Annotated in this window: 64 protein-coding genes and 3 pseudogenes (1 of these 67 cut by a window edge); 57 read left to right on the top strand and 10 right to left on the bottom strand. The window is 71.4% G+C overall.

Features of this window, described 5'->3' with window-relative positions:
• The 3 genes from E4P40_RS27945 to E4P40_RS06000 form a co-directional block, all read left to right on the top strand.
• The coding region (locus tag E4P40_RS27945) for a hypothetical protein (protein WP_167762124.1) at positions 1-707 on the top strand (707 nt) is incomplete at its 5' end.
• 491 nt (positions 708-1,198) lie between these two features.
• On the top strand, positions 1,199-4,591 hold the full coding sequence (gene rpoB / locus E4P40_RS05995) for a DNA-directed RNA polymerase subunit beta (RefSeq protein ID WP_135158041.1): 3,393 nt from the start codon (positions 1,199-1,201) through the stop codon (positions 4,589-4,591).
• A 94-nt stretch (positions 4,592-4,685) separates the two neighbouring features.
• Positions 4,686-8,591: a DNA-directed RNA polymerase subunit beta' gene (locus E4P40_RS06000; protein WP_135157989.1), complete on the top strand. Its 3,906-nt coding sequence runs from the start codon at positions 4,686-4,688 to the stop codon at positions 8,589-8,591.
• A gap of 258 nt (positions 8,592-8,849) precedes the next feature.
• On the opposite strand, the gene E4P40_RS06005 is transcribed toward E4P40_RS06000, so the two are convergent.
• Complete coding sequence (locus tag E4P40_RS06005; RefSeq protein WP_135157990.1) at positions 8,850-9,887, bottom strand: LLM class F420-dependent oxidoreductase; 1,038 nt, start codon at positions 9,885-9,887, stop codon at positions 8,850-8,852.
• A gap of 581 nt (positions 9,888-10,468) precedes the next feature.
• Between E4P40_RS06005 and rpsL the strand changes: the two genes are divergently transcribed.
• The 36 genes and pseudogenes from rpsL (at position 10,469) to truA (ending at position 33,495) form a co-directional block, all read left to right on the top strand.
• Positions 10,469-10,843, top strand: coding sequence for a 30S ribosomal protein S12 (gene rpsL / locus E4P40_RS06015; RefSeq protein WP_012950487.1), 375 nt, complete (start codon positions 10,469-10,471; stop codon positions 10,841-10,843).
• Positions 10,843-11,313, top strand: coding sequence for a 30S ribosomal protein S7 (rpsG, locus tag E4P40_RS06020; protein WP_113811313.1), 471 nt, complete (start codon positions 10,843-10,845; stop codon positions 11,311-11,313). Before rpsL ends, rpsG begins: the two co-directional genes overlap by 1 nt.
• An 85-nt stretch (positions 11,314-11,398) precedes the next feature.
• The gene (gene fusA, locus E4P40_RS06025; RefSeq protein ID WP_135157992.1) at positions 11,399-13,495 is read left to right on the top strand and encodes an elongation factor G; all 2,097 of its coding nucleotides are present in this window, start codon (positions 11,399-11,401) and stop codon (positions 13,493-13,495) included.
• Between the two features lie 90 nt (positions 13,496-13,585).
• The gene (gene tuf, locus E4P40_RS06030; RefSeq protein ID WP_135157993.1) at positions 13,586-14,779 is read left to right on the top strand and encodes an elongation factor Tu; all 1,194 of its coding nucleotides are present in this window, start codon (positions 13,586-13,588) and stop codon (positions 14,777-14,779) included.
• Between the two features lie 98 nt (positions 14,780-14,877).
• A complete protein-coding gene (rpsJ, locus tag E4P40_RS06035; protein WP_014377994.1) occupies positions 14,878-15,183 on the top strand; it encodes a 30S ribosomal protein S10 in 306 nt (101 codons plus the stop codon).
• 15 nt (positions 15,184-15,198) lie between these two features.
• Positions 15,199-15,864, top strand: coding sequence for a 50S ribosomal protein L3 (gene rplC / locus E4P40_RS06040; protein WP_135157994.1), 666 nt, complete (start codon positions 15,199-15,201; stop codon positions 15,862-15,864).
• Positions 15,861-16,484: pseudogene (rplD, locus tag E4P40_RS29490) on the top strand (50S ribosomal protein L4); the annotation flags it as partial. The gene rplC and the pseudogene rplD, both read left to right, overlap by 4 nt.
• A 389-nt stretch (positions 16,485-16,873) precedes the next feature.
• The gene (rplW, locus tag E4P40_RS06050; RefSeq protein WP_135157995.1) at positions 16,874-17,176 is read left to right on the top strand and encodes a 50S ribosomal protein L23; all 303 of its coding nucleotides are present in this window, start codon (positions 16,874-16,876) and stop codon (positions 17,174-17,176) included.
• A 50-nt stretch (positions 17,177-17,226) separates the two neighbouring features.
• Complete coding sequence (rplB, locus tag E4P40_RS06055) at positions 17,227-18,060, top strand: 50S ribosomal protein L2 (protein ID WP_135157996.1); 834 nt, start codon at positions 17,227-17,229, stop codon at positions 18,058-18,060.
• A gap of 33 nt (positions 18,061-18,093) precedes the next feature.
• Positions 18,094-18,375 (top strand): 30S ribosomal protein S19, encoded by a 282-nt coding sequence (gene rpsS / locus E4P40_RS06060; RefSeq protein WP_029340037.1) that lies wholly within the window; start codon positions 18,094-18,096, stop codon positions 18,373-18,375.
• Positions 18,376-18,395: 20 nt separating this feature from the next.
• Positions 18,396-18,743 (top strand): annotated as a pseudogene (gene rplV / locus E4P40_RS06065) (50S ribosomal protein L22); the annotation flags it as partial.
• Between the two features lie 119 nt (positions 18,744-18,862).
• Complete coding sequence (gene rpsC, locus E4P40_RS06070; RefSeq protein WP_135157998.1) at positions 18,863-19,777, top strand: 30S ribosomal protein S3; 915 nt, start codon at positions 18,863-18,865, stop codon at positions 19,775-19,777.
• A gap of 3 nt (positions 19,778-19,780) precedes the next feature.
• Positions 19,781-20,197: a 50S ribosomal protein L16 gene (gene rplP / locus E4P40_RS06075; protein WP_135131867.1), complete on the top strand. Its 417-nt coding sequence runs from the start codon at positions 19,781-19,783 to the stop codon at positions 20,195-20,197.
• A complete protein-coding gene (rpmC, locus tag E4P40_RS06080; RefSeq protein WP_135157999.1) occupies positions 20,197-20,430 on the top strand; it encodes a 50S ribosomal protein L29 in 234 nt (77 codons plus the stop codon). The genes rplP and rpmC overlap by 1 nt, the downstream gene beginning before the upstream one ends.
• Complete coding sequence (gene rpsQ, locus E4P40_RS06085) at positions 20,427-20,717, top strand: 30S ribosomal protein S17 (RefSeq protein ID WP_135136020.1); 291 nt, start codon at positions 20,427-20,429, stop codon at positions 20,715-20,717. Before rpmC ends, rpsQ begins: the two co-directional genes overlap by 4 nt.
• Before the next feature lie 235 nt (positions 20,718-20,952).
• A complete protein-coding gene (gene rplN, locus E4P40_RS06090) occupies positions 20,953-21,321 on the top strand; it encodes a 50S ribosomal protein L14 (RefSeq protein ID WP_012950472.1) in 369 nt (122 codons plus the stop codon).
• A gap of 56 nt (positions 21,322-21,377) precedes the next feature.
• Positions 21,378-21,692, top strand: coding sequence for a 50S ribosomal protein L24 (gene rplX, locus E4P40_RS06095; protein WP_135158042.1), 315 nt, complete (start codon positions 21,378-21,380; stop codon positions 21,690-21,692).
• A 41-nt stretch (positions 21,693-21,733) separates the two neighbouring features.
• The gene (rplE, locus tag E4P40_RS06100; protein ID WP_209305208.1) at positions 21,734-22,288 is read left to right on the top strand and encodes a 50S ribosomal protein L5; all 555 of its coding nucleotides are present in this window, start codon (positions 21,734-21,736) and stop codon (positions 22,286-22,288) included.
• Positions 22,289-22,307: 19 nt separating this feature from the next.
• Positions 22,308-22,493 (top strand): type Z 30S ribosomal protein S14, encoded by a 186-nt coding sequence (locus tag E4P40_RS06105; protein WP_026857026.1) that lies wholly within the window; start codon positions 22,308-22,310, stop codon positions 22,491-22,493.
• A 127-nt stretch (positions 22,494-22,620) separates the two neighbouring features.
• On the top strand, positions 22,621-23,031 hold the full coding sequence (gene rpsH, locus E4P40_RS06110; protein WP_135158001.1) for a 30S ribosomal protein S8: 411 nt from the start codon (positions 22,621-22,623) through the stop codon (positions 23,029-23,031).
• Positions 23,032-23,043: 12 nt separating this feature from the next.
• The gene (gene rplF, locus E4P40_RS06115) at positions 23,044-23,583 is read left to right on the top strand and encodes a 50S ribosomal protein L6 (RefSeq protein WP_135158002.1); all 540 of its coding nucleotides are present in this window, start codon (positions 23,044-23,046) and stop codon (positions 23,581-23,583) included.
• Complete coding sequence (gene rplR, locus E4P40_RS06120; RefSeq protein WP_135158003.1) at positions 23,583-23,996, top strand: 50S ribosomal protein L18; 414 nt, start codon at positions 23,583-23,585, stop codon at positions 23,994-23,996. Before rplF ends, rplR begins: the two co-directional genes overlap by 1 nt.
• Positions 23,997-24,027: 31 nt before the next feature.
• Positions 24,028-24,642: a 30S ribosomal protein S5 gene (gene rpsE / locus E4P40_RS06125; RefSeq protein ID WP_089336476.1), complete on the top strand. Its 615-nt coding sequence runs from the start codon at positions 24,028-24,030 to the stop codon at positions 24,640-24,642.
• Position 24,643: 1 nt separating this feature from the next.
• On the top strand, positions 24,644-24,823 hold the full coding sequence (rpmD, locus tag E4P40_RS06130) for a 50S ribosomal protein L30 (RefSeq protein WP_092194943.1): 180 nt from the start codon (positions 24,644-24,646) through the stop codon (positions 24,821-24,823).
• 13 nt (positions 24,824-24,836) lie between these two features.
• The gene (rplO, locus tag E4P40_RS06135) at positions 24,837-25,280 is read left to right on the top strand and encodes a 50S ribosomal protein L15 (protein ID WP_135158004.1); all 444 of its coding nucleotides are present in this window, start codon (positions 24,837-24,839) and stop codon (positions 25,278-25,280) included.
• Between the two features lie 124 nt (positions 25,281-25,404).
• Positions 25,405-26,715 (top strand): preprotein translocase subunit SecY, encoded by a 1,311-nt coding sequence (secY, locus tag E4P40_RS06140; RefSeq protein WP_135158005.1) that lies wholly within the window; start codon positions 25,405-25,407, stop codon positions 26,713-26,715.
• Positions 26,715-27,335 (top strand): adenylate kinase, encoded by a 621-nt coding sequence (locus tag E4P40_RS06145; RefSeq protein WP_135158006.1) that lies wholly within the window; start codon positions 26,715-26,717, stop codon positions 27,333-27,335. Before secY ends, E4P40_RS06145 begins: the two co-directional genes overlap by 1 nt.
• Before the next feature lie 82 nt (positions 27,336-27,417).
• Positions 27,418-28,221: a type I methionyl aminopeptidase gene (gene map / locus E4P40_RS06150; RefSeq protein WP_135158007.1), complete on the top strand. Its 804-nt coding sequence runs from the start codon at positions 27,418-27,420 to the stop codon at positions 28,219-28,221.
• A gap of 279 nt (positions 28,222-28,500) precedes the next feature.
• Complete coding sequence (gene infA / locus E4P40_RS06155) at positions 28,501-28,722, top strand: translation initiation factor IF-1 (RefSeq protein ID WP_012950459.1); 222 nt, start codon at positions 28,501-28,503, stop codon at positions 28,720-28,722.
• Between the two features lie 71 nt (positions 28,723-28,793).
• The gene (gene rpmJ / locus E4P40_RS06160; protein WP_012950458.1) at positions 28,794-28,907 is read left to right on the top strand and encodes a 50S ribosomal protein L36; all 114 of its coding nucleotides are present in this window, start codon (positions 28,794-28,796) and stop codon (positions 28,905-28,907) included.
• Positions 28,908-28,921: 14 nt separating this feature from the next.
• Entirely contained in the window at positions 28,922-29,302 is a 381-nt protein-coding gene (rpsM, locus tag E4P40_RS06165) for a 30S ribosomal protein S13 (protein ID WP_135158008.1), read from the top strand.
• 107 nt (positions 29,303-29,409) lie between these two features.
• Positions 29,410-29,817 carry a 30S ribosomal protein S11 gene (rpsK, locus tag E4P40_RS06170; protein ID WP_026857037.1) on the top strand — a complete coding sequence of 136 codons (408 nt, stop codon included), beginning with the start codon at positions 29,410-29,412 and terminating at the stop codon, positions 29,815-29,817.
• Positions 29,818-29,853: 36 nt separating this feature from the next.
• The gene (gene rpsD, locus E4P40_RS06175) at positions 29,854-30,480 is read left to right on the top strand and encodes a 30S ribosomal protein S4 (RefSeq protein WP_092194948.1); all 627 of its coding nucleotides are present in this window, start codon (positions 29,854-29,856) and stop codon (positions 30,478-30,480) included.
• Between the two features lie 148 nt (positions 30,481-30,628).
• Positions 30,629-31,693, top strand: a complete 1,065-nt coding sequence (locus E4P40_RS06180) for a DNA-directed RNA polymerase subunit alpha (protein ID WP_135158009.1) — start codon at positions 30,629-30,631, stop codon at positions 31,691-31,693.
• 142 nt (positions 31,694-31,835) lie between these two features.
• Positions 31,836-32,183 (top strand): annotated as a pseudogene (gene rplQ, locus E4P40_RS28835) (50S ribosomal protein L17); the annotation flags it as partial.
• A gap of 463 nt (positions 32,184-32,646) precedes the next feature.
• Positions 32,647-33,495 carry a tRNA pseudouridine(38-40) synthase TruA gene (gene truA, locus E4P40_RS06190; protein ID WP_135158011.1) on the top strand — a complete coding sequence of 283 codons (849 nt, stop codon included), beginning with the start codon at positions 32,647-32,649 and terminating at the stop codon, positions 33,493-33,495.
• Here the strand turns inward: truA and E4P40_RS06195 are convergent, their stop codons facing one another.
• The 3 genes from E4P40_RS06195 to E4P40_RS06205 are packed head-to-tail and all read right to left on the bottom strand — an operon-like array spanning position 33,496 to position 35,503.
• Complete coding sequence (locus tag E4P40_RS06195; protein WP_135158012.1) at positions 33,496-34,164, bottom strand: NAD(P)H-binding protein; 669 nt, start codon at positions 34,162-34,164, stop codon at positions 33,496-33,498.
• A 9-nt stretch (positions 34,165-34,173) separates the two neighbouring features.
• Positions 34,174-34,791 (bottom strand): hypothetical protein, encoded by a 618-nt coding sequence (locus E4P40_RS06200; RefSeq protein ID WP_135158013.1) that lies wholly within the window; start codon positions 34,789-34,791, stop codon positions 34,174-34,176.
• A 43-nt stretch (positions 34,792-34,834) separates the two neighbouring features.
• Positions 34,835-35,503 (bottom strand): NTP transferase domain-containing protein, encoded by a 669-nt coding sequence (locus E4P40_RS06205; protein WP_245160165.1) that lies wholly within the window; start codon positions 35,501-35,503, stop codon positions 34,835-34,837.
• 19 nt (positions 35,504-35,522) lie between these two features.
• Between E4P40_RS06205 and fdhD the strand changes: the two genes are divergently transcribed.
• Positions 35,523-36,353, top strand: coding sequence for a formate dehydrogenase accessory sulfurtransferase FdhD (gene fdhD / locus E4P40_RS06210; RefSeq protein WP_135158014.1), 831 nt, complete (start codon positions 35,523-35,525; stop codon positions 36,351-36,353).
• 61 nt (positions 36,354-36,414) lie between these two features.
• Here the strand turns inward: fdhD and E4P40_RS06215 are convergent, their stop codons facing one another.
• The 3 genes from E4P40_RS06215 to glp all read right to left on the bottom strand — a co-directional run bounded on the left by E4P40_RS06215 (position 36,415) and on the right by glp (position 38,667).
• On the bottom strand, positions 36,415-36,918 hold the full coding sequence (locus tag E4P40_RS06215) for a MogA/MoaB family molybdenum cofactor biosynthesis protein (protein ID WP_135158015.1): 504 nt from the start codon (positions 36,916-36,918) through the stop codon (positions 36,415-36,417).
• Entirely contained in the window at positions 36,915-37,388 is a 474-nt protein-coding gene (moaC, locus tag E4P40_RS06220) for a cyclic pyranopterin monophosphate synthase MoaC (RefSeq protein WP_135158016.1), read from the bottom strand. Before moaC ends, E4P40_RS06215 begins: the two co-directional genes overlap by 4 nt.
• A 76-nt stretch (positions 37,389-37,464) precedes the next feature.
• Positions 37,465-38,667, bottom strand: coding sequence for a gephyrin-like molybdotransferase Glp (gene glp, locus E4P40_RS06225; RefSeq protein WP_135158017.1), 1,203 nt, complete (start codon positions 38,665-38,667; stop codon positions 37,465-37,467).
• An 86-nt stretch (positions 38,668-38,753) separates the two neighbouring features.
• Here glp and E4P40_RS06230 point away from each other — a divergent pair, with 86 nt between their 5' ends.
• From E4P40_RS06230 to E4P40_RS06270, 9 genes are all read left to right on the top strand, one after another.
• The gene (locus E4P40_RS06230; protein WP_135158018.1) at positions 38,754-39,308 is read left to right on the top strand and encodes a carbonic anhydrase; all 555 of its coding nucleotides are present in this window, start codon (positions 38,754-38,756) and stop codon (positions 39,306-39,308) included.
• Positions 39,309-39,432: 124 nt separating this feature from the next.
• Positions 39,433-39,876: a 50S ribosomal protein L13 gene (gene rplM, locus E4P40_RS06235; protein WP_135158019.1), complete on the top strand. Its 444-nt coding sequence runs from the start codon at positions 39,433-39,435 to the stop codon at positions 39,874-39,876.
• A complete protein-coding gene (rpsI, locus tag E4P40_RS06240; protein WP_135158020.1) occupies positions 39,873-40,286 on the top strand; it encodes a 30S ribosomal protein S9 in 414 nt (137 codons plus the stop codon). The genes rplM and rpsI overlap by 4 nt, the downstream gene beginning before the upstream one ends.
• A gap of 11 nt (positions 40,287-40,297) precedes the next feature.
• A complete protein-coding gene (gene glmM / locus E4P40_RS06245) occupies positions 40,298-41,641 on the top strand; it encodes a phosphoglucosamine mutase (protein ID WP_135158021.1) in 1,344 nt (447 codons plus the stop codon).
• 27 nt (positions 41,642-41,668) lie between these two features.
• Complete coding sequence (glmS, locus tag E4P40_RS06250; RefSeq protein ID WP_135158022.1) at positions 41,669-43,531, top strand: glutamine--fructose-6-phosphate transaminase (isomerizing); 1,863 nt, start codon at positions 41,669-41,671, stop codon at positions 43,529-43,531.
• A gap of 120 nt (positions 43,532-43,651) precedes the next feature.
• Positions 43,652-44,041, top strand: a complete 390-nt coding sequence (locus E4P40_RS06255; RefSeq protein WP_135158023.1) for a holo-ACP synthase — start codon at positions 43,652-43,654, stop codon at positions 44,039-44,041.
• The gene (locus E4P40_RS06260; RefSeq protein WP_209305207.1) at positions 44,038-45,504 is read left to right on the top strand and encodes an NAD(P)H-hydrate dehydratase; all 1,467 of its coding nucleotides are present in this window, start codon (positions 44,038-44,040) and stop codon (positions 45,502-45,504) included. The genes E4P40_RS06255 and E4P40_RS06260 overlap by 4 nt, the downstream gene beginning before the upstream one ends.
• A complete protein-coding gene (locus E4P40_RS06265) occupies positions 45,501-46,574 on the top strand; it encodes an alanine racemase (RefSeq protein ID WP_135158024.1) in 1,074 nt (357 codons plus the stop codon). The genes E4P40_RS06260 and E4P40_RS06265 overlap by 4 nt, the downstream gene beginning before the upstream one ends.
• Positions 46,574-47,752, top strand: a complete 1,179-nt coding sequence (locus E4P40_RS06270) for an alpha/beta hydrolase (RefSeq protein ID WP_135158025.1) — start codon at positions 46,574-46,576, stop codon at positions 47,750-47,752. The genes E4P40_RS06265 and E4P40_RS06270 overlap by 1 nt, the downstream gene beginning before the upstream one ends.
• A 6-nt stretch (positions 47,753-47,758) precedes the next feature.
• On the opposite strand, the gene E4P40_RS06275 is transcribed toward E4P40_RS06270, so the two are convergent.
• On the bottom strand, positions 47,759-48,406 hold the full coding sequence (locus tag E4P40_RS06275; protein WP_135158026.1) for a TIGR04222 domain-containing membrane protein: 648 nt from the start codon (positions 48,404-48,406) through the stop codon (positions 47,759-47,761).
• A gap of 104 nt (positions 48,407-48,510) precedes the next feature.
• Here E4P40_RS06275 and E4P40_RS06280 point away from each other — a divergent pair, with 104 nt between their 5' ends.
• From E4P40_RS06280 to tsaD, 6 genes are read left to right on the top strand one after another with little or no spacing between them, the layout of a single operon-like run.
• Positions 48,511-49,137 (top strand): uracil-DNA glycosylase, encoded by a 627-nt coding sequence (locus E4P40_RS06280; protein WP_135158027.1) that lies wholly within the window; start codon positions 48,511-48,513, stop codon positions 49,135-49,137.
• Positions 49,134-49,583, top strand: coding sequence for a tRNA (adenosine(37)-N6)-threonylcarbamoyltransferase complex ATPase subunit type 1 TsaE (gene tsaE, locus E4P40_RS06285; RefSeq protein WP_135158028.1), 450 nt, complete (start codon positions 49,134-49,136; stop codon positions 49,581-49,583). The genes E4P40_RS06280 and tsaE overlap by 4 nt, the downstream gene beginning before the upstream one ends.
• The gene (locus tag E4P40_RS06290; protein WP_135158029.1) at positions 49,580-50,113 is read left to right on the top strand and encodes a GNAT family protein; all 534 of its coding nucleotides are present in this window, start codon (positions 49,580-49,582) and stop codon (positions 50,111-50,113) included. Before tsaE ends, E4P40_RS06290 begins: the two co-directional genes overlap by 4 nt.
• An 11-nt stretch (positions 50,114-50,124) precedes the next feature.
• Positions 50,125-50,763, top strand: a complete 639-nt coding sequence (gene tsaB, locus E4P40_RS06295; RefSeq protein WP_135158030.1) for a tRNA (adenosine(37)-N6)-threonylcarbamoyltransferase complex dimerization subunit type 1 TsaB — start codon at positions 50,125-50,127, stop codon at positions 50,761-50,763.
• On the top strand, positions 50,760-51,281 hold the full coding sequence (locus E4P40_RS06300) for a GNAT family N-acetyltransferase (protein WP_135158031.1): 522 nt from the start codon (positions 50,760-50,762) through the stop codon (positions 51,279-51,281). Before tsaB ends, E4P40_RS06300 begins: the two co-directional genes overlap by 4 nt.
• Positions 51,274-52,323, top strand: a complete 1,050-nt coding sequence (gene tsaD, locus E4P40_RS06305) for a tRNA (adenosine(37)-N6)-threonylcarbamoyltransferase complex transferase subunit TsaD (RefSeq protein ID WP_135158032.1) — start codon at positions 51,274-51,276, stop codon at positions 52,321-52,323. The genes E4P40_RS06300 and tsaD overlap by 8 nt, the downstream gene beginning before the upstream one ends.
• A 1-nt stretch (position 52,324) precedes the next feature.
• Here tsaD and E4P40_RS06310 read toward each other — a convergent pair whose 3' ends face one another.
• Together E4P40_RS06310 and E4P40_RS06315 are read right to left on the bottom strand one after the other, a co-directional pair.
• Positions 52,325-52,720 carry a DUF1761 domain-containing protein gene (locus E4P40_RS06310; protein WP_135158033.1) on the bottom strand — a complete coding sequence of 132 codons (396 nt, stop codon included), beginning with the start codon at positions 52,718-52,720 and terminating at the stop codon, positions 52,325-52,327.
• Positions 52,721-52,774: 54 nt separating this feature from the next.
• Positions 52,775-54,013: a class I SAM-dependent methyltransferase gene (locus E4P40_RS06315; RefSeq protein ID WP_245160166.1), complete on the bottom strand. Its 1,239-nt coding sequence runs from the start codon at positions 54,011-54,013 to the stop codon at positions 52,775-52,777.
• 169 nt (positions 54,014-54,182) lie between these two features.
• Between E4P40_RS06315 and groES the strand changes: the two genes are divergently transcribed.
• Both groES and groL read left to right on the top strand, forming a co-directional pair.
• Entirely contained in the window at positions 54,183-54,491 is a 309-nt protein-coding gene (groES, locus tag E4P40_RS06320) for a co-chaperone GroES (RefSeq protein WP_135158034.1), read from the top strand.
• 108 nt (positions 54,492-54,599) lie between these two features.
• A protein-coding gene (gene groL, locus E4P40_RS06325; RefSeq protein ID WP_135158035.1) for a chaperonin GroEL crosses the window boundary here: on the top strand, positions 54,600-55,453 show its 5' portion. Its footprint extends 793 nt past the window's final position; 854 of the gene's 1,647 nt are visible here — the first part of the coding sequence; it begins with the start codon at positions 54,600-54,602; its stop codon lies off the right edge, out of view.

Consider the following 55,453-nt stretch of genomic DNA (forward strand, 5'->3'; position numbering starts at 1 on the left):
ACCGCGAGGAAGCGGCCGACGCCCCGGTGCGCACCGCCCCGGCCGCGCCCTCGCCACGCACGGCGCCCGGCGGCACGCCGACGGTGCGGACGGAGACCGCGGAGGCGTCGGCCCGCCCGTCGTCCCGGAGGACCCGGCCGAGTGCCGCGGCACCGGTGGCGACCGAGGCCCGTCGTCGGGTGCCGGCGCTGGCGCTGGTGCTCGCGCTGCTCTGCGTCCTCACGGCCGCGGGGGCCGGCTGGCTGCTGTGGCAGCGGCTGAACCCCAGCTACGTCGACTCCTCGATCTTCGCCGCCACGCGCAGCGGGATCGAGGCCGTCTACGCCTACGACTACCAGGACTCCGAGGGCAGCGTGCAGGGCAAGCTCGACGTCCTCACCGGCGACCTGCGCGACGAGTACGAGCGGGACCTCTCCGACGGCGGGATCATCGACACCTACGAGCAGGTGTCGGCCACGACGCGGTACGAGGTCCTCGACGTCGGGCTGCAGCAGGTGAACGAGGCGCAGGACACCGCGACCCTCGTCGTCTTCGGGCAGTACGTCGTGGAGTCGGTGAACAGCGGCACCCAGCCGGCGCCCGAGGGGTCGGAGTGCCAGGTGACCCCCGGCGGCGCGCAGTCCTGCACCCAGACGGTCCGTGTGACCGTCGTCGACGTGGGCGGCGACTGGAAGATCAGCGAGCTCACCCTCCTGACCACCAGCTGACGGCGGCGGCCGCGCCCCCTCCACGAAGGCGCGGCGTGGCAGTCCCGCAACGGCCTCCGGGCTGGCATCATGGTCGCCGCACAGCCCTGGACCACCTGCTCTCGCAGCGTTGCTCCTCCACGGGGTGTGGCGCCGGTCGCACTGGCGTCCCCCACGTGGACAGAGCCCTCGGGCAGGGGTAGGGTCTCCTGTTGCGCTGCCCTCTGACTGCTGCCCGCCGAGACGGGTCACCAGGGGTGCCCGGGAAACGCCCCGGACGCCCCGTGATCGGCCCTCCGGAACGTCGGACAGACCAGGTGGACAGCTCCGCCATTACCGACGACGACCCCGCACAGTCCCGCCCGCACGTCGTGAGGTCCTTGGAAGGACGCATCTTGGCAGGCTCTCGCCCCACCAGCATCAACCCCAGCACCACCGAGTCCGGCACCACCCGCACCACCCCGCAGCAGCCCCAGTCCGGCACCCGGACCGGTGAGGCCGATCAGCAGAAGATTCCCGGCGCTCCGCTCCGCGTCTCGTTCGCCAAGATCCAGGAGCCTCTCGAGGTCCCGGATCTGCTGGCCCTGCAGACCGCTTCGTTCGACTGGCTGATCGGCAGCCCCGAGTGGCGGGCCACCCTCGCTCCCGAGGAGCAGGCCGACGCCGTCGGCGGTCTGGCCGAGATCCTCGAGGAGATCAGCCCGATCGAGGACTTCAGCGGCTCGATGTCGCTGTCCTTCTCCAACCCGCGCTTCGAGGACGTCAAGGCGTCCCTCGAGGAGTGCAAGGACAAGGACATGACCTACGCGGCGCCGCTGTTCGTCACCGCCGAATTCATGAACAACACCACCGGCGAGATCAAGAGCCAGACGGTGTTCATGGGCGACTTCCCGATCATGACGAACAAGGGCACCTTCGTCATCAACGGGACCGAGCGCGTCGTCGTCTCCCAGCTCGTCCGCAGCCCCGGCGTCTACTTCGACAAGACCCTGGACAAGACGTCGGACAAGGACGTCTTCAGCGCCAAGGTCATCCCCAGCCGCGGTGCGTGGCTGGAGTTCGACGTCGACAAGCGCGACACGGTCGGCGTCCGCATCGACCGCAAGCGCCGTCAGCCGGTCACCGTGCTGCTCAAGGCACTGGGCTGGGGCGAGGACCGCATCCGGGAGCACTTCCAGTGGTCGCCCACCGTCCTCGCCACGCTCGAGAAGGACCACATCGCCGGGCAGGACGAGGCGCTGCTGGACATCTACCGGAAGCTCCGTCCGGGCGAGCCGCCGACGCGTGAGTCCGCTCAGGCGCTGCTCGAGAACCTCTTCTTCAACCCGAAGCGCTACGACCTCGCCAAGGTCGGCCGTTACAAGGTGAACAAGAAGCTCGGTGTCTCGGTGCCGCAGAGCACCAGCACGCTGACCGAGGACGACATCGTCGCCACCATCGAGTACGTCGTGCGTCTCCACGCCGGCGAGCCCGACCACGGCGTCGACGACATCGACCACTTCGGCAACCGCCGCCTGCGCACCGTCGGCGAGCTGATCCAGAACCAGATCCGGGTCGGCCTCTCCCGCATGGAGCGCGTGGTCCGCGAGCGGATGACGACCCAGGACGTCGAGGCGATCACGCCGCAGACCCTGATCAACATCCGGCCCGTCGTCGCCTCCATCAAGGAGTTCTTCGGCACCAGCCAGCTGTCGCAGTTCATGGACCAGACCAACCCGCTCGCGGGCCTGACCCACAAGCGCCGCCTGTCGGCGCTGGGCCCGGGCGGTCTGTCACGCGAGCGCGCCGGCATGGAGGTCCGCGACGTCCACCCGAGCCACTACGGCCGGATGTGCCCGATCGAGACGCCGGAAGGCCCGAACATCGGCCTGATCGGCTCGCTGTCGGCGTTCGGGCGGGTCAACGCGTTCGGCTTCATCGAGACGCCGTACCGCCGCGTGAACAACGGCACGGTCAGCGACCAGATCGACTACCTGACCGCCGACGAGGAGGACCGCTTCGTCGTCGCCCAGGCCAACTCGCCCCTGGACGCCGCCGGCCGGTTCGCCGAGGAGCGCGTCCTCGTCCGCACCAAGGGCGGTGAGGTCGACTACCTCGCCCCCGAGAACGTGGACTACATGGACGTCTCGCCGCGTCAGATGACGTCGGTCGCGACGGCGATGATCCCGTTCCTCGAGCACGACGACGCCAACCGCGCGCTCATGGGCGCGAACATGCAGCGTCAGGCCGTCCCGCTGCTGCGCAGTGAGGCGCCGCTGGTCGGCACCGGCATGGAGCTGCGTGCCGCCGTCGACGCCGGCGACGTCGTCGTGGCCGAGAAGGCCGGTGTGGTCGAGGACTCCACCGCCGACTACGTCACGGTCATGGCCGACGACGGCACCCGGCAGACCTACCGCCTGCTGAAGTTCCGCCGCTCGAACCAGGGGACGTCGATCAACCAGTCCCCGGTCGTCGAGGAGGGCCAGCGGGTCGAGGTCGGCCAGGTCATCGCCGACGGTCCGTGCACCGACCAGGGCGAGATGGCGCTCGGCAAGAACCTGCTCGTCGCGTTCATGCCGTGGGAGGGCCACAACTACGAGGACGCGATCATCCTGTCGCAGCGCCTCGTGCAGGACGACGTCCTGTCCTCGATCCACATCGAGGAGTTCGAGGTCGACGCCCGCGACACCAAGCTCGGTGCCGAGGAGATCACCCGGGACATCCCGAACGTCTCCGAGGAGGTCCTCGCCGACCTCGACGAGCGCGGCATCATCCGCATCGGTGCCGAGGTCGTCCCCGGTGACATCCTGGTCGGCAAGGTCACGCCCAAGGGCGAGACCGAGCTGACCCCCGAGGAGCGGCTGCTCCGCGCGATCTTCGGTGAGAAGGCGCGCGAGGTCCGCGACACGTCGCTGAAGGTCAAGCACGGTGAGTCCGGCAAGGTCATCGGCGTCCGCGTGTTCTCGCGCGAGGACGGCGACGAGCTGCCCGCCGGCGTCAACGAGCTGATCCGGGTCTACGTCGCCCAGATGCGCAAGATCTCCGACGGCGACAAGCTCGCCGGACGCCACGGCAACAAGGGCGTCATCTCGAAGATCCTGCCGCAGGAGGACATGCCGTTCCTCGAGGACGGCACCCCGGTCGACATCGTCCTGAACCCGCTCGGTGTGCCCGGCCGCATGAACGTCGGCCAGGTGCTGGAGACCCACCTCGGGTGGGTCGCCAAGCAGGGGTGGCAGGTCGAGGGCGACCCGGAGTGGGCGAAGAACCTGCCCGAGGCGGCGCGTTCGGCTGCTCCGGGCACCCGCGCCGCGACGCCGGTGTTCGACGGCGCCAAGGAGGACGAGATCATCGGCCTCCTCGGCTCGACGACGCCGAACCGCGACGGCGACCGGATGGTCAAGGAGACCGGCAAGGCGCGGCTGTTCGACGGCCGGTCGGGGGAGCCCTTCCCCGAGCCGATCTCCGTGGGCTACGTCTACATCCTGAAGCTGCTGCACCTGGTCGACGACAAGATCCACGCCCGTTCGACCGGCCCCTACTCGATGATCACGCAGCAGCCGCTGGGTGGTAAGGCGCAGTTCGGTGGCCAGCGCTTCGGTGAGATGGAGTGCTGGGCGATGCAGGCCTACGGCGCGGCCTACGCGCTGCAGGAGCTGCTCACCATCAAGTCCGACGACATCCTGGGCCGCGTCAAGGTCTACGAGGCGATCGTCAAGGGGGAGAACATTCCCGAGCCGGGCATCCCGGAGTCGTTCAAGGTGTTGCTCAAGGAGCTGCAGTCGCTCTGCCTCAACGTCGAGGTGCTCTCCGGCGACGGGCAGGCGATCGAGCTGCGCGACACCGACGACGAGGTCTTCCGGGCCGCGGAGGAGCTGGGCATCGACCTCAGCCGCCGCGAGCCGTCGTCCGTCGAAGACGTGTGATCGGTGACCGGCCGGCCCCGAGCGATCAGGGCCGGCCGGCACCCGTCCCCAAGCCATAGAAGCGAAGAACTAGCCCCGGAAAGGGGTCATCACGTTGCTCGACGTCAACTTCTTCGATGAGTTGCGCATCGGCCTTGCCACCGGCGACGACATCCGCCAGTGGTCGCACGGTGAGGTGAAGAAGCCCGAGACCATCAACTACCGGACGCTGCGTCCGGAGAAGGATGGCCTCTTCTGCGAGAAGATCTTCGGTCCCACCCGGGACTGGGAGTGCTACTGCGGCAAGTACAAGCGCGTCCGGTTCAAGGGCATCATCTGCGAGCGCTGCGGCGTCGAGGTGACCCGGGCCAAGGTCCGCCGTGAGCGGATGGGCCACATCGAGCTGGCCGCTCCGGTCACCCACATCTGGTTCTTCAAGGGTGTTCCCTCGCGTCTGGGCTACCTGCTCGACCTGGCTCCCAAGGACCTCGAGAAGATCATCTACTTCGCGGCCTACCTGATCACCACGGTGGACGACGAGGCGCGGCACCGCGACCTCCCGACCATCGAGGCCGAGATCAGCGCCGAGAAGCACAATCTCGAGGACGCCCGCGACTCCACGGTCGAGGCCCGTCAGCAGAAGCTCGAGGCCGACCTGGCCGAGCTCGAGGCGGAGGGTGCCAAGTCCGACGTCCGCCGCAAGGTGCGCGAGGGCGGCGAGCGCGAGATGCGCCAGCTGCGCGACCGCGCCCAGCGGGAGATCGACCGCCTCGAGGAGGTGCTCGACACCTTCCGCAAGCTGGAGGTCAAGCAGCTCATCGCCGACGAGGGTCTCTACCGGGAGCTGCGCGACCGCTTCGGTGAGTACTTCGAGGGCGGCATGGGTGCCGCGGCGCTGCAGAAGCTGCTCGCCGACTTCGACCTCGACGCCGAGGCCGTCTCGCTGCGCGAGACGATCCGCAGCGGCAAGGGCCAGCGCAAGCTGCGGGCCCTCAAGCGGCTGAAGGTCGTCGCGGCGTTCCTCCAGACCCGCAACTCGCCCATGGGCATGGTGCTGGACTGCGTCCCGGTGATCCCGCCGGACCTGCGCCCGATGGTGCAGCTCGACGGTGGCCGCTTCGCGACCAGCGACATGAACGACCTGTACCGCCGCGTGATCAACCGGAACAACCGGCTGAAGCGTCTGCTGGACCTCGGTGCCCCCGAGATCATCGTGAACAACGAGAAGCGGATGCTCCAGGAGTCCGTGGACGCGCTGTTCGACAACGGCCGTCGCGGCCGGCCGGTCACCGGCCCGGGCAACCGTCCCCTGAAGTCCCTGAGCGACCTGCTCAAGGGCAAGCAGGGCCGGTTCCGCCAGAACCTGCTCGGCAAGCGCGTCGACTACTCCGGCCGTTCGGTCATCGTCGTCGGCCCGCAGCTGAAGCTGCACCAGTGCGGCCTGCCCAAGCAGATGGCGCTGGAGCTGTTCAAGCCCTTCGTCATGAAGCGGCTGGTCGACCTCAACCACGCGCAGAACATCAAGTCCGCCAAGCGGATGGTCGAGCGTGCCCGCCCGGTCGTGTGGGACGTGCTGGAAGAGGTCATCACCGAGCACCCGGTCCTGCTGAACCGGGCGCCGACCCTGCACCGTCTCGGCATCCAGGCCTTCGAGCCCCAGCTGGTCGAGGGCAAGGCCATCCAGATCCACCCGCTCGTCTGCACCGCGTTCAACGCGGACTTCGACGGTGACCAGATGGCGGTGCACCTGCCGCTGTCGGCCGAGGCGCAGGCCGAGGCCCGGATCCTGATGCTGTCGAGCAACAACATCCTGAGCCCGGCCGACGGTCGTCCGATCACCGCGCCGACCCAGGACATGGTGCTGGGCCTGTACCACCTGACGACCCTCGTGGCGTCGCCGGCCGAGGCCGACGGCGGTTCCCCGCACTCGTTCTCCTCGACCGCCGAGGCGATCATGGCGTACGACAAGGGTTCGCTGGGTCTGCAGGAGCGGGCGCTCATCCGCCTCGACGAGGTGTTCGGCGTCGACAACGGTGCCGTGAACGACGCGTGGGAGCAGCCGGAGGACTGGACGCCGGGTGCGCCCGCCACCGTGCTGACCAGCCTCGGCCGGGTCCTCTTCAACGAGGCCCTGCCCGAGGACTACCGCTTCGTCAACTACCAGGTGCCGAAGAAGGAGCTCGGGGCGATCGTCAACGACCTCGCCGAGCGCTACCCCAAGGTGCAGGTCGCGGCGACGCTGGACGCGCTCAAGTCCGCCGGGTTCCACTGGGCCACGCGGGCCGGCATCACGATCGCCATCGACGACGTCGTCACGCCGCCGTCGAAGCAGGCGATCCTGGACCGGCACGAGGACGAGGCCGCCAAGATCGAGCGCCAGTACGAGCGCGGTGTCATCACCGACACCGAGCGTCGTGGGGAGCTCATCGAGATCTGGACCCGCGCGCGGGCCGAGGTCAGCCAGGCGATGGTGGACAACTTCCCGACCACCAACCCGGTCTGGGTCATGGTCAACTCGGGCGCCCGAGGAAACATGATGCAGATCAGCCAGATCGCCGGTATGCGTGGTCTGGTCGCCAACCCGAAGGGCGAGATCATCCCGCGGCCGATCAAGGCCAACTTCCGGGAGGGTCTGTCCGTGCTGGAGTACTTCATCTCCACCCACGGTGCCCGCAAGGGTCTGGCCGACACGGCGCTGCGTACCGCCGACTCCGGCTACCTCACCCGCCGGCTGGTCGACGTCTCGCAGGACGTCATCATCCGCGAGGAGGACTGCGGCACCGAGCGGGGCGTGGTCATGCCGATCGGCACCGTCGTCGACGGCACGGTCACCCGTGACGCCCACGTCGAGACCAGCGTCTACGCCCGCGCCCTTGCCGCCGACGTGGTGGCCGAGGACGGGACGGTCATCGCCGAGGCGAACTCCGACCTCGGCGACGTCCTCATCCAGACGCTGATCGACGCACAGGTGTCCGAGGTCAAGGTCCGCTGCGTGCTCACCTGTGAGTCGCTGCTCGGCACCTGCGCCACCTGCTACGGCCGCTCGCTGGCGTCCGGCAAGCTCGTGGACGTCGGCGAGGCGGTCGGCATCATCGCCGCCCAGTCGATCGGTGAGCCCGGTACCCAGCTCACGATGCGCACCTTCCACACCGGTGGTGTGGCCGGTGCCGACATCACGCACGGTCTGCCGCGTGTGGTGGAGCTCTTCGAGGCCCGTGTCCCCAAGGGCAAGGCCCCGATCGCCGAGCTGGCCGGCACCGTCCGGATCGAGGACAGCGAGCAGTTCCGCAAGCTGACCATCACCCCGGACGACGGCTCCGACGAGGTCGTCTACGACAAGCTGTCGCGTCGCTCGCAGCTGCGGGTCGAGGACGGCGCCCACGTCGACGTCGGCGAGCAGCTGACCGAGGGTGCGGTCGACCCGCACGAGGTGCTGCGGATCATGGGCCCGCGCGAGGTGCAGCTGCACCTCGTCCGCGAGGTCCAGGAGGTCTACCGCTCCCAGGGTGTGTCGATCCACGACAAGCACATCGAGGTGATCATCCGCCAGATGCTGAAGCGGGTGACCATCATCGACTCGGGCGCCACGGAGTTCCTGCCGGGCGCGCTCGTCGAGCGGACGCTGTTCGAGACCGAGAACCGCCGTGTGGTCGCCGAGGGCGGCGAGCCGGCCTCGGCCCGACCGGTCCTCATGGGCATCACGAAGGCCTCGCTCGCCACCGAGTCGTGGCTGTCGGCCGCCTCCTTCCAGGAGACGACCAAGGTGCTCACCGACGCCGCGATCCAGGGCAAGAGCGACAGCCTGCTGGGGCTCAAGGAGAACGTGATCATCGGCAAGCTGATCCCGGCGGGTACGGGCATCAGCCGCTACCGGAACATCACGGTCGAGCCGACCGAGGAGGCCCGTGCCGCGGTGTACACGATGGCCGGCTACGACGACGGGCAGTACTACAGCCCCGACGTCTTCGGTCAGGGCACCGGCGAGGCCGTGCGTCTCGAGGAGTACGACTGGCGGGGCTGATCCCCTAGCCAGGCAGTGACGAAAGGGCCCCCAGGTCGCCAGACCTGGGGGCTCTTCCGCGCGCACCTGGATGATCAGGTCACCTGATCATCCGTGGTCCTGGCTCAGCATCGACGGTGAGCGAGGACCCCATGGGATGAGCCAGGACGGCGACGGGGGAGGGCCCGGTCACGACCGGAGCCGCCGGGCGTCACCTCCGAGCCGCGGTCCGCACGCTGCTACGAGAGGACGGCGGCACCACGGTGAGGACGACGGCGCTCAGCTGAGGCGCTTCATCGTCTCGACGGTCTTCAGGCGGGCCTCGCGGCTGTCGTCGAGGGGCTGGAGCATCAGCGTCGTGACGCCGGCCTCGGCGAACGCGGCGATCCGCTCGGCGACGTAGGACTCCGGTCCGATGAGCGAGGAGGCCTTGACCAGCTCGGTCGGCACCGCGGCGGCGGCCTCGTCCTTCTTGCCGTCGAGGTAGAGGTCCTGGATCGTCTTCGCTTCGGCCTCGTAGCCGTACCGGACGGCGAGGTCGTTGTAGAAGTTCTTGCCGCGGGCACCCATGCCGCCGATGTAGAGCGCCAGTGCGGGCCGGACGAACTCGGTCAGCGACTCGACGTCGTCCCCGATGGCGACCGGCACCCCGGTGATGACCTGCAGTTCACCCAGCGCCGGGTCGCGCTTGGCCTTGCCGGCCTCGAGGGACTCGCCCCACACCGACGCGGCCTTCTCCGGCACGAAGAAGATCGGCTCCCACGCCTCGGCGATCTCGGCGGCAAGCTCGACGTTCTTGGGGCCGAGCGCCGCGAGCATCACCGGGATCCGCTCGCGCACCGGCGTGTTGATCAGCTTCAGCGGCTTGCCCAGGCCGGTGCCCTGGTCCGCGGGCAGCGGGACCGTGTACTTCTTGCCCGCGTGGTCCAGGCGGTCGCGACGCCACACCTGGCGGCAGATCTCCACGATCTCGCGGGTGCGCTGCAGGGGCGCGTCATAGGGGACGCCGTGCCAGCCCTCGATCACCTGCGGGCCGGACGCGCCCAGCCCGAGCGTGAAGCGGCCGCCGGACACGAAGTCCAGACCGGCCGCCGTCATCGCCGTCAGGGCGGGCGTGCGGCTGTAGATGGGGAAGATCGCGCTCAGGAGCTCGACCCGCTCGGTGACCGCCGCCAGGTACCCCAGCTGGCTCACCGCGTCGAACGTGTAGACCTCGGCCACCGCGGCGACGTCGAGACCGGCGGACTCCAGATCGCGGATCTCCGCCGCGGTCTCCTGGAACCCGCCGCTGTAGCTGGCCTGGATGCCGATGCGCACGTGGCCCTCCTCGCAGATCACGGCGCCACCGTTGGCGCCACCGAGCACGCTAGCGGGCCGCGTGGTGCAGCCCCCACGGAGCACCGGGACCGGGTACCGTCGGCTGCGCTGCCGGGAGCCCCCCGGTAGGCGGGGCACGGCCGGGAAGAGAACCGGCCGGCGCGTCGTTGACCTGGGTGTCGTCCGCCCCGGCGGGCGATGGCTGCGGCACGGTCACAGTGTGTCCCAGTCCATGGGGACCCGGTTTTGACCGGCTCCCGGGGCGCGGGTACTGTGGGCTGCTGTGCCCAGGGTGCCCTGGGACTGCTCCCGTTCGCGGTGCGCCTGGGTGACCTTCGGGTCGCCGGGGACCGCCTCCTGGCTTCGAGCCGGAAGGTGGCGGCGCCGAGTCGCGAGGGGCAACCGAGTTCGGTCCGACATCGGGCCGGTCCCGGGGAGGGCGACACGCCCGACCGCGGGGGCCGGACGGTACGTCGCGGCCGGGATCGGGAAGTCCTTTAGCAGGACCGGCACCCGGCACGACTAGCAGAGCAAGACATTCGAGAGCACGACCCAGCGCAGGTAGGAGATCCAGGCCACCCATGCCCACGATCAACCAGCTGGTCCGCAAGGGCCGCGAGGACAAGGTCGAGAAGACCAAGACTCCGGCGCTGAAGGGTTCGCCCCAGCGCCGCGGAGTCTGCACGCGCGTCTACACGACGACGCCGAAGAAGCCGAACTCGGCGCTGCGCAAGGTCGCCCGCGTCCGGCTGACCAGCGGCATCGAGGTGACCGCCTACATCCCGGGCGTCGGCCACAACCTGCAGGAGCACTCGATGGTGCTCGTGCGCGGCGGTCGTGTGAAGGACCTCCCGGGTGTGCGCTACAAGATCATCCGCGGTTCGCTGGACACCCAGGGCGTCCGCAACCGCAAGCAGGCTCGCAGCCGCTACGGCGCGAAGAAGGAGAAGAGCTAATGCCGCGCAAGGGCCCCGCGCCGAAGCGTCCGCTGGTCGCCGACCCGGTGTACCAGTCGCCGCTGGTCACCCAGCTGGTGAACAAGGTCCTGGTGGACGGCAAGCGCTCGGTCGCCGAGGCGATCGTCTACGGCGCCCTCGAGGGCGCCCGCGCCAAGAGCGACACCGACCCGGTCGTCACGCTCAAGCGCGCCCTGGACAACGTGAAGCCGGCCCTGGAGGTCCGCAGCCGCCGCGTCGGTGGTGCGACCTACCAGGTCCCGGTCGAGGTCCGTCCCTCGCGGAGCACCACGCTCGGCCTGCGCTGGCTCATCCAGTACAGCCGCGCCCGCCGCGAGAAGACGATGACCGAGCGTCTGATGAACGAGCTGCTCGACGCGAGCAACGGCCTCGGCGCCGCCGTGAAGCGCCGCGAGGACACCCACAAGATGGCCGAGTCGAACAAGGCCTTCGCGCACTACCGCTGGTGACGTCCGTTCACCTGCACCCGCTGTCGGCGGGAGCCCGGGCGATCCCCGGAACCCGCACGCGGACCCGAACGAAGAGGAGTAAGTGATGGCCAACGCGGCCCAGCTCGCCAAGACCCGCAACATCGGGATCATGGCGCACATCGACGCCGGCAAGACCACGACGACGGAGCGCATCCTCTTCTACACCGGTATCAACTACAAGATCGGTGAGGTCCACGACGGCGCGGCCACGATGGACTGGATGGAGCAGGAGCAGGAGCGCGGCATCACCATCACGTCCGCCGCGACGAAGTGCGTCTGGAACGGCTTCGACATCAACATCATCGACACCCCCGGGCACGTCGACTTCACGGTCGAGGTGGAGCGCTCGCTCCGCGTGCTCGACGGTGCCGTCGCCGTGTACGACGGTGTCGCCGGTGTCGAGCCGCAGACCGAGCAGGTCTGGCGGCAGGCGGAGAAGTACGGCGTCCCGCGCATGTGCTTCGTCAACAAGCTCGACCGCACCGGTGCGAACTTCTTCCGCTGCGTCGACATGATGGTCGAGCGCCTGGGTGCCAACCCGCTCGTCCTGCAGATCCCGATCGGTGCCGAGGCGGACTTCATCGGCGTCGTCGACCTGGTCCAGATGAAGGCCCTCACCTGGCGCGGCGAGACCAAGCTCGGTGAGGACTACGCGGTCGAGGACATCCCGGCCGAGCTCGCCGACCAGGCTGCCGAGTACCGCGAGAAGCTCCTCGAGGGCATCTCGGACTTCGACGACTCGATCATGGAGTCCTACCTCGGCGGCGAGGACATCTCGGTCGACACCATCAAGGCCGCGATCCGCAAGGCGACCATCGCCGGCCAGGTCAACCCCGTGGTCACCGGCTCCGCGTTCAAGAACAAGGGCGTCCAGCCCATGCTCGACGCGGTCACCGACTACCTGCCCAGCCCCCTCGACATCGAGGCGATCGTCGGGACGGCGCTGGACGGCGAGACCGAGGTCCTGCGGCACGCCGACGAGAACGAGCCGTTCTCGGCGCTGGCCTTCAAGATCCAGACCGACCAGCACCTCGGCAAGCTGACCTACATCCGCGTGTACTCCGGCAAGCTGGACGCCGGGTCCCCGGTGCTCAACAGCACCAAGGACCGCAAGGAGCGGGTCGGCAAGATCTACCAGATGCACGCCAACAAGCGCGAAGAGCGCCAGGGCGTGGGTGCCGGCGAGATCGTCGCCGTCAACGGCATGAAGCAGACGACGACGGGTGACACCCTCAGCGACCCGCAGAAGCCGGTGATCCTGGAGTCGATGACCTTCCCGGCGCCGGTCATCTCGGTCGCGATCGAGCCCAAGACCAAGAGCGACCAGGAGAAGCTGGGCACGGCCATCCAGAAGCTGGCCGAGGAGGACCCGACCTTCCAGGTCAAGCTGGACGAGGAGACCGGTCAGACGGTCATCTCCGGCATGGGCGAGCTCCACCTGGAGATCCTGGTCGACCGCATGCGGCGTGAGTTCAACGTCGAGGCGAACGTCGGCAAGCCCCAGGTCGCCTACCGCGAGACGATCCGCAAGGCCGTCGAGCGGGCCGACTACACCCACAAGAAGCAGACGGGTGGCTCCGGCCAGTTCGCCAAGGTCCAGATCAGCCTCGAGCCCCTGCAGGTCACGGCCGACGGCCCGACCTACGAGTTCGAGAACAAGGTCACCGGTGGCCGCATCCCGCGGGAGTACATCCCGTCGGTCGACCAGGGCATGCAGGACGCCATGCAGTACGGCATCCTCGCCGGGTACCCCATGGTGGGTGTCAAGGCGGCGCTGCTCGACGGCCAGTACCACGAGGTCGACTCCTCGGAGATGGCCTTCAAGATCGCCGGCTCGATGGTCTTCAAGGAGGCTGCACGCAAGGCCAGCCCGGCCCTGCTCGAGCCGCTCATGGCTGTCGAGGTCGTCACCCCGGAAGAGAACATGGGTGACGTCATCGGCGACCTGAACTCCCGCCGCGGCACCATCCAGGCGATGGAGGAGCGCTCCGGCGCCCGCGTCGTCCGGGCCCTGGTTCCGCTGTCGGAGATGTTCGGCTACGTGGGCGACCTGCGCAGCCGCACCCAGGGGCGGGCGAGCTACACCATGGTGTTCGACTCGTACGCCGAGGTCCCGGCCAACGTCGCCAAGGAGATCATCGCCAAGGCGACCGGCGAGTAACACCGACGGCGGGGCCCGCCCCTGCCGTCACCCCAGCACGCCCCGCCCCAGAGCACGCACCACCTGCGTAACCACGAGGAGAGGAACCCAGTGGCCAAGGCCAAGTTCGAGCGGACCAAGCCGCACGTCAACATCGGCACCATCGGGCACATCGACCACGGGAAGACGACGCTGACCGCGGCGATCACCAAGGTCCTGCACGACAAGTACCCGAACCTCAACGAGGCGTCCGCGTTCGACCAGATCGACAAGGCGCCCGAGGAGAAGGCCCGCGGCATCACGATCTCGATCGCGCACGTCGAGTACCAGACCGAGGCTCGGCACTACGCGCACGTCGACTGCCCCGGGCACGCCGACTACATCAAGAACATGATCACCGGTGCGGCGCAGATGGACGGCGCGATCCTCGTGGTCGCGGCGACCGACGGCCCCATGCCGCAGACCAAGGAGCACGTGCTCCTGGCCCGCCAGGTCGGCGTCCCCTACATCGTCGTGGCCCTCAACAAGGCCGACATGGTCGACGACGAGGAGATCCTCGAGCTCGTCGAGCTCGAGGTCCGCGAGCTGCTCAGCGAGTACGAGTTCCCGGGTGACGACGTCCCCGTGGTCCGCGTCTCCGCGCTCAAGGCCCTCGAGGGCGACGCCGAGTGGGGCGACAAGCTCATGGAGCTGATGAACGCCGTCGACACCGCGATCCCGGAGCCGGAGCGCGAGATCGACAAGCCGTTCCTCATGCCCGTCGAGGACGTCTTCACCATCACCGGTCGCGGCACTGTCGTCACCGGCCGCGTCGAGCGTGGCATCGTCAAGGTCTCCGAGGAGATCGAGATCGTCGGCATCCGCGAGGGTTCGACGAAGACGACCGTCACCGGTGTCGAGATGTTCCGCAAGCTGCTCGACCAGGGCCAGGCCGGCGACAACGTCGGGCTGCTCCTGCGCGGCATCAAGCGCGAGGACGTCGAGCGCGGTCAGGTCGTCGTGAAGCCCGGTTCGATCACCCCGCACACCAACTTCGAGGGCTCGGTCTACATCCTCTCGAAGGACGAGGGTGGCCGTCACACGCCGTTCTTCAACAACTACCGTCCCCAGTTCTACTTCCGGACGACGGACGTGACGGGCGTCGTGACGCTGCCCGCCGGCACCGAGATGGTCATGCCCGGCGACAACACCGAGATGACGGTGGAGCTGATCCAGCCCATCGCCATGGAGGAGGGCCTCCGGTTCGCCATCCGTGAGGGTGGCCGCACCGTCGGCGCAGGCCGCGTCGTCAAGATCAACAAGTAACACCCGACGGGCGGCGGCCGCGTACGGCCGCCGCCCGTTCCCGGGTCAACAGACCCACTCGAACTTTCACAACCGATCGGCAGGAGCAGAAGACAGCGATGGCGGGACAGAAGATCCGCATCCGGCTGAAGGCCTATGACCACGAGGCGATCGACGCCTCGGCGCGGCGCATCGTGGAGACGGTCACCAAGACCGGAGCGCGTGTGGTCGGCCCGGTGCCGCTGCCGACGGAGAAGAACGTGTACGCGGTGATCCGTTCGCCGCACAAGTACAAGGACTCGTTCGAGCACTTCGAGATGCGCACGCACAAGCGGCTCATCGACATCCTCGACCCGACGCCGAAGACGGTCGACGCGCTCATGCGCATCGACCTCCCGGCCTCGGTCGACGTCAACATTCAGTAAGGGCAGTCAGCAGACATGGCGAGCACATTTCGCGGTCTCCTCGGCGAGAAGCTGGGGATGACCCAGGTTTTCGACGAGAACAACCGCCTCGTGCCGGTGACCGTCGTCAAGGCGGGCCCGTGTGTGGTGACCCAGGTGCGCACCCCCGAGGTCGACGGCTACAGCGCCGTCCAGCTCGGTTTCGGTGAGATCGACCCGCGCAAGGTGAACCGCCCCGAGGGCGGGCACTTCACCAAGGCGGGCGTCACGCCGCGGCGGCACCTGGTCGAACTGCGCACCGAGGACGCCGGCGACTACACGGTCGGCCAGGAGCTGAACGCCGACGTCTTCGACGGCGTGGCCAAGGTCGACGTCATCGGGACCAGCAAGGGCAAGGGCACCGCCGGCGTCATGAAGCGTCACGGCTTCAAGGGCCTCGGCGCGTCGCACGGCACCCAGCGCAAGCACCGGTCGCCCGGTTCCATCGGTGGCGCGTCGACCCCCGGCCGCGTGTTCAAGGGCCTCAAGATGGCCGGCCGCATGGGCGCGGTGAAGACGACCACGCTCTCGCTGGTCGTGCACAAGGTCGACACGGAGCGCGGGCTGCTGCTCATCAAGGGCGCCGTTCCCGGTCCGAAGGGTGGTCTGCTCCTCGTCCGCTCCGCGGTCAAGGGTGGCCCCGTGGGGAGTGACAACAAGTGAGCCAGTCGATCGACACGCGCACCGACCGTCAGGTCGACGTCCGCACCCCGGCGGGGGAGACCTCCGGCAGCGTCACGCTGCCCGGTGAGCTCTTCGACGCCAATGCGAACGTCTCCCTGATGCACCAGGTCGTCGTCGCCCAGCTGGCTGCGGCCCGCCAGGGCACGCACTCGACCAAGACCCGCGGCGAGGTCCGCGGCGGTGGCGCCAAGCCGTACCGGCAGAAGGGCACCGGCCGGGCCCGTCAGGGTTCGACCCGGGCGCCGCAGTTCGCCGGCGGTGGCGTCGTCCACGGCCCGACGCCGCGGGACTACACGAAGAAGACCCCGAAGAAGATGAAGGCCGCCGCCCTGCGCGGTGCCCTCTCCGACCGGGCCCGCGAGGGCCGGGTGCACGTGGTCTCCGCCTTCGTCGAGGGCGACGCCCCGAAGACCAAGGCCGCCCTGGCCACGCTGAACGCCGTCACCCAGGCCAAGCGCGTGCTGGTCGTGCTCGACCGGGACGACGTCCTCAACTGGGTGAGCCTGCGCAACGCGCCGCAGGTGCACCTGATCGAGGCCGGCCAGCTCAACACCTACGACGTGCTGGTCGCCGACGAGGTCGTCTTCACCGAGACCGCGCTGGCCGAGTACGTCGAGGGCCGTAGCGGCGGTGCCGTCAAGCCCGACCTGGCGACCCGCGTCACGCCGGGTGGCGTCCCCTCGATCGCTCCCGCCGAGGGTGAGGGCACCGTCGAGACCGCCGCGGAGGCGCCGGCCAAGAAGGCCGCCGCGAAGAAGGCTCCGGCCAAGAAGGCAGCTGCTGCCGACGCGACCGAGGCCCCCGCCAAGAAGGCAGCCGCGAAGAAGGCTCCGGCCACGAAGGCCACCTCCCCGGAGGAGGCGGCTCCGGCTACCGCGGAGGAGGCCGCCAAGGCCCCCGCCGAGCTGGCCGACGTCGCCGACGCGGGTCCTGACGCCCAGGCCCCGTCCGAGGAAGGCACCACGAACGCGACCCCCGAGGAGAAGGCATGAGCGTCCGCGACCCCCGGGACGTCCTGCTCGCCCCGGTCATCTCCGAGAAGAGCTACGGGCTGCTCGACAGCAACCAGTACACGTTCATCGTGCTGCCCGAGGCCAACAAGACCCAGATCAAGATCGCGGTCGAGCAGATCTTCAACGTGAAGGTCCTCGGCGTGAACACGATCAACCGCCAGGGCAAGCGCAAGCGCAGCCGGGGCACGCAGATGGGCCGGCGCAAGAACACCAAGCGCGCCATCGTCTCCGTCGCCCCGGGCGACCGCATCGAGATCTTCGGGGGCCCGGGCGCCTGACGGCATCCGGACCTCACGGACCAGAGATATAGACAGGGACTGAGTCAGCAATGGCTATCCGTAAGTACAAGCCGACGACGCCGGGCCGCCGTGGCTCCAGCGTCGCCGACTTCGCCGAGGTCACCCGCGACCATCCCGAGAAGTCGCTGGTCCGGCCGCTGCACGGTCGCGGTGGACGCAACGTCCACGGCAAGGTGACCGCCCGCCACCAGGGTGGCGGTCACAAGCGCGCCTACCGGTTGATCGACTTCCGCCGGGCGGACAAGGACGGCGTGCCGGCCAAGGTCGCGCACATCGAGTACGACCCGAACCGCACCTCGCGGATCGCGCTGCTGCACTACGCCGACGGCGAGAAGCGCTACATCATCGCGCCGGCGAAGCTCAAGCAGGGCGACACGGTGGAGTGCGGCCCCTCGGCCGACATCAAGCCCGGCAACAATCTGCCGCTGCGCAACATCCCCGTGGGCACGGTCATCCATGCCATCGAGCTCCGTCCCGGCGGCGGCGCGAAGATCGCGCGGTCGGCCGGCACCAGCGTCCAGCTGGTCGCCCGTGAGGGTCGCTTCGCGCAGCTGCGCATGCCGTCGGGCGAGATCCGCAACGTCGACGTGCGCTGCCGCGCGACCGTCGGCGAGGTGGGCAACGCCGAGCAGTCCAACATCAACTGGGGCAAGGCCGGCCGCATGCGGTGGAAGGGCAAGCGCCCGACCGTCCGCGGTGTCGCCATGAACCCGGTCGACCACCCGCACGGTGGTGGTGAGGGCAAGACCTCAGGTGGGCGCCACCCGGTGAACCCGAAGGGCAAGCCGGAGGGCCGTACGCGCAAGCGCAAGGCCAGTGACGCCCTGATCGTGCGCCGCCGGCGCGCCAACAAGAAGCGCTGAGCCCGGGATACCGGCGGTTAAGGAGAGTCCGTTATGCCACGCAGCCTGAAGAAGGGCCCGTTCGTCGACGACCACCTGCTCAAGAAGGTGGACGCTCAGAACGAAAAGGGCACCAAGAACGTGATCCGCACCTGGTCGCGCCGCTCGACGATCATCCCCGACATGCTCGGGCACACGCTCGCCGTGCACGACGGCCGCAAGCACGTCCCGGTCTTCGTGACCGAGGCGATGGTCGGGCACAAGCTCGGCGAGTTCGCGCCCACGCGGACCTTCCGTGGGCACATCAAGGACGACCGCCGCTCGCGGCGGGGCTGACCAGGTAGAGAGAGATTCAGATGACTTCCCAGTTGGGACAGGAGGCGCCGGTCGCCCGGGCTACGGCCCGGTTCGTCCGCGTGACCCCCATGAAGGCCCGCCGGGTGGTGGACCTGATCCGCTACCTGCCCACGGACGAGGCCCTGGCCCTGCTCCGCTTCGCGCCCCAGAGCGCGAGCGAGCCGGTCGCCAAGGTCGTCGCCAGCGCGGTGGCCAACGCCGAGCACAACCTGCAGCTGGACCCGGCCGCACTGGTCGTCAGCGCTGCCTACGTCGACGAGGGCCCGACGCTCAAGCGGATCCGTCCGCGTGCGCAGGGCCGGGCGTTCCGCATCAACAAGCGGACCAGCCACATCACCGTCGAGGTCAGCGAGGTCGCCACCAGCGACGTCCTGGCGCAGAAGTCGCGCAAGGCTCGCCGGGACACCGGCCAGTCCGGCCCGGCGACCCAGCAGTCCAAGAGCAACACGAGGGGAGGGACCCGCTAGTGGGTCAGAAGGTCAACCCGCACGGGTTCCGACTCGGGATCACCACCGACTACAAGTCCCGGTGGTACGCGGACAAGCTGTACAAGGACTACGTCAAGGAAGACGTCGCGATCCGCAAGCTCATGTCCAAGGGCATGGAGCGGGCCGGCATCTCCAAGGTCGAGATCGAGCGCACCCGCGACCGGGTCCGCGTCGACATCCACACCGCCCGGCCGGGCATCGTCATCGGCCGTCGCGGCGCGGAGGCCGACCGCATCCGCGGCGAGCTCGAGAAGCTCACCGGCAAGCAGGTGCAGCTGAACATCCTCGAGGTCAAGAACCCCGAGTCCGACGCCCAGCTCGTCGCCCAGGGCGTGGCGGAGCAGCTCTCCAGCCGCGTCAGCTTCCGGCGTGCCATGCGCAAGGCCATGCAGTCGGCCCAGCGCAGCCCGCAGGTCAAGGGCATCCGGGTGCAGTGCTCGGGCCGCCTGGGCGGCACGGAGATGAGCCGGTCGGAGTTCTACCGCGAGGGCCGGGTGCCGCTGCACACGCTCCGCGCGAACATCGACTACGGCATCTACGAGGCCCGCACCACGTTCGGCCGCATCGGCGTCAAGGTGTGGATCTACAAGGGTGACGTCAGCGGTTCGCGCGCCGAGCGTGCAGCCCTCGAGGCGCTCGCCGACCGTCAGCAGCGTCGTGAGCGGGCTCAGCGCCCGCAGCGCCGTTCGGGTTCGTCGGGCACCACCGCCGGCGGCACCGAGGCCGGTCGCGCCGCGGTCGAGTCCTCGACCGGCCCTGTCGCCGCCGAGGAGACCAGCACGCCCGTCGTGACCTCCGGCGAGGCCGCGCCCGAGACGACCGTCGCCGAGGTCGCCGGCCCGGAGGCCACCGCGGCCGCCGAGACGGCCGCCACCGAGAACACGGAGAGCTGAGCCATGCTCATCCCACGGCGCGTCAAGCACCGCAAGCAGCACCACCCGGACCGCGGCGGCAAGGCCAAGGGCGGGACGGCGATCAACTTCGGTGAGTTCGCCATCCAGGCTCTCGAGCCCGCCTACGTGACCAACCGGCAGATCGAGTCCGCACGTATCGCCATGACCCGCCACATCAAGCGTGGCGGCAAGGTGTGGATCTCGATCTACCCCGACCGTCCGCTCACCAAGAAGCCGGCCGAGACCCGCATGGGTTCCGGCAAGGGTTCGCCCGAGTGGTGGGTGGCCAACGTGAAGCCCGGCCGCATCATGTTCGAGCTCTCCGGTGTCGCCGAGCCCGTGGCCCGCGAGGCCATGCGCCGCGCGATCCACAAGCTCCCCATGAAGTGCCGCTTCATCACGCGTGAAGGAGAAGTGTGATGGCCGCCGGTCTGACCGCTCCCGAGCTGCGCGAGCTGTCCGCGGAGGAGCTCGCCGCGCGGCTGCGTGAGCACAAGGAAGAACTGTTCAACCTGCGGTTCCAGGTGGCCACCGGCCAGCTGGACAACAACCGGCGACTGCAGACCGTCCGCCGCGACATCGCCCGGATCTACACGATCATGCGCGAGCGCGAGCTGGGTCTCTCGGTCGCCCCGAACGAGGGTGTGGCATGAGCGAGACCCAGGAAGCGTCGGGCCCCGGCCTGGCCGGTCGCGGGTACCGCAAGGTGCGCGAGGGCCTGGTCGTCAGCGACAAGATGGAGAAGACCATCGTCGTCGAGGTCGAGGACCGTGTGAAGCACGGCCTGTACGGCAAGGTCATCCGCCGCACGAGCAAGCTGAAGGCGCATGACGAGCAGAACGTCGCCGGCATCGGCGACCGCGTGCAGATCATGGAGACCCGTCCGACGTCGGCCACCAAGCGGTGGCGGCTCGTGACGGTTGTCGAGAAGGCCAAGTAACCAGAACTGCAGGCACGAGGCGGCCCTCCGGGGCCGTATCACGAGGTTCGTCAGGGGCAGGTACCCTGGACGACTGGCGCGCACCACACCTCTCACCAGGGGGCGCGCGCCACATCCCGGTACCCGTGCTTCGGACGCACCGGCGGCCCCGCCGCCGGTGCGTCCGCACGCGGGTGTCGGACAGCCGGTTCACCGATCCGGCCCGGCTGTCACCACAAGTATTTGGGAGTTGGACGTGATCCAGCAGGAGTCGCGACTGCGTGTCGCCGACAACACCGGGGCGAAGGAGATCCTCTGCATCCGGGTGCTCGGCGGCTCGGGGCGACGCTACGCGGGCATCGGCGACGTCATCGTCGCCACCGTGAAGGACGCGCTGCCCGGCGCCGGTGTGAAGCGCGGTGACGTGGTCAAGGCCGTCGTCGTCCGCACCGTGAAGGAGCGCCGTCGTCCCGACGGGTCCTACATCCGCTTCGACGAGAACGCCGCGGTCATCATCCGCGACAGCGGCGACCCGCGCGGTACGCGCATCTTCGGCCCCGTGGGCCGCGAGCTCCGCGACAAGCGCTTCATGCGGATCATCTCGCTCGCACCGGAGGTGCTGTGATCATGGCTACGCACACGAACGGCAGCACCAAGAAGAGCACCGGCAAGACGCCGTCCATGAAGGTCAAGAAGGGCGACACCGTCCTCGTGCTGGCCGGCCGGGACAAGGGCGCCAAGGGCCGTGTCATCGCCGCCTTTCCGAAGGACCAGCGCGTGCTGGTCGAGGGAGTCGGCCGGGTCAAGAAGCACACCCGCATCAGCTCCACCCAGCGCGGCGCCCAGCAGGGCGGGATCGTCACGCAGGAGGCGCCCATCCACGTGAGCAACGTGATGGTGATCGACTCCGAGGACAAGCCGACCCGCGTCGGCTACCGCAAGGACGACAACGGCCGCAGCGTCCGCGTCTCGCGGCGAACCGGTAAGGACCTCTGAACGTCATGAGCGCACCGACCACCGAGCGCGAGCTGCCCCGCATGCTCGCCCACTACCGCGACACGATCGCGCCGGCCCTCCAGTCGGAGTTCAACTTCGACAACGTCATGCAGATCCCGCGCCTGACGAAGATCGTCGTCAACATGGGCGTCGGAGAGGCCACCCGCGACGCCAAGCTGATGGACGGCGCCGTCCGGGACCTCACCGCGATCACCGGTCAGAAGCCTGCCGTCGTCCGGGCCCGCAAGTCCATCGCGCAGTTCAAGCTGCGCGAGGGCATGCCCATCGGCGCGAAGGTCACCCTCCGCGGCGACCGCATGTGGGAGTTCCTGGACCGGCTGCTGTCGCTGGCCCTGCCCCGTATCCGTGACTTCCGTGGCCTGAACCCCAAGCAGTTCGACGGGCACGGCAACTACACGTTCGGCCTCAACGAGCAGTCGATGTTCCGCGAGATCGACGTCGACAAGATCGACCGGCAGCGCGGCATGGACATCACGCTGGTCACCACGGCCACCAACGACGACGAGGGTCGCGAGCTGCTCCGCCAGCTCGGCTTCCCGTTCGCCGGCCAGCCCGTCGTCACCACCATCCGCTGAGCCGGTAGGAGACAAGAACATGGCCAAGAAGGCTCTGATCGAGAAGGCGAACCGCAAGCCCAAGTTCGCCGTCCGTGGCTACACCCGCTGCCAGCGGTGCGGTCGCCCGCACTCGGTGTTCCGCAAGTTCGGCCTCTGCCGGATCTGCCTGCGGGAGATGGCCCACGCCGGGGAGCTCCCGGGCGTGCGCAAGTCCTCCTGGTAAGCACCGCACCACCCGGCCGGGGCGATCGCCCCGGCCGCACCACAGCTCCACCGTTCGCCGACAGGCCCACGACCACCGAGAACTTCGGGAAACGTGCGGAACCGCGGCGAGAGAGGCACCACTCACCATGACGATGACCGACCCGATCGCGGACATGCTCACGCGGTTGAGGAACGCCAACCAGGCGTACCACGACAGCGCGACCATGCCGTCCTCGAAGCTCAAGACGCACATCGCCGAGATCCTCCAGCAGGAGGGCTACATCGCCGGCTGGACCGTCAACGACGTCGAGAAGGACGGCAGCACCTTCAAGCAGCTCGTGATCGACCTCAAGTACGGCCCGAACCGCGAGCGCAGCATCGCCGGCGTCCGGCGCGTGTCGAAGCCTGGCCTGCGGGTCTACGCGAAGTCGACGTCCCTGCCCAAGGTCCTCGGCGGTCTCGGCGTGGCGATCATCTCGACCTCGACCGGGCTGCTGACCGACAAGCAGGCGAACAAGAAGGGCGTGGGTGGGGAAGTCCTCGCCTACGTCTGGTAAGGGAGAGCGAAGATGTCACGAATCGGACGACTCCCGATCCCCGTGCCCAGCGGTGTCGACGTCACCATCGACGGTCAGGTCGTCAGCGTGAAGGGCCCCAAGGGCTCGCTGGCTCACACCGTCGCCGCGCCCATCACGGTCGAGCGCGACGAGGACGGCACGCTGAAGGTCCAGCGGCCCAACGACGAGCGGCAGAACCGAGCGCTGCACGGCCTCTCCCGCACGCTGATCGCGAACATGATCACCGGCGTCACCGAGGGCTACACCAAGACCCTCGAGATCGTCGGCGTCGGTTACCGCGTCCAGGCCCGCGGCTCGGACCTCGAGTTCGCCCTGGGCTTCAGCCACCCGGTGCCGGTGAAGGCCCCCGAGGGCATCTCCTTCGCCGTCGAGAGCCCCACCCGCCTGCGGGTGACCGGCATCGACAAGCAGCAGGTCGGCGAGGTCGCAGCCAAGATCCGCAAGATCCGCAAGCCCGACCCGTACAAGGGCAAGGGCGTGCGGTACCAGGGCGAGGTCGTCAAGCGCAAGGTCGGGAAGACGGGCAAGTGATGGCTCAGGCAACGAAGAACGAGAAGGCCAGGGCCCACAAGCCCGTCGGCACCGACATCAGCACGGCCCGTCGCGTCTCGCGGCTGCGCCGGCACAACCGGCTGCGCAAGCGCGTGGTCGGTACCCCGGAGCGTCCGCGCCTCGTCGTCAACCGCAGCTCGCGGCACATCCACGTGCAGCTGGTGGACGACACCGCGGGCCGCACGCTGGCCAGCGCCTCGACGATGGACGCCAGCCTCCGCGGCGCCGAGGGCGACAAGTCCGCCCTCGCCCGCCAGGTGGGCGCCCTGATCGCCGACCGGGCGAAGGCCGCCGGGGTGACCGCGGTCGTGCTCGACCGCGGTGGCAACCGGTACGCCGGGCGGATCGCCGCCCTGGCCGACGGGGCCCGCGAGGGCGGGCTGGACTTCTGATGAACGACAAGCTGATCGAGAGGGACGTCTGATGCCAGGACCACAGCGACGCGGCGGCGGCGCCGGCGGCGGTAACGACCGCCGCGACCGTCGTGACGGCGGGCGGGGCCCCGGTGGCGCGCCCGCCGAGAAGAGCAACTACATCGAGCGCGTGGTGGCCATCAACCGCGTGTCCAAGGTCGTCAAGGGTGGTCGTCGCTTCAGCTTCACCGCCCTGGTGATCGTGGGTGACGGCGACGGCAAGGTCGGCGTCGGCTACGGCAAGGCCAAGGAGGTGCCCGCGGCGATCGCCAAGGGCGTCGAGGAGGCCAAGAAGCACTTCTACAACGTGCCGCGCATCGCCAGCACCATCCCGCACCCCGTGCAGGGTGAGGCCGCGGCCGGTGTCGTGCTGCTCAAGCCGGCCAGCCCCGGTACCGGTGTCATCGCCGGTGGCCCGGTGCGTGCCGTGCTCGAGTGCGCCGGCATCCACGACGTGCTGTCCAAGAGCCTGGGTTCCTCGAACCCGATCAACATCGTGCACGCCACGATGCAGGCGCTGAAGGACCTCGTCCGCCCCGAGGAGATCGCGGCCCGCCGCGGTCTGCCGCTCGAGGACGTCGCCCCGGCCGCCATGCTCCGTGCCCGTGCGGGTCAGGGAGTCTGAGATGGCACAGCTGAAGATCACCCAGGTCAAGTCGGGGATCGGGCGCAAGCAGAACCAGCGGGAGACGCTGCGGACGCTGGGCCTCAAGCGCATCCACGACTCGGTCGTGCAGGAGGACCGTCCCGAGATCCGCGGGATGGTCGCGACGGTGCCGCACCTCGTGCGCGTCGAGGAAGTCTGAGGAAAGACTCGCTATGACACTCAAAGTTCACCACCTCCGCCCGGCGCCCGGCGCCCACACCGCCAAGACCCGCGTCGGCCGTGGTGAGGGCTCCAAGGGCAAGTCGGCCGGTCGCGGCACCAAGGGCACCGGCGCTCGGGGCAACACCCACGCCCGGTTCGAGGGTGGGCAGACCCCGCTGCACATGCGGCTGCCCAAGCTCTCCGGCTTCAAGAGCCCGAACAAGGTCGTCTTCCAGGTCGTCAACCTCGACCGCATCGCGGCGCTCTTCCCGCAGGGCGGCCGGGTCGACCCGGACACCCTCGCCGACGCCGGTGCGGTCCGCCGCGGCCAGCTCGTCAAGGTCCTGGGCTCCGGCGACCTCGGCGGCGTCGCGGTCGACGTGCAGGCGCACGCCTTCTCCGCGTCCGCTGCCGAGAAGATCGGCGCGGCCGGGGGCAGCACCACCCGCATCTAGGAGACCCTCTGCCCCCTCATCCCGGGCAGGATTGACGGCCGCCCTGCAGGGCCCCGCCGCGAGCCTGCGAGTGGTGGGGGGCAGGGTGGTCCTTACACTCACTCGACCGATCAGGGGAGGGCACGTGCTGCAGGCGTTCGCCGCGGCGTTCCGGACGCCAGACCTCCGGCGCAAGCTGCTGTTCTCCCTGGGCATCATCGCCGTGTACCGGCTGGGCGCCGCCATCCCGGGACCAGGCGTCTCGGTCGAGGCGATCAACAGCTGTCTCGAGCAGGCCCAGGCCTCCGACCAGCGGGACCTCTACTCCCTGGTGAACCTGTTCTCCGGCGGCGCGCTGCTGCGCCTGTCGGTGTTCGCGCTCGGCATCATGCCGTACATCACGGCGAGCATCATCGTGCAGCTGCTGGTGGTCGTGATCCCGCGGTTCGAGCAGCTGAAGAAGGAAGGGCAGTCGGGTCAGGCCAAGCTGACCCAGTACACCCGCTACCTGACGATCGCCCTCGCCGTCCTGCAGAGCACCGGGATCATCGCCCTGGCCCGCAGCGGTCAGCTGTTCCCGAACTGCAGCGAGGCGATCATCCCGTCGGACTCGGTCTGGACGACGGTCATCCTGGTCATCGCCCTCACGGCCGGCACCGCGCTGATCATGTGGCTGGGCGAGCTGCTCACCGAGAAGGGGATCGGCAACGGCATGTCCGTGCTGATCTTCACCTCGATCGCGGCCCGCATCCCGGCCGAGGGCGGCTCGATCCTCCAGTCGCGCGGCGGCATGGTCTTCGCCATCGTCTGCATCTTCGCCGTCCTGATCATCGGGACGGTCGTCTACGTCGAGCAGGCGCAGCGCCGGATCCCGGTTCAGTACGCCAAGCGCATGGTCGGGCGCCGCATGTACGGCGGCACGTCGACGTACCTGCCGCTGAAGGTCAACCAGGCCGGGGTCATCCCGGTCATCTTCGCCTCGTCGCTGCTCTACCTGCCACAGCTGATCACCCAGCTCCAGGGCAACGAGACCGGTTCGGTGCGGCAGTTCTTCGAGCGGTACGTCATCGACCAGAGCAGCCCGGTCCACGTCGCGCTCTACTTCGGCCTGATCGTCTTCTTCACGTACTTCTACGTGTCGATCACGTTCAACCCCGAGGAGCGGGCCGACGACATGAAGCGCTACGGCGGCTTCATCCCGGGCATCCGTCCTGGCCGGCCGACCGCCGAGTACCTGCAGTACGTACTGTCCCGGATCACCCTGCCGGGGTCGATCTACCTGGGTCTGGTGGCCGTGCTGCCGAACCTGTTCCTGTCGATCACCCAGCCGGGCCAGAACCAGAACTTCCCGTTCGGCGGGACCGCGGTGCTCATCATGGTCGGAGTGGGGTTGGAGACGGTGAAGCAGATCGAGACGCAGCTCAACCAGCGCAACTACGAAGGGTTCCTGAAGTAGTGCGCGTCGTCCTGCTGGGCCCTCCTGGCGCGGGCAAGGGCACCCAGGCGCAGATCATCGCCGGGCGCCTCGGCGTCCCGGCGATCTCGACCGGTGACATCTTCCGCGCCAACGTGAGCGGCCAGACGGAGCTGGGCCGCAAGGCCAAGACCTACATGGACGCCGGCGACCTCGTTCCCGACGAGATCACCGTGGCCATGGTCAAGGACCGCCTGGCCGAGCCGGACGCGAAGGCCGGGTTCCTGCTCGACGGCTTCCCCCGCACGATCGCCCAGGCCGAGCAGCTGCGCTCCTCGCTGGCCGACCTGGGCCACGGCCTGGACTGCGTCCTCGAGCTCGTGGTCGACGAGGAGGAGCTGGTGCGCCGGCTCTCCGGCCGTCGCATGCTCGTCGACGGCCAGATGGTCCAGCGCGAGGACGACAAGCCCGAGACGGTCCGGCACCGGCTCGAGGTCTACCGGGAACAGACGTCCCCGCTCTCGGGGTTCTACGAGTCCGAGGGCCTGCTCGCGCGCATCGACGCGATCGGCGAGGTCGACGAGGTGACCGACCGTGCCCTGGCCGCCCTGGGCGCCGACGATCACGGCCAGGCGGCCCCCGAGCAGGCGGACGAGGCCTGATCGGCGCGACCGGAAGGCAGGGCAGCAGATGACGTCCGGGATCCTCTCCCGTGTCCCGCTGCTCGCGAAGTGGAGTGGACGCATGATCCAGATCAAGACCCCGCAGGAGATCGAGCTCATGCGCGGCGCCGGCCTGGTGGTCGCCGGCGCGATCGCGGCGGTGCGTGCCGCCGTCCGGCCCGGCGTGACCACCGGTGAGCTCGACGCGATCGCCGAGGACCACATCCGCAGCGCCGGGGCCGTGCCGTCCTTCCTCGGGTACCACGGGTTCACCGGCAGCATCTGCGCGTCGATCAACAACGAGATCGTGCACGGCATCCCCAACCGCGACCGCGCCTTGGCTGCCGGCGACAACATCTCGATCGACTGCGGCGCGATCCTCGAGGGCTGGCACGGCGACTCTGCGGTCACCGTCACGGTGGGGGAGCCCTCCCCGGAGGACGCCGCCCTCATCGACGTGACGGAGCGGTCGATGTGGGCCGGTCTGGCGAAGGCCTTCGCGGGAGGCCGGCTGACCGACATCAGTGCCGCCGTCGAGCAGACGATCACCGCCGAGCAGCACCCGTACGGGATCGTCGACCACTACGGCGGCCACGGCATCGGCACCGAGATGCACCAGGACCCGCACGTGCTGAACTACGGCCGGCCCGGCCGCGGCCCGAAGCTCGTCCCCGGCCTCGCGCTGGCCATCGAGCCGATGGTCACCGTCGGCGACGCGGCCACCGTCGAGCTCGAGGACGGCTGGACGGTCGTCACCAAGGACGGCTCGCGCGCCGCGCACTTCGAGCACACGGTGGCGATCACGCCCGAAGGCCCGTGGGTCCTCACCGCCGAGGACGGCGGAGCGGCGGGGCTCGCGCCGTTCGGGATCACGCCCCGCTCGTAGCACCCCGTCAGCCCGCCGGCCCGACGCGAGCGTGCGAGTGGTGGGGGGCAGGTGGGGCCTTCATCTCATCGGGGCGGGTTGGTGAGCCCCGTTGCGCCGGGGTACAGTGAACGACGGCGTTCGCGCCGTCCTGTCGTCGTGCTGTGGCCGCATGACCCGGGACGCCCTCGCGAGAGCGTCTGCACCACCTGTTCTGCAACCATCGAGTGCGTCCGCCGGGGTTCCCCCGTGGCCGCGTGAGGACACCAGTACCACCGAGTCAGGGAGCGCGTGTAGGGAATGGCGAAGAAGGACGGGGCCATCGAGGTCGAGGGTCGCGTCGTCGAGCCGCTGCCCAATGCGATGTTCCGGGTCGAGCTGCAGAACGGGCACCGGGTGCTCGCCCACATCAGCGGCAAGATGCGCCAGCACTACATCCGCATCCTGCCCGAGGACCGCGTGGTCGTGGAGCTCTCGCCCTACGACCTGACCCGCGGTCGCATCGTCTACCGCTACAAGTAACCGCTCGGACCGCGACTGCCCACCGGCAGACCCGCGGCCGGCACACGATCGAGGAATGAGGGGCGGCACCGGTGAAGGTCCAGCCGTCGGTGAAGAAGATCTGCGACAAGTGCAAGGTGATCCGCCGGCACGGCCGGGTCATGGTCATCTGCGACAACGCCCGGCACAAGCAGCGCCAGGGCTGAGGGAGTACCTGAACATGGCACGACTGGCCGGCGTCGACCTTCCCCGCGAGAAGCGGATGGAGATCGCGCTCACCTACATCTATGGCATCGGCAAGCACCACGCCAAGGAGACCCTGGCCGCGACGGGCGTCAGCCCGGACCTGCGCGTCAAGGACCTCGGCGACGAGGACCTGCTGAAGCTGCGTGACTACATCGACGAGCACTTCCGCGTCGAGGGTGACCTGCGCCGCGAGGTCGCGGGCGACATCCGCCGCAAGGTGGAGATCGGCTGCTACCAGGGGCTGCGTCACCGCCGTGGACTGCCCGTCCACGGTCAGCGCACCAAGACGAACGCGCGCTCGAGCAAGGGCCCGCGCAAGACCATCGCCGGCAAGAAGAAGGCCGGCAAGAAGTAGAGGACCACCCTTCCCCCCGCGCCTCGCACGCTCGGCGCGGCCCCTGAAGGGTGGCCCGACCGTTCCATCCCCTCACAGGCCACGAAATACAGAGGATCCGGAGAGACATGCCTCCCAGGGCTCGCACCGCGGCTGGTGCCAAGAAGGTCCGCCGCAAGGAGAAGAAGAACGTCGCCCACGGCGCCGCGCACATCAAGAGCACGTTCAACAACACGATCGTGTCGATCACCGACCCCAACGGCAACGTGATCAGCTGGGCGTCCGCCGGCCACGTCGGCTTCAAGGGCTCGCGCAAGTCCACGCCGTTCGCGGCGCAGATGGCTGCCGAGAACGCCGCGCGCAAGGCGCAGGAGCACGGCATGCGCAAGGTCGACGTCTTCGTCAAGGGCCCGGGCTCGGGTCGCGAGACCGCCATCCGCTCCCTGCAGGCCACGGGCCTGGAGGTCGGACAGATCCAGGACGTGACGCCGCAGCCGCACAACGGCTGCCGCCCCAAGAAGCGCCGCCGGGTCTGACCGGCTCCTTGACGAGACGAAACAGGAGTATTTGACGTGGCCCGCTATACCGGAGCCGACTGCCGCCTCTGCCGGCGCGAGAAGATGAAGCTGTTCCTCAAGGGCAGCAAGTGCGAGTCCCCGAAGTGCCCGATCGAGATCCGGCCCTACCCGCCGGGCGAGCACGGCCGTGGCCGCACCAAGGACAGCGAGTACCTGCTCCAGCTTCGTGAGAAGCAGAAGGCCCGCCGCATCTACGGCGTCCTGGAGAAGCAGTTCCGCGGCTACTACGAAGAGGCCAACCGCAAGACCGGCAAGACCGGTGAGGTGCTCCTCCAGATCCTGGAGTCGCGCCTGGACAACGTGGTCTACCGGGCGGGCTTCGCCGAGTCCCGTGACATGGCCCGCCAGCTGGTGCGCCACGGCCACATCCGGGTCAACGGCCGCAAGGTCGACATCCCGTCCTACCGGGTGAGCGAGAACGACATCATCGAGGTGGCCGAGAAGTCGCGCACGATGCTGCCGTTCGAGATCGCCCAGGCCCGCGCCGGCGAGCGCCCCGTGCCCGCGTGGCTGGAGGTGATCAGCAGCCAGCTGCGCGTGCTCGTGCACTCCATCCCGGCCCGCCAGGTGATCGACACCCCGGTCCAGGAGCAGCTGATCGTGGAGCTCTACTCCAAGTAGAAGGACCCCCTGCCCCCACCGCTCGCACGCTCGCGGTGGGACCCTGCAGGGGGCCACGGCTCCGGTGGGCGGACAGATGCCCGCCGGAGCCTGCACCACCCCCCTCACGGCGTCATATGGCGGTCGCCGGAGGACCTGAAGGAGAACCATGCTCATCGCACAGCGCCCCACCCTGACCGAGGAGACGATCACCGAGTCGCGTTCGCGATTCGTCATCGAGCCCCTCGAGCCCGGTTTCGGCTACACGCTCGGCAACTCCCTGCGCCGCACGCTCCTCTCCTCGATCCCCGGCGCTGCTGTCACCAGCATCCGCATCGAGGGCACCCTGCACGAGTTCACCACCGTGCCGGGCGTCAAGGAGGACGTCACCGAGATCATCCTGAACCTCAAGGGCCTGGTCGTCAGCTCCGACTCCGACGAGCCGGTGACCATGTACCTGCGCAAGCAGGGCCCCGGTGAGGTCACCGCCGCCGACATCGCGCCCCCGGCCGGTGTCGAGGTGCACAACCCCGACCTGCACATCGCCACGCTGAACGGCAAGGGCCGGCTCGAGATCGAGCTGGTCGTGGAGCGTGGCCGTGGCTACGTCCCGGCGCCGCAGAACAAGCAGCCCGGCCAGGAGATCGGCCGCATCCCGGTCGACTCGATCTACTCGCCGGTGCTCAAGGTGACCTACGCGGTCGAGGCCACCCGTGTCGAGCAGCGCACCGACTTCGACCGCCTCGTGGTCGACGTCGAGACCAAGCCGTCGATCGTCCCCAGGGACGCCATCGCCAGCGCCGGCTCGACCCTCGTCGAGCTGTTCGGCCTGCTGCGCGAGCTGAACGTCGACGCCGAGGGCATCGAGGTCGGGCCCAGTCCGGCCGAGGCCGCCGACATCGCGAACTTCTCGATGCCGATCGAGGACATGGACCTCACCGTCCGGTCCTACAACTGCCTCAAGCGGGAGGGCGTGCACACCGTCGGTGAGCTCGTCACCCGCTCCGAGGCCGACCTGCTCGACATCCGGAACTTCGGGGCCAAGTCGATCGACGAGGTCAAGATGAAGCTGGCGGCCATGGGCCTCGCGCTCAAGGACAGCCCGCCCGGATTCATCCCCACCTCGATCGAGAGCTACGACGAGGGCTACGAGACCGACGCGTACCAGGGTTCGCCCGAGTACTCCGATGTCGAGTACAGCGACGCCTCCTTCCAGGAGACCGAGCAGCTCTGAGGTCTGCGCACCGGACGGCGGTCCACCCGCCGTCCGGTGCCGGTCCCCGGGTCGCCACACTGAACGACACGCACCACCGATGGACGCAGCAGCACCACGGAAGCAGCCGGCACTCCCTCCGGCCGCCTGAGGAAGGACCGACATGCCCACCCCCACCAAGGGCCCCCGCCTCGGCGGGTCCCCCTCGCACGAGAAGCTGATGCTGGCCAACCTGGCCACGTCGCTGTTCGAGCACGGGCGGATCACGACCACCGAGACGAAGGCGAAGCGCCTGCGCCCCCTGGCCGAGAAGCTCGTCACCTTCGCCAAGCGCGGTGACCTGCACGCCCGCCGCCAGGTGATGACGACCATCCGGGACAAGAACGTCGTCCACACGCTCTTCGCCGAGATCGGTCCGCGCTACGAGAACCGGCCCGGTGGCTACACGCGCATCACCAAGGTCGGTCCGCGCAAGGGCGACAACGCCCCCATGGCCGTCATCGAGCTGGTCGAGGCGCTGACCGTCGGTCAGCAGGCCGTCGGCGAGGCCGAGCGCGCCCGCGGGACCCGATTCGCCGGCAGCGCCGGTACCGGCGCTCCTGCCGGAGCGGCCGGTGTCGGTGCGGCATCGGCGGCCGGCGAGGTCACCGCGGACGTCATCGACACCGAAGGCACGGGGGAGTCCACCGGCCCGGGTGGGGACACGTCCCCGGCGGTGACGGACGGGTCGGTCGACGCCGAGGCGCAGGAGGTCGTGGCCGACGTCTTCCTCCCCGACGGCGAGCGCCAGGACGACGGCGACGTCGACCGCGAGCCGACCGCCCAGCACGGCGTGGTCGTCGAGGGCGACAACGTCTCGCCGGAGCTGGCCGACGCGGCCGCCGCCGAGATCAACGCCGCGGAGACCGGCGACGCCGCCACCGAGAGCCTCAACGCTCCCGGCGGCGAGGCTGCGCCCGACCCCAAGTAAGACCCTGGTCGACCAGTACGTCCCGGACGAGCCCGCCACCGACACCGGTGGCGGGCTCGTCCGTCTCCGTCTTGCGGTCTCCTACGACGGGACGGCGCTGCACGGGTGGGCACGTCAGCCGGGTCAGCGGACCGTCCAGGGGGATCTCGAGCAGGCGCTGTCCATGGTGCTGCGGGTCCCCGTGGACCTCACCGTCGCCGGGCGCACCGACGCCGGTGTGCACGCGACGGGACAGGTCGCGCACTGCGACGTCCCCCGGTCCGCCTGGCAGGAGCAGGAGCACCGCCTGGTCCGACGGTTGCGGGGCGTGCTGCCGCCCGACATCGCCGTCCCCTCGGTCACCGAGGCGCACCCGGACTTCGACGCGCGGTTCAGCGCACTGGGGCGGCACTACGTCTACCGGCTGACCGACTCCCCGGCCGGCCCGCCCCCGCTGCGCCGCGCCGACACCGTCGGCTGGCCGCGGATCCTGGACGACGGTGCCATGGCCGCCGCCGCCGGCCTGCTCCTCGGCGAGAACGACTTCGCCGCGTTCTGCCGCCGCCGGGAGGGTGCGACCACGATCCGCACCCTGCTGGCCCTCGACGTCGCCCGGGCCGGTGACCTGATCACCGTCGCCGCGTCGGCCGACGCGTTCTGCCACTCCATGGTCCGCAGCCTCGTGGGTGCGCTGCTGGCCGTGGGGGAGGGCCGCCGGCCGACGCAGTGGCCCGCCGGGCTCCTCTCCCGCACGGAGCGCGCCGGCGACGTGCCGGTGGCACCGGCCGGGGGGCTGACGCTCGTCCGGGTCGACTACCCCGCCGACGACGACCTGGCCGCCCGGGCTCTGGTCACGCGGGCACGCCGGGACTGATCAGCCTGCCGCGGCGACGGCCTCGGCGATGGGGACGTCCCCGCTGACGAGCTCCAGCACCGCGCCGTCCTCCCCGCGCCGGTCCAGCAGGGCAACGAGCACGGCCGCGACGTCGTCGCGCGGGATGCTGCCGCGCCCGACGCGCGGGCCGAGCATCACCCGACCGGTCCCCGGCTCGTCGGTGAGCCCGCCGGGCCGCAGCACCGTCGTCGTCAGGTTGCGGCGGGCCAGCAGGTCATCCTCGGCGGCGAGCTTGGCGCGCAGGTAGGCGACGAACACGTCGTCGACGCCGTCGGGCGTGGCGCCCTCGGCGACGAGGTCGACGCCCATCGAGGACACCAGCAGGTAGTGCGTGACCGCCGCCGCCTCGGCGGCGTCGGCGAGGAGGACCGCGGCGCCGCGGTCGACGGTGTCCTTGCGGGCCGCCCCGCTGCCAGGGCCCGCGCCGGCCGCGAAGACGACGGCGTCGGCGCCGGAGACGACCGCGGCGACGTCCGCGACGGGGGCGGACTCCAGGTCGAGGACGACCGGCTCGACGCCGTCGGTGGTCAGGTCGGCGGTGTGGGCGGGATTGCGGACGATCCCGACGACGGAGTCGCCGCGGGCGGCCAGGAGACGACCGAGGCGGCGGGCGACCTGCCCGTGGGCCCCGGCGAGGACGATGCGCATGACGACGCCCTACCCGTCGGCCGGCTCCGGCACGTCGATGACGATCCGGCCGGGGTCGGTCTGCGCGAACGCCCGGAACGGCAGCTCGCCGCCGCGCACGCCGATCAGGACCTCCTCGGTCCCCTCGTGGTACCCCGTCGTCAGGACCTGCGCGATCGGCCCGGGGCTCGACCGGACGTTGGTCGTCGACCGGCCGCTCGGTTCCGACCCCGTGCGCAGCCGCAGCCGGAGGAAGGCGTCGCCGGCGATGTCGACCGGCTCACCGCCCGGCCCGGAGGCCTCCGAGTACCCGATGGTCCACTCGGGCACCCCGCTGGAGCTGAGGTTCACCACCAGCCGGACGTCGCCGTTCTCGTTCCTGAAGTGCACACCCTCGACCCGCATCCCGACGTCGTCCTCTCCTGAGCCCGGCTGGGCCGGGCCGCCGTCTGCCTCGGTGTCCGCCGGGTCCTCCGGCGACTGCTCGTCCGTCGGGTCGGTCGGTGACGGCGCCGGCGCGCTCCCGCCCGACGGAGGCGTGGACCGCGACGCCGGCCCCCCGGGGGAGGCGACGCCCGTGACGACGTCCGTGCACGCCGTCAGCAGCAGCACGGCGGACACCATGACGGCGACTCGGCGGTGGGTCATCGCGGCCTCTCTGCGCAGGTGGGACGCCCACGACGCTAACCGCTCATCGCGGATCGGTGGGTTCCTGGAAGCGCGGCAGGACCGACGGCGCAGGTCGCTGAGGTCGTGCGCCCTCCCCGGCGAGTGCCCGCGCCCGGGCCAGGTCGGCGGGGGTGTCGCAGTCCAGCCACGGCGGCGGCTGCCCCGCTGCGACGTCCGGGCGCCACCGGCGGACGGCGATCGGCGCGAGCACGCGGCGCAGCGACGTGGGCCCGTGGACCCCTGCCAGGGCGCCCCGGAGCGCCGCCGACCGCCAGGCGCCGAGCAGGTACTGGTCGCGGGCGGAGTCGTCGACGACGAGGACCCCGTCGGTCGTCAGGCGCTCGCGCAGCTGCCCGACCACTCCCGCGGTGAGGAACGGGAGGTCGCCGGCGAGCACGAGGACGACGTCGGTCTCGACCTCGGCCAGCCCGGCGCGGACCGCCGCCACGGGTCCACCCCCCGGTGGGTGCTCGCGCACCAGGAGCACCCCGGGCGGGACCGGCTGCGGCGGGCCGACCACGATCCGCCGGTCGGCGTCGGGGACGGCCTCGAGGACGGCGGCGAGGATCGGGCGGCCGCCGACGAGCAGCTGCGGCTTGGCCTGACCGCCGAGCCTGGCCGCCTTGCCCCCGGCCAGCACGACGGCCGTGTACGGGGGCAGCGGGTCCACGGCGTCACCGTAGAGCGGCATCGTGGGTACCGTCGGCCTCGTGGGACGAGTCACCAGCCGGACACCGGTGCTGCGCATCCGGGGCCCGGTGCACACCATCCGACCCGACACCGTCGCCGCCGAGGAGCCCCTGGAGATCCGGCTGGCCGGCACCCCGCTGGCGGTGACGATGCGGACGCCGGGCCACGACTTCGACCTGGTGCACGGCTTCCTGGCGACCGAGGGCGTCATCACCGGCAACGACGACATCGCCGGCCTCCGCTACTGCGACTCCGTCGACGCCGACGGCCGCAACACCTACAACGTCGTGGACGTGGATCTCGCGCCCGGCGTCCCGGTGCCCGACACCGGCCTGGAGCGGAACTTCTACACGTCGAGCTCGTGCGGGGTGTGCGGCAAGGCGAGCATCGACGCGATCCGCACGAAGACCCGGTTCGACGTGGCCGCCGACGAGGTCCGGCTGCCGCTGGAGGTGCTGTTCGCGCTGCCCGACCGGCTGCGCGCCGCCCAGGAAGTGTTCGACAAGACCGGCGGACTGCACGCAGCGGGCCTGTTCAGCGCCGCCGGCGAACTGGTCGCCCTGCGCGAGGACGTCGGCCGGCACAACGCGGTCGACAAGGTCATCGGGGACGGGGTCCGCGAGGGCCGGCTGCCGCTGGCCGGTCTCGCGCTCATGGTGAGCGGCCGCGCGAGCTTCGAGCTGACCCAGAAGGCCGCGATGGCGGGCATCCCGGTGCTCGCCGCCGTGTCCGCGCCGTCGTCCCTGGCGGTCGAGCTGGCCCGCGAGGTGGGGATCACCCTCGTCGGGTTCCTGCGCGGGGACGGCTGCAACGTCTACACCCGCCAGGAGCGGATCGTCCTGCACCAGTAGGTGGCTCCGCTGCAGGGGCCGCCGCGAGCGTGCGAGCGGTGGGGGGCAGCGGGGTCCTTTCTCAGCGGATGTGGTCGCCTCCGCGCAGCTGGCTGACGATGTGGGGGAGCAACGGGCCGAGCACGGTCAGGGCGTCGCGCACCCCGCCGGTGGAACCGGGCAGGTTGACGATCAGCGTCCGCGCGGCCGTCCCCGCCAGACCGCGGGACAGCACCGACGTCGGGACGCCGTTCTCCGCGCCGTACCGGCGGACCGCCTCGGCGAGACCCGGGGCCTCCCGCTCGATGACCGCCCGCGTCGCCTCGGGGGTGACATCGGTGGGGGAGAGCCCGGTGCCACCGGTGGTCACGACCACGTCGAAGCCGGCGTCCACCGCCGCGCGCAGAACGGCTTCGAGCTCGTCGGCGTCGTCCGGCCGGATGCGGGGACCCTCCACGTCGAAACCGAGCGCTTCCAGCCCCTCGACGAGGGCCTTGCCGCTGCGGTCCTCGTAGACGCCGGCAGCGGCTCGGTTGGACGCGGTGACGACGACGGCCCGCGCGTCGCCGGGGAGTTCCGAGCTCACCGCGTCCACTCCCCGCTCTTGCCGCCGCTCTTGGCCAGCAGCCGGACGTCGGTGATCGAGGCCCGGGGGTCGACCGCCTTCACCATGTCGATCATCGTGAGCCCGGCGACCGCGACGGAGGTCAGCGCCTCCATCTCCACGCCGGTGCGGTCGGCCGTCCGGGCGGTGGCGGTGATCTCCACGGCGCCGTCGGTCACCTGGATGTCGACGGTCACGCCGTGCAGGGCGATCGGATGGCAGAGGGGGACGAGGTCCGGCGTCCGCTTGGCCCCGGCGATGCCCGCGATGCGGGCGACGGCCACGGCGTCGCCCTTCGGCACCCCGCGCCCCCGCAGCAGCTCGACCACCTCCGGACTGACCAGCACGCGACCGGCCGCGGTGGCCTCGCGCGCGGTCACCGCCTTGGCGCTGACATCGACCATCCGGGCGGCGCCGGTCTCGTCGACGTGGGTCAGCCGCTTCTCCGTCATCGTGCTTCTCCTGTTCGGCTCCGCGCTCGCCCCGCTCCTCGCTCGTTCCTCGCCGTGATGCCCACTCGCTGTCGCCTCACTGGAGCGCTCCTTCGATCAGCACGACGTCGACGTCGGCGCCGGCGGGCAGTTCGGTGACGTCCTCGGGGACGACGACCAGGCAGTTGGCCCGGGCGAGGTGGGCGACCAGGTGCGAGCCCGGACCACCGACCTGGGAGACCTCGCCGCCTCCGTACCGGCCGCGCAGGAACTGGCGACGGCCGGGCGGCGAACGCAGCGGCCCGGTGAGGCGGGCCGGCACGTGCAGCCGGTCGGGTGCGGAGTGGCCCAGCGCCCGCCGCAGCGCCGGGCGCACGAAGACCTCGAAGGAGACGAACGCGCTGACCGGGTTGCCGGGCAGCGTCACCACCGGGACGCCGTCCACCGTGCCCGCTCCCTGCGGGCCGCCGGGCTGCATCGCGACCTTGGCGAACTCGACGGTGCCCAGCCCGCGGAACGCGTCCTTCACCACCTCGTAGGCGCCGGCGCTGACACCGCCGCTGGTGATCAGCAGGTCGGCGCTCGCGAGCTCGGCCCGGACGGTCGCCAGGAACTGGTCGACGTCGTCGGGGACGAAGTGCAGCCGGCGGGCTTCCCCGCCGGCGTCCTCGACGGCGGCCACGAGCAGCTGGGAGTTCGACTCGTAGATCTGCCCGGGCTGCAGCGGCTGCCCGGGCGCGACGAGCTCGCTGCCGGTGGAGAGCACGAGCACGCGGGGCCGGCGCCGGACCGGCAGCGTCGTCACCCCGACGGCGGCGGCGAGCCCCAGCTGGGCAGCACCGAGCGGGTCGCCCGCGCGCAGCGCCAGGCCGCCGGCGGCGATGTCCTCGCCGGCCATGCGGAAGTGGCTCCGGATCGGGGGTGCGTCGCGGATCTCGACGAGGTCCGTGCCACCGTCGGTCAGCTCCACCGGGACGACGACGTCGGCGCCGGGGGGCAGGGGCGCCCCGGTCATGATCCGGTGAGCGGTGCCGGGCGCCAGCGGGACGACGTCGGTGCGGCCGGCCGGGATGTCCTCGGCGACGGGCAACCGGACGGGCGCCTGCGCCGCCGAGGCGATCTCGGCCCACCGGGCGGCGTAGCCGTCCATCGCGGAGTTGTCGAAGCCGGGCAGGGACACCTCGGCCGCCACGTCCCGTGCCAGCACCCGCCCGTGTGCCGCCGCCAGCGGGACGGCCTCCTCGGTCAGCGACGGCAGCAGCCCGTTGACCACTGCCTGGTGTTCCTCGACCGTGCGCACGGGCCCATCCTGTCCGATCGGCCGGACACGGGCCCGGAACGGCTCCGGATAGGGTCCCGGCTGGAACGGGCGAGGCGGAGGTGGCGATGGGCGAGATCGACCGGATGCTCCGGGCGAACGAGGACTGGTCGCGTCGGTTCCCGGGCAGCAAGCCGGTGCGGCCGGCGCGACGGGTGGCCGTCGTCGCCTGTATGGACTCCCGGATGCCACTGTTCGGGATGCTGGGGCTCGAGGTCGGGGACGCCCACGTCATCCGCAACGCCGGCGGCGTCATCACCGAGGACACCATCCGCTCCCTCACGATCTCCCAGCACGTCCTGGGCACCCGCGAGATCCTCCTGGTGCACCACACGCAGTGCGGGCTCCAGGCAACCGACGACGTCTCGTTCGCCGACCTGGTCGAGCAGGCGACGGGACGGCGTCCTCCGTGGGCGGCCCGTGCGTTCACCGACGTCGACGCCGACGTCCGGGAGTCGATCCGGCTCATCCGGGACTGCCCGTACCTCGTCTCCCGCGAGGTGCGCGGCACCGTCTACGACGTCGAGACCGGGCATCTCCGCGAGATAGAGGACCCTGCTGCCCCCCACCACTCGCAGGCTCGCGGCGAGCCCCTGCAGCAGGGCCAGGAGTCGGGCACTTAGCTCACGCTGGTATCGTGGTCGGCTGGCGCGTGAGCCGGCTGGTGCCGCGCGTGCTGCAACGTCTCCCGTGCTCGGTGGGGCGATCCAACCAGCCTTCCCGACGACGACGGAGGACACGAGCGCCGTGCGCACGTACTCACCCAAGCCCGGCGAGATCGCGCGGGCCTGGCACGTCATCGACGCCACCGACGTGGTGCTCGGTCGACTCGCCAGCCAGACCGCGATCCTGCTGCGCGGCAAGCACAAGCCCCAGTACGCCCCGCACCTCGACGTCGGCGACTTCGTCGTCATCGTCAACGCGGGCAAGGTGGCCCTGACCGGTTCCAAGCGCGACGACAAGGTCGCCTACCGGCACTCCGGGCACCCGGGTGGTCTCAAGACCATCAACGTGGGCGACCAGCTGCGCACGCACCCCGACCGCGTCGTCGAGCGCGCGATCAAGGGGATGCTGCCGCACAACACCCTCGGCCGGCAGATGCTCTCCAAGCTCAAGGTCTACGCAGGCCCGGAGCACCCCCACGCTGCGCAGCAGCCCCAGACCTTCGAGATCAAGCAGGTGGCCCAGTGACCAGCGCCGTGACCGACGCCGACGGGCGTCCCATCCAGACCGTCGGCCGCCGCAAGGAGGCCATCGTCCGCGTGCGGCTGCTGCCGGGCACCGGCCAGTTCAAGCTCAACGGCCGCACGCTCGAGGAGTACTTCCCGAACAAGGTGCACCAGCAGCTCATCCGTGAGCCGTTCGTGACCCTCGAGAAGGCCGAGCAGTACGACGTGGTCGGCCTGCTCAAGGGTGGCGGCGTCACCGGTCAGGCCGGCGCCCTGCGCCTGGCCATCGCCCGGGCGCTCATCGAGATCGAGATCGACGACCGTCCTGCCCTCAAGAAGGCCGGCTTCCTCACCCGTGATGCCCGGGTGAAGGAGCGCAAGAAGTACGGCCTGAAGAAGGCCCGCAAGGCGCCCCAGTACTCCAAGCGCTGACCGGGCGTCCGTTGGGTCGACTGTTCGGGACCGACGGCGTCCGGGGTCGGGCCAACTCCGACCTCACGCCGGAACTGGCCCTCGCGGTGGCGCGTGCCGCTGCCAGTGTGCTGTCCGACCGCGACGGGACCTCGCGTCCCGTCGCGGTCGTCGGCCGTGACCCCCGCGCCAGCGGCGAGATGCTGGAGGCAGCCGTCGTGGCCGGGCTGGCCAGCGCGGGTGCCGAGGTGCTCCTGGCCGGCGTGCTGCCCACGCCGGCGCTCGCCCACCTCACCGGGTCCACCGGCGCCGACCTCGGCGTGATGATCTCGGCCAGCCACAACCCGATGCCCGACAACGGCATCAAGCTCTTCAGCCGCGGCGGCCACAAGCTGCCCGACGCGGTCGAGGCGGCGATCGAGCGCAGCGTCGCCGGCGGCACGTCCGACGACCACCGGCCGACGGGCGCCGCGATCGGCCGCGTCCGTGCACTGCCCGACGCGGCCGAGGACTACGCCCGCCACGTCCTCTCCACCGTCGACCGGTCGCTCGAGGGGTTGACGCTCGTCGTCGACTGCGCCCACGGTGCGGCCGCCGCGACCGCCCCCGACGTCTACCGGCGGGCCGGCGCCACGGTGCACGCCATCGGCTGCGAGCCCGACGGCTGGAACATCAACGACGGCATCGGCTCGACCCACCTGGGTCCGCTGATCGACGCCGTCCGGACGCACGGCGCCGACCTGGGTATCGCCCACGACGGGGACGCCGACCGCTGCCTGGCCGTCACCGCGGACGGCGACGTGGTCGACGGGGATGCGATCCTCGCAGTCTGCGCCATGGCCCTCCACGAACGCGGCGCCCTCAAGGACGACACCGTCGTCGCGACGGTGATGAGCAATCTCGGCTTCCACCACACGATGCGCGACGCCGGCATCGCCGTGCACACCACGGCCGTCGGCGACCGCTACGTGCTCGAGGCCCTCAAGGCCCACGACCTCAGCCTGGGCGGCGAGCAGAGCGGTCACCTCGTGTTCCTGGAGCACGCCACGACGGGCGACGGGCTGCTGACCGGTCTCGCCCTCATGGCGCGGATGAGTTCGACCGGCGCCTCCCTGGCGGAGCTCGCCGGGGTCGTGCAGAAGCTCCCGCAGATCCTGATCAACGTCCCGGTGACCGACCGGATCGCCGTGGCGGAGAGCGACGCGGTGGCCGAGGCGGTCAACGCCGTCGAGGCCGAGCTCGGCGACGACGGGCGGGTGCTGCTGCGCCCCTCGGGCACCGAGCAGCTCGTGCGCGTCATGGTCGAGGCGCCCACGCAGGAGCAGGCCGACGAGGTCGCCCACCGGCTGGCAGGGATCGTCGCCTCGGTCGGCTGAGCGGTCGCCCTCGGTACCCTCGGTGGCATGTGCGGCATCGTGGGTTACGTCGGTCCTCAGGACGCCCGGGACGTGGTCCTGGAGGGCCTGCGCCGGCTCGAGTACCGGGGCTACGACTCCGCGGGGATCGCCGTCGTCGCTGACGGCACGCTCTCGTCGGCGAAGAAGGCCGGAAAGCTGGCCAACCTGGAGAAGGTGCTGGCCGACACCCCGCTCCCGCCGGCCACGCTCGGCATCGGGCACACGCGGTGGGCCACGCACGGCGGCCCCACCGACCGCAACGCCCACCCGCACCTGTCTGCGGACGGCTCCGTCGCCGTGATCCACAACGGGATCATCGAGAACTTCGCGGCCCTGCGCGCCGAGTGCGAGCGCAACGGGGTCGAGTTCCGCTCCGAGACCGACACCGAGGTCGCCGCCCACCTGCTCGCGGCCGCGTACGCCGACGCGGCGGAGGGCCCCGGCCGCCTCGCCGAGGCCATGCGCGTGATCTGCGGTCGCCTGGAGGGCGCGTTCACCCTCGTGGCGGCGTCCGCGTCCGAGCCCGACACGCTCGTAGCCGCTCGCCGTAGCAGTCCGCTCGTGGTCGGGGTCGGCGACGGCGAGTACTTCCTCGGATCCGACGTCGCCGCCTTCATCGCGCACACCCGCGAGGCCCGCGAGCTCGGTCAGGACCAGGTCGTGGAGATCGACCGCACCCGCGGGCTGACGGTCACCGACTTCGCCGGCAACGAGGTGGAACCGACGGCCTACACGGTCGACTGGGACGCCGCCGCCGCCGAGAAGGGCGGCTACGACTGGTTCATGCTCAAGGAGATCGCCGAGCAGCCCCAGGCGATCGCCGACACGCTCCTCGGCCGGCTGGGCCGGCACGGCGAGCTGGTCCTGGACGAGGTCCGCCTGTCCGACCAGGAGCTCCGCGACATCGACAAGATCTTCGTGGTCGCCTGCGGCACCGCCTTCCACGCCGGGATGATCGCCAAGTACGCGATCGAGCACTGGACGCGCATCCCGGTCGAGGTGGAGCTCGCCAGCGAGTTCCGCTACCGCGACCCGGTGCTGGACCGCTCCACGCTGGTCGTCGTCATCAGCCAGTCCGGCGAGACCATGGACACGCTCATGGCGCTGCGGCACGCCAGGGAGCAGAAGGCCCGCGTGCTGGCCATCTGCAACGCCAACGGCTCGACGATCCCGCGCGAGTCCGACGCCGTCCTCTACACGCACGCCGGCCCGGAGGTGGCGGTCGCCTCCACCAAGGGCTTCCTCACCCAGGTCGTCGCCTGCTACCTGGTCGGCCTCTTCCTGGCCCAGGTGCGCGGCATGAAGTACGAGGACGAGGTGTCGGCGATCGTCGCCGACCTGCGCCGGCTCCCCGAGGCCGTGGCCCAGGTGCTGACCGGCATGGAACCGGTCCGCGAGCTGGCCCGCTCCCTCGCCGACGCCAACACCATCCTGTTCCTCGGCCGCCACGTCGGCTTCCCCGTGGCGCTGGAGGGTGCGCTGAAGCTCAAGGAGCTGGCGTACATCCACGCCGAGGGCTTCGCCGCCGGCGAGCTCAAGCACGGACCGATCGCGGTCATCGACCAGGGGACGCCGGTCGTCGTGGTCGTCCCGTCGCCGCGCAGCCGGGAGTCGGTGCACGGCAAGGTCGTGTCCAACATCCAGGAGGTGCGGGCCCGCGGGGCGCTCACCATCGTCATCGCCGAGGAGGGTGACGACGAGGTGCTGCCCTACGCCGACCACGTCATCCGAGTGCCCCGCACGCCGACCCTGCTCGCCCCCGTGGTCACGACGGTGCCCCTCCAGGTGCTGGCCTGCGAGATCGCCGACACCCGCGGTCTGGACGTCGACCAGCCGCGGAACCTGGCGAAGTCGGTCACCGTCGAGTGACCCGCCTGATGATCAGGTGACCTGATCATCAGTGGTCCTGGCTCACGATCGACGGTGAGCCAGGACCCCACAGGCTGAGCCAGGACGGCGGACGGCGGAGCCGCACGGCAGACTGACCGCGTGATCATCGGGGTCGGGATCGACGTCGTACCGGTCGAGCGGTTCGCCGAGTCGCTGCTGCGCACCCCCGGCCTGCGCGACCGCCTCTTCACCGCGGCCGAGCAGCTGACCCCCAGCGGCAACCCGCGCACCGGTGAGTCCCTGGCCGCCCGCTTCGCCGCGAAGGAGGCCCTGGCGAAGGCCCTCGGTGCCCCTGGCGACCTCCTCTGGCACGACGCCGAGGTGCTGGTCGGCGAGCACGGCCGCCCGCACCTGCACGTGCGCGGGACGGTGGCCGGCCGTGCCGCCCAGCTCGGCGTCTCCACCTGGCACGTCTCGCTCAGCCACGACGGTGGCATCGCGTCGGCCATGGTGGTGGCCGAGGGCTTCCCCCGCGCGGGCGAGCTGTGAGGGGCCTGTTCACCGCGGCCGAGATCCGCGCCGCCGAGGAGCCGGTGCTGTCCTCCACCCCCGAGGGCGCCCTCATGCAGCGGGCGGCGACCGGGCTCGCGACGGTCTGCCTGCGCCTCCTCGGCCGGGTGTACGGCCGCCGGGTCACCCTGCTCGTCGGCACCGGCAACAACGGCGGCGACGCGCTGTTCGCCGGCGCACAGCTGGCCGGGCGCGGTGCGCGAGTCGTCGCCGTCCTGCTCGACCCGGCACGGGTGCACACCGCCGGACTGGCCGCCGTCCGCCGCGCCGGCGGGCGGGTGGTGGACGCCGGATCGCCCGACACCGGCCTCGACCGGGCCGACCTCGTGATCGACGGGATGCTGGGCATCGGCGGACGGGGCGGGCTCCGGCCCGACGCCGCGGCGCTCGCCCAGGCGGCGGGCCAGGGACCCGGCGTGACGGTCGCCGTCGACGTCCCGAGCGGCGTCGACGCCGACACCGGTGCGGTCCAGGAGACCGCCTTCCCGGCCGTCCACACGGTCACGTTCGGCGCGGTCAAGGTCGGCCTCGTCGTGGGGAAGGGCCGCGGCCACGCCGGCCAGGTGCACCTGGTCGACATCGGCCTCGACGCCTACCTCCCGCGTCCGGCGGCGTTCCAGCTCTCCGACTCCGACGTCGCGGCCCGGCTGCCCGTCCCGGGGGCGGACGACGACAAGTACTCCCAGGGCGTCGTCGGGATCGTGGCCGGATCGGCGACCTACCCGGGTGCCGCCGTCCTCTGCACCGGCGCAGCGCTCCGCACCCGGCCGGGGCTGGTCCGGTACGCCGGCACCGCGGCCGACGGCGTGCGGGCCGCCTGGCCGGAGGCCATCGTGACCGACGGCCGCCCCGTGGACGCCGGACGGGTGCAGGCCTGGGTCGTCGGTCCCGGCACGGGTACGGACGACGCCGCGCGGAGCGTGCTCGCCGAGGTGCTGGCCACCGACCTGCCCGTCCTCGTGGACGCCGACGGGCTCACCCTGCTGGCCGACGACCCCTCGCCGGTCCGCGGGCGCACGGCCCCGACCCTGCTGACGCCGCACGACCGCGAGTTCGCGCGGTTCGGCTCGGACGTGGGCACCGACCGGGTGGCCGCCGCCCGCGACCTGGCTGCCCGACTCGGCTGCGCCGTGCTGCTGAAGGGCGAGGCCACCGTCGTCGCCGACCTGGACGGCACGGCGTTCATCAACGCGACCGGGACGCCGTGGCTGGCCACCGCCGGGACCGGCGACGTGCTGGCCGGGATCGCCGGCGCCCTGCTGGCCGCGGGACTGCCGGCAGCCGAGGCGGGTGCGGCCGCCGCCCACGTGCACGGGCGGGCCGCACAGCTCGCCGCCGAGTACGGGCCGCTCCTCGCCGGCGACCTCGTGCGACGGCTGCCGGCCGCCGTCGGCCGGGTGCGCGGTGTTCCGGCTCGCCGACTGGGAGACTCGGAGGCGTGACGAACTCTGCCCCCCGCGCCGAGGTGGTGGTCGACCTCGACGCGATCGCCGCCAACACCGCGGTGCTCCGTGAACGGGTCGGGCGCCCGCTGATGGCCGTGGTCAAGGCCGACGGCTACGGGCACGGACTGGTGCCGGCCGCCCGTGCCGTGCTGGCCGGCGGGGCGGACGCCCTCGGGGTCGCGGTCCTCGAGGAGGCCCTCGCGTTGCGGGCGGCGGGCGTCACCGCGCCGCTGCTCGCGTGGCTGCACGGCCCGGGCACCGACTACGCCGCCGCGCTCGCCGCCGACGTCGAGCTGTCGGTCAACGCGGAGTGGGCCCTCGAGGAGGTGGTCGCCGCCGCGCGGGCGACCGGTCGCCCGGCCCGGCTGCACCTGTTCGTCGACACGGGCCTGTCCCGCGAGGGCGCCACGCCGGCCGACTGGCCCGGCGTGGTGGCCGCGGCCGCCCGCGCGCAGGCCGACGGCGACCTCGCCGTGGTCGGCCTGTGGAGCCACATGGCCTACGCCGACGCCCCGACCCACCCCACGATCGCCGCGCAGGTCTCCGTCTTCGAGGAGGCCGTGGCACTGGCCCGCCGGGCCGGGCTGACCGAGGCCCGACGGCACCTGGCCAACTCCGCAGCCACCGTCGCGCTGCCGGACACCTGGTACGACATGGTCCGTCCGGGCATCGCCCTCTACGGCCTGGACCCGCTCGGCGGCGTTCCCGCCGAGGTCGGCGTCTCCTACGGCCACACGTACTTCCCCGAGTCCGAGACCACGCTGGCGCTCGTGCCCGTGGGCTACGCGGACGGCGTGCCGCGGGCCGGCGGCAACCGGGCCCCCGTGCTCGCCGGTGGCGCCCAGCGCACCATCGCCGGACGGGTCTGCATGGACCAGTTCGTGCTCGACGTGGGCGACGCCGTCGTCCGGCCCGGGGACGAGGTCGTCCTGTGGGGTCCAGGGGACGACGGGGAGCCCACGGCGCAGCAGTGGGCCGACGCCCTCGACACCATCCACTACGAGCTGGTCACGCGGGTCGGCGGCCGCTTCACGCGCCGCTACGTCGGCTCGGCAGGGGCGGTCTGATGGCGCGCAGCGAGCACCCCCGCGCCCGGACCGCCGGCATCATCGGCGGGCTGGTCGGCCTGGTGGCCGCCGGGACGGCGGTGGGCGTCGGCGTCAGCCGGGCCGCGCGCCGCCGCGTGCGCGCGGCCGAGCTCGGCCCCGCTGCCGACCTGCCACGGATGACCGAGGCCGAGCTGCGCGAGGACGACCCGCTCGGCGCCGCGTCGCGGGCCCCGGACCGCACGGCGCTCGTCCAGGCCGACGACGGGGTCCTGCTCGCCGTCGAGGAGATCGGTCCGCGCGACGCACCGCTGACCGTCGTCTTCGTCCACGGGTACACGCTCTCGATGGCCTCGTGGACCTTCCAGCGGCGCAGCCTCGCGGCCACCCTGGCCACCGCCAACGGCCACCGGCCCGACGCCCGGCTCGTCTTCTACGACCAGCGCGGGCACGGCGCATCCGGGCGCGGTGCCCCGGAGCGGTCCACCATCGAGCAGCTCGCGAAGGACCTGGCCGCCGTTCTGGAAGCCCGTGTACCGCGCGGGCCGGTCGTCCTCGCGGGCCACTCCATGGGCGGGATGACGATCATGGGGCTGGCGTCGCTGGCGCCCGAGCTGTTCGGCACGCGCATCAGCGCGGTCGCGCTCGTCTCGACGTCCAGCGGTCAGCTCGCGGACCTGAACTTCGGTCTCCCGGAGCTGCTCACGCGCGTGCGGGCGGCGGTCTTCCCGGTCGCGGCCTGGACGATGCGCCGCCGTCCGGCCTTCGCCGAGCGCACCCGGCGGGTCATGGCCGACCTCGTCTCGGCGGTCACGCGGTCGCTGTCGTTCGCCTCCGCCGACGTCGACCCCGCGCTCGTGAACTACGTCGACGCGATGATCGCCGGCACCCCCGTCGACGTGATCGCCGAGTTCTACCCGGCCCTCGCCGGCCTGGACGAGACCGGTTCGCTGGTGCCGCTGCGCCGCATCCCGACACTGGTGATGACCGGCGACAAGGACAAGATGATCCCGATGGCGCACAGCGAGCTGATCCTCGAGCAGCTCGGCGGGGTGGAGAACGGGCTGACCGAGTTCATGGTCGTCCCGGACGCCGGGCACCTCGTGCTGCTGGAGAAGCCGGCCGAGGTGTGCGAGGCCATCACGGGCCTGCTGCGCCGGGTGGCGGCCGAGTCACCCGCAGGGGCGCCCGGGCACTGACCCCTGTCAGCCCGCGCCGGAGGACCCGTCGAAGAACACCCACACACCGGCGGTCGCCGCCGTTCCCCCGGTGCGGTAGGCGGCCAGGTGCGGATCGCTGTGGTCGATGTCCCGCGACCGCCGGCGTGCGGGGGGCGGGGCGAGGGTCGTCTGCGGGCGCTCGAAGATCGCGGCGCGGCGTGCCGGGTCAGCCATCGCGTCGATACCGGACACCGCGACCAGCAGGGACCCGGTCGGGTCGTGCGCCGGATCGGCCGCCCGGGCGGCGACCACGACCGCCAGCGCGCCGTTGCCGCGCCGGGTCCGCATGAGGGGTCGTCCGCCCGTGCGCGCGGCGCGGGGCCACGGGACGCGGTGGAGGAGGCCCGCGTCGACGAGGCGCCGTCCGAGCTCCTGCAGCCGGTCGTCGTCCTTCAGCCGCCACCGGATCGTGTCGACGGACCGGTGCCCGTGCGTCCCGACGGCATCGAGCACCGCGGCCTCCACGGGATGGCGACGGCTCGGGTCCGCCACGGCGAGCTCGCCGGGCGAGTGGACGCGGAGGCGCCCGTCCCCGACCAGGTCGACCAGCGCGGTGTCGACCACCCGGGCTGCCCCGCCGGCGAGGAAGGCAATGTCGTAGAGGTCCAGCTGTGAGCCGTCCGGGGTCGTCATGACCGTCCGCCCTCCTGGCTCGGGAGCGCATCCAGGGACATGTCGACGGTCCCACTCCTGGGTGGGCAGGGGAAGTCCCGCACCGGTCTCGTTAGGGTGCGGGGGTGGCCGTCGTCCGTCCGCCCCGGTTCGACGCGCCCGCCGACGAGGTGGCCCGGATCGCGGCCGCCGCCCCCGACTGGGCAGCCCTGGCCGCCGTCAACCGACCCTGCGTCGCGTGCCCCGAGCTGGCCGCGACCCGGCAGCACGTCGTGGTGGGCGACGTCCCGGTGGGCCCACCCCGGTTCGCACTCGTGGGCGAGGCACCGGGCGCGCAGGAGGACGAGACCGGCCGGCCCTTCGTCGGGCGTTCCGGCGCGCTGCTCGACCAGCTCCTCGCCGAGGCCGGGCTCGACCGCGCACAGGCCGCCGTCCTCAACGTCGTGAAGTGCCGGCCGCCGGGCAACCGGACGCCGAAGGCCACGGAGGTGGCCCGCTGCAGCGGGTGGCTGCGCCGCCAGCTCCAGCTGCTCGATCCCCCCGTCGTCGTGGCCCTCGGGCTCTCCGCCGCCAAGTGGTTCCTCGGCCCGCGCACCGTCCTCACCCAGGTGCGCGGACGGCCGCACCAGCTCGACGGGCGGGCGGTCTGGGCGACCTACCACCCGTCGGCCGCCATCCGGTTCGGCCCCAACGGCGCGCCCCGCGCGGGACTGCTGGCCGACCTCACGGCCGTCGCCGGGGTGCTCGCATGAGGCCCGACCACGTGCTCCCGACGCCGGAGGACACCCACGCGCTGGGCCGCGAGCTGGCCGGCGTGCTGCGGCCCGGCGACCTCGTCGTCCTGGTCGGGCCGCTGGGGGCGGGGAAGACGGCGCTCACCCAGGGGATCGGGGCCGGCCTCGGCGTCCGCGAGCCGGTGACCTCCCCGACCTTCGTCATCGCGCGGGTGCACCGCGACGGGCGGGTGCCGCTGGTGCACGTCGACGCCTACCGGCTGGGGGGCATGGCCGACGTCGACGACCTCGACCTCGACGCCTCCACGGGGGAGTCGGTGACCGTCGTCGAGTGGGGACAGGGTCTCGTGGAGCACCTGGCCGACGAGCACCTGGAGGTGCGCCTGGACCGCGGGGACGACGACGTCCGGACCGCCCGGCTGGTCCCGCACGGTCCCGGGTGGGCGGAGCGGATAGCCGGATGACGCCCCGTGTCGAGCTGGTCGAGCTGGACCCGGCGACCCTGCGGGCCCTGGCGACCGCCGATGCGGTGTCGGCCGCCCGCACCGCGCCCGTGCCGCTGAGCCCGTGGCTGGTGGGTGCTGAGTGCCGGGGCCTGTGGCGGATGCGCGCTGCCCAGGTGGCGGCCGACCCGGCCGCGTCGACATGGGTGACCCGGGTCGTGTGGGATCCCGACCGCCGGCTCGCGGTCGGACGGGCCGGTTTCCACGGCCCGCCGGACGACGCCGGCATGGTCGAGGTGGGCTACGCGACCGACCCGTCCTTCCAGCGGCAGGGCTATGCCCGGGCCGCGCTGCGGGCGCTGCTGGACCGGGCCGCGGTCGAACCGGCCGTGACGACGGTGCGCGCCTCGGTGAGCCCTGGGAACGTCGTGTCCCGCGACCTCGTCCTCGCGCACGGCTTCGTGGAGGTGGGGCAGCAGGAGGACGAGGAGGACGGCCACGAGATCGTCTACGAACGGCCCGTCGGTGCCTCCCCGGTGGCACGCGCCTAGGCTGATCCGTCGTGCTCGTCCTCGCTCTCGACACCGCGACGCCGACGCTCGTCGCCGGGGTGGGGCGCTGGTCCGACGGGCAGGGCATCGAGGTCCTCGCCGAGCGCTCGGTCCCCTCGGGCAACCGGCACGCCGAGCTGCTGACCCCGGCGATCCGGAACGCCCTCGCCGATGCCGGGTTGCGGATGGGCGATCTGGAGGCGGTCGTGACCGGGCTGGGCCCGGGTCCGTTCACCGGCCTGCGGGTAGGCGTCGTCACCGCTGCCGCCCTCGCCGATGCGCGGGGGCTGCCCGTCGTCGGGGTCTGCTCGCTGGACGCGGTCGGGTCCGGGGCCCGCACCGTGGTCACGGACGCCCGGCGCAAGGAGATCTACTGGGCCGCGTACGGCGCCGACGGCACCCGCACCGATGGGCCGGCCGTCGTCCGCCCGGAGGAGTCGGCGCTGCCCGGGCCGTTCGTCGGCGACCCGGCCTTCGGCGACCGCCTCGGGGCACCGGTCACCCCGGCCGACGTCACGACGGCGGGGCTGCTGCGGGCGGCGTCGTCGCAACTGGCCGACCCGTCGTCCGCCGGCGCCCTTCTGCCGCTCTACCTCCGCCGTCCGGACGCCACCCCGCCGACCGCCATCAAGGCGGTGACCCCGGCATGACCGTGCGGCTGCGCCCGATGACGGCCGAGGACCTGCCCGCCGTCATGGTGCTGGAGGAGGAGCTCTTCGCCCCCGACACCTGGACCGAGGCGATGTACCGAGACGAGCTCTCCCGGGCCGACACCCGGCACTACGTCGTCGCCGAGTTCCACCTCGAGGGCGACGACGACGACGAGGGGCCCGAACCCGGCGCGCCCGTGCTCGTCGGCTATGGCGGCCTCATCGCCTACGACGACGAGGCGCACATCGCCACCCTCGGCGTCACCAAGGCCCTGCAGGGGGAGGGCATCGGATCGCTGCTGCTCGACGACCTGCTCGCCGAGGCGGACAGGCGCAGCCCGGTGGTGCTGCTCGAAGTGCGGGCGGACAACGACGCCGCGCAGCAGCTCTACCTCCGGCGCGGGTTCGTCGAGATCGGCCGGCGCCGTGGCTACTACCAGCCCAGCGGCGCCGACGCCGTCGTCATGAAGCGCAAGCGGGTGCGGGCCCTGAGCCGGACGGGAGGCGGACGTGGCTGACCGGGCGGGAGAGGAGGCCCTGGTGCTCGGGTTCGAGACCTCCTGCGACGAGACCGGCGTCGGGCTCGTCCGCGGGCACACGCTGCTCGCCGACGCCCTGGCGACGTCCATGGCGGAGCACGAGCGGTTCGGCGGCGTCGTCCCCGAGATCGCCTCCCGGGCGCACCTCGAGGCCATGGTCCCGACCGTGCACCGCGCCCTCGCCGACGCCGGAGCGACGATCGACGACGTCGACGCGGTCGCCGTGACATCCGGACCGGGGTTGACCGGGGCGCTGCTGGTGGGGGTTGCCGCGGCCAAGGCGTACGCCCTCGCGCTCGGCAAGCCGCTGTACGGGGTCAACCACCTGGCTGCGCACGTGGCCGTCGACGAACTGCAGCACGGGCCGCTGGCCGAGCCGTCGATCGCGCTCCTGGTGTCCGGCGGGCACAGCTCGCTGCTGCTCGTCCCCGACCTGGCGCGCGAGGTCGAGTCGCTCGGGCGCACGGTCGACGACGCCGCGGGCGAGGCCTTCGACAAGGTGGCACGCGTGCTGGGTCTGCCGTTCCCGGGCGGTCCGCCGATCGACCGCGCCGCCCGCGAGGGCGACCCGGCCGCCATTTCCTTCCCACGCGGGCTCACCGGCCCGCGGGACGCGCCCTACGACTTCTCGTTCTCCGGCCTGAAGACGGCGGTCGCCCGCTGGATCGAGGCCCGGGAGCGGGCGGGGGAGCCGGTGCCGGTCGCCGACGTGGCGGCCTCGTTCCAGGAGGCGGTGGCCGACGTCCTGACCGCCAAGGCCGTGCGGGCCTGCCGCGACCACGGCGTCGACCACCTGGTGCTCGGCGGCGGGGTCGCGGCCAACTCCCGGCTGCGTGCGCTGGCCGAGGAGCGCTGTTCGGCGGCCGGGATCGTCCTGCGCGTGCCCAGCCCGAAGCTGTGCACCGACAACGGGGCGATGGTCGCCGCCCTCGGCTCGCGGCTCGTCGCCGCCGGCGTGGCGCCCTCGGCCCCCGACCTGGGCGCCGACAGCTCGCTGCCGATCGAGACGGTCAGCCGCTGATTCAGCGCCGCCGGCCCACCACGAGCGAGACCAGCAGCAGCTTGACCAGCCAGTCGCCGGCGTGGATGGCGGCCTGCTGCCAGGGCACCTGCTCGTGGACCACCGAGCCCGTCAGCAGGACGACCGGGAAGGCGCCCCACAGGCCTGCGCCCAGCCGGACCGCGTCGCCGGGTCCCTCGGTCCCGCTGCGGCGTGCGAGGACGGCGACCGCGGCGGCGACGGCGCCGCTGCGGGCCAGTTCCACTGGCAGCACCCAGGCGGGCGGCGCGGCGTCACCCGCGTAGGCCTCGTCCAGCCGGGCGAGCCGGTTCCCCCACGCGGCGTACCACGCGGCGCTGGCGGCCACCGACGCGGCCGATGCCAGCCCGACCCTGCCGAGATCCACGTCCGTGCCCATGCGCTCCTCCTCAGCCCGCTTCGTCGCAGTCCTGACCGCCGCCGGCCGGCCGATTCATCGGTCGCTGAGCGCGTCGCAGACGAGGACGGTGGGGGCTCCGGCCACCCGGGTGACCACGACGACGGCGGACCCGCTCCCGGGGCCTCTCAGCTGTCTGGCGAGCGCTTCCGGTTCGATGGGTGAACCCCGCCTCTTGACCACGACGCGCCCGACGCCCCTGGCCCGGAGCAGCGCCTTCAGCTTCTTGAGGTTGAACGGCAGCACCTCGGCGACGCGGTAGGAGCTGACCCATGGGGAGTCCGCGCGCTCGTCGGAGGAGAGGTAGGCGATCGTCGGGTCGATCAGCGTGGCGTCGAAATCGGCGGCGACGGTCGCGATCAGGCCCGAGCGGATGACCGCCGGATCCGGCTCGTGCAGCCAGCCGCGCACCGGGCCGACCGGGGCGAGGCCGGGATCGTCGTCCGCGGTGAGCTCGAGGGCGGTGCCGTCGCGGACGAGGGTGGCGCGTCGCCACGTCTCCGAGACGCCGGCACCCCACAGGATCGCCTCAACGATCGAGCCGCCCACCGACACCCACTCCGCCTCGATGCCGGCGGGCACGCGGTCGTGGTCCAGACCGGGGGCCACCTTCACCACCGACGTCGGCACGCGTTCCAGCAGCGCCGTCACAGTCGTCCAAGGCGGGGACCACGCGTCCGGGTCCAGCTGCCGGCGGCCGCCCGCCCGCCGCGCCGGGTCCAGGACGGCGGCCCCGCAGCCCGCCACCGCGCCGTCCTCCGCGGCGGCCACGAGCTCGACGGCGTCCGCAGCGGCCACCTGCACGCGGTCGGCGAGGCCGAGCGCCTCGACGTTCGCCGCCGTCAGCGCCCGGGCGACCGGATCCCGGTCGACGGCGAGGACGACGGCACCGGCCCGGGCCAGTGCGACGGTGTCCGTGCCCGAGGCGCAGCCGAGGTCGGCGACCGACGAGACGCCGCCCCTCAGCAGCCGCGCGGCCCGGCGGGCGGCCAGCTCGGGGCGGCCCGCCTGCTCGAGGGTCTCGGCGGTGAAGAACAGGACGTCGGCGTCGGCACCGAAGACCGGTCGGGCACGCGCGCGCAGCCGGGCCAGCTCCCACGCCGGCCCCGCGTGGTCGGGACCCACCTCCGCGCGCAGCCGGTCGAGACCGGGCAGCAGGTCCACGCCCTCGGCCATCAGCCGGCCGGCGTGCCGCACAGCCGCCGTCCCCTCCGGGCCCCCGAGCCAGCTGAGCTGGGCGAGCACGTCCCCGGGCACGGGAACAGCCTCGTCCACGCCCGGATGCGTCCTGCGGGGGACCCGGTTGAGCGGCTGGCACTCTCATGGGTAGAGTGCCAATCGACACGGGTTGGCGCCCGACCCCCGCGACGGCGGGTGCCCGGGCCCGTGCCACAGCATCAGAATCATCCACCAGCCGTCCGACACCGAAGGGGGCGTCACCGACGTGACGACCGCTACCAAGGTCAACATCAAGCCGCTGGAGGACCGGGTCGTGGTCCAGGCCAACGAGGCCGAGACCACCACCGCCTCCGGTCTGGTCATCCCGGACACCGCCAAGGAGAAGCCGCAGGAGGGCACGGTCATCGCCGTGGGCCCCGGGCGCATCGACGACAACGGCAACCGCGTTCCGCTCGACGTGAACGTCGGCGACGTCGTCATCTACTCCAAGTACGGCGGCACCGAGGTCAAGTACGGCGGCGAGGAGTACCTCGTCCTCTCCGCCCGCGACCTGCTCGCCGTCGTGGAGAAGTGACCACCGCGTCGCGCTAGCACCACCGCACCCTCCGACCGCCCCGGGCGACCCGATCTCGGGTCCCGGGGCGGTCGTCTTTTCCCCGCACCACTGATCGAGAGGTCCGGCATGGCCAAGATCATCAAGTTCAACGAGGACGCCCGGCGCTCCCTCGAGCGCGGCGTCGACAAGCTGGCCGACGCGGTCAAGGTGACGCTCGGCCCGCGCGGGCGCAACGTCGTCATCGACAAGAAGTTCGGCGCCCCGACCATCACCAACGACGGCGTGACCATCGCCCGGGAGATCGACCTCGACGACCCGTACGAGAACCTCGGCGCCCAGCTGGCCAAGAACGTCGCCACCAAGACCAACGACGTCGCCGGGGACGGCACCACGACCGCCACCGTGCTGGCCCAGGCGCTGGTGCACGAGGGCATGCGCAACGTCGCCGCGGGGGCCAACCCGATGGCGCTGGGCCGCGGCATGCGCGCCGCGGTCGAGGCCGTGCAGGAGGCCCTCGACAAGGCCGCCACCCCCGTCAGCGAGCGGTCCGCGATCGCCGAGGTCGCGACCATCTCCGCGCAGGACACCGAGGTCGGCGACCTGATCGGCGAGGCCTTCGAGCGCGTGGGCAAGGACGGTGTCATCACCGTCGAGGAGAGCAACACCATGTCCACCGAGCTCGACGTCACCGAGGGCGTCCAGTTCGACAAGGGCTTCCTCTCGCCGTACTTCGTCACCGACCCTGAGGCGATGGAGGCCGTCCTCGACGACGCCCTCGTGCTCCTCGTCAGCGGCAAGGTCGGCGCCCTGGCCGACCTCCTGCCGCTGCTGGAGAAGGTGCTGTCGACCGGCGGCCGTCCGCTGCTGATCGTGGCGGAGGACGTCGAGGGCGAGGCGCTGTCCACCCTCGTCGTCAACTCCATCCGCAAGACCATCAAGGTCGTCGCGGTGAAGTCGCCGTACTTCGGCGACCGCCGCAA

The sequence above is a fragment of the Blastococcus sp. CT_GayMR20 genome (genome assembly GCF_004570345.1).

Bases quoted from the DNA above. Each gene is read 5' to 3' on its own strand.
- rpsL (WP_012950487.1), top strand. From the start codon at position 10,469: ATGCCCACGATCAACCAGCTGGTCCGCAAGGGCCGCGAGGACAAGGTC.
- rpsG (WP_113811313.1), top strand. From the start codon at position 10,843: ATGCCGCGCAAGGGCCCCGCGCCGAAGCGTCCGCTGGTCGCCGACCCG.
- fusA (WP_135157992.1), top strand. From the start codon at position 11,399: ATGGCCAACGCGGCCCAGCTCGCCAAGACCCGCAACATCGGGATCATG.
- rpsJ (WP_014377994.1), top strand. From the start codon at position 14,878: ATGGCGGGACAGAAGATCCGCATCCGGCTGAAGGCCTATGACCACGAG.
- rplC (WP_135157994.1), top strand. From the start codon at position 15,199: ATGGCGAGCACATTTCGCGGTCTCCTCGGCGAGAAGCTGGGGATGACC.
- rplW (WP_135157995.1), top strand. From the start codon at position 16,874: ATGAGCGTCCGCGACCCCCGGGACGTCCTGCTCGCCCCGGTCATCTCC.
- rplB (WP_135157996.1), top strand. From the start codon at position 17,227: ATGGCTATCCGTAAGTACAAGCCGACGACGCCGGGCCGCCGTGGCTCC.
- rpsS (WP_029340037.1), top strand. From the start codon at position 18,094: ATGCCACGCAGCCTGAAGAAGGGCCCGTTCGTCGACGACCACCTGCTC.
- rplP (WP_135131867.1), top strand. From the start codon at position 19,781: ATGCTCATCCCACGGCGCGTCAAGCACCGCAAGCAGCACCACCCGGAC.
- rpmC (WP_135157999.1), top strand. From the start codon at position 20,197: ATGGCCGCCGGTCTGACCGCTCCCGAGCTGCGCGAGCTGTCCGCGGAG.
- rpsQ (WP_135136020.1), top strand. From the start codon at position 20,427: ATGAGCGAGACCCAGGAAGCGTCGGGCCCCGGCCTGGCCGGTCGCGGG.
- rplX (WP_135158042.1), top strand. From the start codon at position 21,378: ATGAAGGTCAAGAAGGGCGACACCGTCCTCGTGCTGGCCGGCCGGGAC.
- rplE (WP_209305208.1), top strand. From the start codon at position 21,734: ATGCTCGCCCACTACCGCGACACGATCGCGCCGGCCCTCCAGTCGGAG.
- E4P40_RS06105 (WP_026857026.1), top strand. From the start codon at position 22,308: ATGGCCAAGAAGGCTCTGATCGAGAAGGCGAACCGCAAGCCCAAGTTC.
- rpsH (WP_135158001.1), top strand. From the start codon at position 22,621: ATGACGATGACCGACCCGATCGCGGACATGCTCACGCGGTTGAGGAAC.
- rplF (WP_135158002.1), top strand. From the start codon at position 23,044: ATGTCACGAATCGGACGACTCCCGATCCCCGTGCCCAGCGGTGTCGAC.
- rplR (WP_135158003.1), top strand. From the start codon at position 23,583: ATGGCTCAGGCAACGAAGAACGAGAAGGCCAGGGCCCACAAGCCCGTC.
- rpsE (WP_089336476.1), top strand. From the start codon at position 24,028: ATGCCAGGACCACAGCGACGCGGCGGCGGCGCCGGCGGCGGTAACGAC.
- rpmD (WP_092194943.1), top strand. From the start codon at position 24,644: ATGGCACAGCTGAAGATCACCCAGGTCAAGTCGGGGATCGGGCGCAAG.
- rplO (WP_135158004.1), top strand. From the start codon at position 24,837: ATGACACTCAAAGTTCACCACCTCCGCCCGGCGCCCGGCGCCCACACC.
- map (WP_135158007.1), top strand. From the start codon at position 27,418: ATGATCCAGATCAAGACCCCGCAGGAGATCGAGCTCATGCGCGGCGCC.
- infA (WP_012950459.1), top strand. From the start codon at position 28,501: ATGGCGAAGAAGGACGGGGCCATCGAGGTCGAGGGTCGCGTCGTCGAG.
- rpsM (WP_135158008.1), top strand. From the start codon at position 28,922: ATGGCACGACTGGCCGGCGTCGACCTTCCCCGCGAGAAGCGGATGGAG.
- rpsK (WP_026857037.1), top strand. From the start codon at position 29,410: ATGCCTCCCAGGGCTCGCACCGCGGCTGGTGCCAAGAAGGTCCGCCGC.
- E4P40_RS06180 (WP_135158009.1), top strand. From the start codon at position 30,629: ATGCTCATCGCACAGCGCCCCACCCTGACCGAGGAGACGATCACCGAG.
- E4P40_RS06195 (WP_135158012.1), bottom strand. From the start codon at position 34,164: ATGCGCATCGTCCTCGCCGGGGCCCACGGGCAGGTCGCCCGCCGCCTC.
- E4P40_RS06200 (WP_135158013.1), bottom strand. From the start codon at position 34,791: ATGACCCACCGCCGAGTCGCCGTCATGGTGTCCGCCGTGCTGCTGCTG.
- E4P40_RS06205 (WP_245160165.1), bottom strand. From the start codon at position 35,503: ATGCCGCTCTACGGTGACGCCGTGGACCCGCTGCCCCCGTACACGGCC.
- moaC (WP_135158016.1), bottom strand. From the start codon at position 37,388: ATGACGGAGAAGCGGCTGACCCACGTCGACGAGACCGGCGCCGCCCGG.
- E4P40_RS06230 (WP_135158018.1), top strand. From the start codon at position 38,754: ATGGGCGAGATCGACCGGATGCTCCGGGCGAACGAGGACTGGTCGCGT.
- glmS (WP_135158022.1), top strand. From the start codon at position 41,669: ATGTGCGGCATCGTGGGTTACGTCGGTCCTCAGGACGCCCGGGACGTG.
- E4P40_RS06270 (WP_135158025.1), top strand. From the start codon at position 46,574: ATGGCGCGCAGCGAGCACCCCCGCGCCCGGACCGCCGGCATCATCGGC.
- E4P40_RS06275 (WP_135158026.1), bottom strand. From the start codon at position 48,406: ATGACGACCCCGGACGGCTCACAGCTGGACCTCTACGACATTGCCTTC.
- tsaE (WP_135158028.1), top strand. From the start codon at position 49,134: ATGAGGCCCGACCACGTGCTCCCGACGCCGGAGGACACCCACGCGCTG.
- E4P40_RS06290 (WP_135158029.1), top strand. From the start codon at position 49,580: ATGACGCCCCGTGTCGAGCTGGTCGAGCTGGACCCGGCGACCCTGCGG.
- E4P40_RS06300 (WP_135158031.1), top strand. From the start codon at position 50,760: ATGACCGTGCGGCTGCGCCCGATGACGGCCGAGGACCTGCCCGCCGTC.
- E4P40_RS06310 (WP_135158033.1), bottom strand. From the start codon at position 52,720: ATGGGCACGGACGTGGATCTCGGCAGGGTCGGGCTGGCATCGGCCGCG.